Raw genomic sequence first — 56,729 nt, 5'->3', positions numbered from 1 at the left:
GTTCATGAGCTTCCTCGAGCTGTACCCCAACGGCGTCTATACCCCCAACGCGCTGTACTGGTTGGGCGAAAGCTATTACGCCACCCGCAATTTCCCGCTGGCTGAGGCGCAGTTCCGCGACCTCATCTCGCGCTACCCGACCCATGACAAGGCGTCCGGTGGCCTGCTCAAGATCGGCCTTTCCCAGTATGGCGAAGGCAAGGTCGACCAGGCCCAGGCGACCCTCGAACAGGTCGTGTCCACGTATCCCGGCTCCGACGCCGCGCGCACTGCGCAGGACCGTCTGCAGTCGATCCGGCTGGGTCAGCAGATCCGCTGAACCCGCCCCGGGCCGCTCAAGCGGCCGGGCCCGGTATAATGATGGATTGCCAACCGGGCGCTGCCCGGTCCTCCGTGCCGGGCCATGCCCGGCTGTTGTCGTTTCCGAAGCCGTCCGCCAAGAATCACCGCCATGACCACGACCCTGTCCGCTGCCGCCGCACTCCCCAGTGAGATCGTGCAGTCCCCACTGCCGCGACTGAAGATCACCGAGATCTTTCTGTCCCTGCAGGGCGAAGCCGATACCGCCGGCTGGCCGACCGTGTTCGTGCGCCTGACCGGCTGCCCGTTGCGCTGCACCTATTGCGATACCGCCTACGCCTTCCATGGCGGCACCTGGTGGGACATCGACGCGATCGTGGACGAAGTGCTGGCCCAAGGCGTCCACCACGTCTGCGTGACCGGTGGCGAGCCGCTGGCGCAGAAGCGCTGCCTGGTGCTGTTGGAGAAGCTCTGCGACGCCGGCCTGGACGTCTCGCTGGAAACCTCCGGCGCGCTGGATGTCAGTGCCGTCGATCCGCGCGTGTCGCGCGTGGTCGACCTGAAAACCCCCGGCTCCGGCGAAATGGCCCGCAACCGCCTGGAGAACCTGCCGCTGCTGACCAAGCGCGACCAGATCAAGTTCGTCCTGTGCAGCCGCGAGGATTACGAATGGGCCCGCGGCATGGTCCGCGAGCACCGGCTCAATGAGCGCAGCATGGTGCTGTTCTCGCCGAGCAAGAGCGAGGTCAGCCCGCGCGAGCTGGCCGACTGGATCGTGGCCGATCGCCTGCCGGTGCGCTTCCAGATGCAGCTGCACAAGCTGTTGTGGAATGACGAGCCCGGGAGGTAACGCCGGCTGCAGCGCTACGGCGCTGCGCTTGTCATCGACCACGCCTCACCATCCGTAAAGACGTCCGGCGCGGGACAGCGTGCTGGTTCCCCGCAAACCACCGGAAACACCCCCATGAAAAAAGCAGTCGTCCTCCTGTCCGGCGGCATGGACTCCGCCGCTGTTGTCGCCATCGCCCGCGAGCAGGGCTTCGCCGTCCACGCACTGAGCGTGCGCTACGGCCAGCGCCACACCTCCGAACTCGATGCCGCTGCCGCCGTCGCCAGCGCGCTGGGTGCGGTCGCCCACAAGACCGTCAATGTCGACCTGCGCAGCATCGGCGGCTCGGCCCTGACCGATGACATCGACGTCCCGGAAGCGGGCGGCGAGGGCATCCCGGTCACCTACGTGCCGGCACGCAATACGATCATGCTGTCCGTCGCGCTGGGCTGGGCCGAAGTGCTGGGCGCCAACGACATCTTCTGCGGCGTCAACGCGGTGGACTATTCCGGTTACCCGGATTGCCGCCCCGAGTTCATCCAGGCCTTCCAGGCGCTGGCCAACCTGGCCACCAAGGCAGGCGTGGAAGGGGCGGGGATTCAGGTCCATGCCCCGCTGCAGTTCCTGAGCAAAGCCGACATCGTGCGTGAAGGCGTCCGCCTGGGCGTGGACTTCGGCCTGACCGTGTCCTGCTACAACGCCGACGACCAGGGCCGCGCTTGCGGGCATTGCGATGCCTGCCGCTTGCGCGCGCAGGGTTTCACGGATGCCGGCGTGCCGGACCCGACCCATTACGTGTGATGCCGGACGGGTACGCATGAGCTTCAAGATGCGTTAGAATGCGCACCCCCGGCGTCATGTCGGGGATGCAATGGGCCGTTAGCTCAGTTGGTAGAGCAGAAGACTTTTAATCTTTTGGTCGATGGTTCGAATCCATCACGGCCCACCATTGCATCCATGATGAAGGCGACCGCGGGGTCGCCTTTTTCATGTCTCCGGTTCTGCCCGGATCGCATGAAGCCCCCTCCCTCCGCATGGAACGCGTCGTGAGCAACCACCTACCACCTCCCCCGTCTGCCTCCCGTCGTCGCGCGATCCTGCGTGGCGCTGCGTTGGCCTTTGCCGTGATCGCCCTGGATGCGGGCGCCGCGCAGGATCTGACGATCACCTACTACGACGTACAGGGCGAAAACCTGCAGGAACTGCGTGCGTCACTGAACGCGCACGGGCCCGTCGGCAAGGACGGCGCACGCCATCACGGGCACGTGGACTGGCACGTTGGCTGGAACTACGACTACGCCCCGCGAGCGGTCGGCTGCAGAATCGGAAAGCTGCGCGTGGACGTGAGGGCCACCATGGTGCTGCCGCGCTGGACCGGTGCCGATACAGCGCCTGCGTCGCTGCAACAGGAGTGGGCGCGCTACAGCCAGGCGCTGCGGGTGCACGAAGACGGCCATGCAGCACATGCCGATCAAGCTGCCGAGGAAATCCAGCGGCGGTTCGCGGCTGTCGGCGGCGGGATGCGCTGCGCGCAGCTCGGTGAGGAACTCAACCGCATCGGGCAAGCGGTTCTCGATGAATACGCCGCGCGCGATAAACAGTACGATGACACCACCGAGCATGGCGCCACGCAGGGCGCGCGTCTCTAGCCCGTAGTAATTCTCACAGCCTCATGCGCGCTTCCCCGACGCGCAGCGAGGAAAAGACCGATGCGCAGAGAGAGCACCCACGCGCACGCTACCCCTCCAGACCTTGAGCGCGGCAGGCCCACTCCCGTGTGATGCGGCGGGCACGCGGTGGGTCGATGCGGGGCAGTGCGATGCCACTGGTAATGGATCTTCTGCAGACGGCACTCGTCTTTGCGACGGTGCTGGCCGTTCTTACCGGGTTGCAGTGCGCGTGGCGGTACGTATCGAGCGCAGCAACCAAACCGCCGAGACCAGACAGGTGAGAATGACCGCCATCGACAACGGCAGGTGGAAGGCGCGATGCCCGAACGCGGCAAAGCCGACGTGGACGGCGAACGTGGCCAGGCCCAGCGCGGCACAGAGGAGCGCGTAACCGCGCGCCTTGCTGGTTTGCAGCACCACATGTCGGTAGCCGACCAGCAGGATGCCCACTGCGGTCAGATTGAACACCAGGAAGCCCTGCACGCCGCCGGGTAGCAGGAACATCTCCCACTCGCGCCAGAAGGCGGCATCGATCTGATGGAGGATCAGGGCGAGCAGGGTGGAGAAGTAGCTTTGTTCCATGCGCAGCGCGGCCATCAACGCTGCGGATCCTGCAGCGGCCGTAGTGTAGCGGGCGATCGTTCCCCCCTCACATCGTCCTCCCCCACGCAGGCGCAGGATCAAACGGTAACGGGCCACAGTGGGATCTGCGATTCCACGGAGCGGTGTCATGAGTACCGACAACAACGGCCAAGCAGTACGCGGGCTCAATCAGATCATCAGCATTGCGCGCGATGGTCACGGGATATACGCCAAGGCCGTCGCGGGCGTGCAGGCCACGGATCCGACGTTGAGCGCGCTGATGATGCGCATGGCCGCATCCAAGACCAAGGTCGTCACGGAGGTCACCACGCTGGTGCGTCGCGCTGGTGGACAGCCGGCACTGCATGGGACGCTCTCGGGACATGTACGCGGTGGGTTCGGGTGGTTCGGCACGGTGCTCGGTGATGCCGGCATCCAGTACGTGAGCGAGAGCCATGCGGCCGAAGCCCGTCTGGTTCGCGCAATGGAAGCGACCGTCCACCACCGCGCACTGTCCGGCCAGGCACGCCGCACCCTTGGCAACCTGCTGCTGGAGACGCGGTTGTGCTGGGACGATATGCGCCAGCAGTTGGCCACGCTGCGCGAGCGTGATCCCTGATCCATCCGCGTGGCGGGTACCGTCACGGCGACGCGACGGCCGACGTCCGCCGCCGTCATCACAGATCAAGACGATCAGGACGTGCGCACACCAGCGCAGGTCGACACGGAGACACACCATGAACATCGTATTGCAAGACGCCACAGGTCGACGATTGGGTCTGGGCGGATCGTGCCTGGTGGAGGATGGCGTGCTGTATTACCGCCGGTTGATGCTGGTGGCGATCGGCGAAGGCGTTCGCCTCGCACCCTCGGTGCTGGAGGTGATCAACGCGTCTGTCGCAGGCAGTGCGTGGGTGTTGGACGATGACGTGCCGACGGGCGTCATGACGAGCCCCGAGCTCTCCCTCCACGCGATGCGGTGAGGGCGTTGCAGCGATCCAGGTAAACCCTGTCAGGGCTGCGCGGGTGCGCAGCCCCGTCCTGTAACAGAGGGAATCCAGTAGCAGAGCAAACTTACTTCTGCTGCGGCTTGTTGCCGGCATCAGGCGCTTTCTTGGTGTCCTGTTCCTGCTTTTGCTGCTTGGCCTGCGCGTCCTTGCGTTCCTGGTCGGACTGCGGCGCGTTCTGGGCGTTGGCGGCATTCTTCACGTTGTTTTCGTTGTTCTGCATGTTGGACATGGGTGACTCCAAGGCGACGTGATGTCGCAACCCCAGCGTGGACCTGCCGCTGTTACTCGAGGGTCGCACTGGGATGAGCATCGGGTCAGGATAGTCTCATGACCCAGTGCTACGCCGCGTGGGTGGGACCACCCACGACGCTGCTGGTCCACAACGTGCCTTCATCCGAGGCGCCGAGTTGGTGGCCGCGGCCATCGATGTATCAGGATTGGCAGAGTGTCCCGCAATGGTCGCTGCTGAACCCGGCAATGGCCTGCTGCAGGAGCGGAACGTCGCTTGGGTCCACCTGTTCCAGCGCTTCCTTCAACGCGTCGCGCACCGGCTGCCGTTGCGCGGGCTGCAGCATCTGCGCGTAAGGCGCCGCCGTCTCCGCCAGCGCACGGACCAGGGTCCGCTTCAGCGTGCTGCCCGCCGGCTGGGCACGCATCACCTCCAGCATCTCCAGATACTGGCGTTGCGCATTGCGGCGAAGGGTGTCGGTGCCGCCCGGGCCCAGACCGGCGAGCTCTGCGGGCGTTGCCACGGTCAGCCACGTATCCACCAGTGGCTGCATCCGTGCACCGCACTGCAGCAGGTACGGCAGCAGCAGGCCCAGCTGTGCCTGGAAGCGCTCGGCGTTGTGGTTGCCTTGGCGGGCCTGCTCGCCGGAATGGAGGAGCACGGCTGCTGGCATCGCACCCATGCCGAACTGCATCAACCGGGTGGACAGCGTTACGCCGTACTGGCACGCGTTGGTCAGCAGACCCAGGTCCGCCGTCGCGTAGTCCGGCGCCAGGACGTCGGTCTTGTTGGTCACCGCCGCCAGCAGTTGCATGGCGCGTGGGCTGTCGAGCTGCTCCGGTGCCTTGTCGGCGTCGGCTTGCTGCAGCAGTTGCAGGTAATCGCGCGTGGCTTCGTACTGCGCCATGAACTGCGGCGGTATGTCATCGGCACGTGCGGGTGAGGCGACCAGCAACACCACGAGGAGGGCAGCGCCCAGCGGTGTCTGGGCAGGCGCACGCGCCGGCCATGCCAGTCGTCGCGTGAGAGAAGAAAACGGGCTGCCACTCATCCGGGGTATGGTCCTTGGATCGATTCGGGCGTGGAGCGTAGGTGACCCGGGGCAGGGCGGCAACCGGGCGCGCAGCATGCGTCGCCGGGGCATCCTGCGGGCGCGCGGCAATCGGTTGTCCTCGAATGACGGTGAGCAGCGATGCAGGCGTGGCCCACGAGCGGTCTGCCTGTGCACACCGCAGAACCGCTTACGGGGGCACAATAGCCAGTCATTCGTTGATCGATGTTGGAGGTGCCATGAACCGTTTCGTCCTGCTGGGTGTGGGGGCGCTTGCGCTCGCGGCCTGTTCCAAGCCGGCGCCGTCCGATACCGCGACTCCGGCAGAGCCTGCCGCGCCGGCCACGTCGGCCCCCGCTGCCAGCGCGCCCGCCGCCCCCGCCAGCCCGACCCTGCAGCCGCCGTCGTTCGATTGCGCCAAGGCGCAGTCCCAGGCGGAGACGCTGGTGTGCGGCGACGCGCGCCTGGCCGCGCTGGACCGCCAGCTGGCCGCGCTCTACAAGCGGGTGCAGACCAGCCCGGACGAGCTGGACATCGCGGCCGAACAGCGGGGCTGGATCAAGGGGCGTGATGCCTGTTCGCGCGCGGTGGATCCGCACCGTTGTCTCGTGGAGTCCTATCAGACCCGGCTGGTCGAGCTGACCATCAATGGCGGCGGCATCCAGGTACCCGCGACGGTGGAGTACCGCTGTGATGACAACAGCAAGCCGGTGACCGCCGTGTTCTACAACGATATCGACCCGACCGCGGCCGTGGTCAGCTGGGGCAGGGATCAGGCCATCGTGTTCCCGGTGCCCGTCACCCAGGACGACAACAACGGCGGTCGCTGGGGGCGCGAAGGTGTCGACCTGCGTACCCACAACGACCAGACAACGCTGGAGTTCTACGGCACCACCCTGCAGTGCCAGATCGCCAGGGGATGACGATCACCGCCGCGTCGCTCAACGCACGCGGCGGTAGCGCACTTCGTTCTGCCGGTCGCCCACTTCGGTGGTGACAAAGCCATCGCGGCTCTGGCTGATGTCGAACACGCTGCTGCCGACGTTGAGCTGGCCGCCGTTGATCCAGCCGTTCAAGGTCTGGCCACGTGTCTGTGCGCTCATGCGGCCATCGCTGTCGATGCGCATGCGGATGTCGGCATTGAAGGTAGGGTTGTAGCCCTCGAACTCGCCGATCATCCAGCCGGGGATATACGAGTTGTGCCGGGCGCCCTGGTAGTTGTCATCGTCGTAGCGCGCATCATCCTTGTCGGCGTTGTGCGCCAATGCGCCGAGAATCGCCGCGCCAATCAGAACGCCGGCCGCGACCTTGGCGTCGTGGTTGTCCTTGTCGTGGCGGTCATCGCGATCGCTGTCGCCATGTACACGGAACGAGGCGCGGCAGCCATCGTCGACCCAGACCTCACGACGATCGTAGTCCCAGTTGCGGCCCTGACGGCAGTCCGCACCGGACAGTTTGCGGTCCAGGGTGACGTAGCCGGCGCGAGGCAGGGAACAGGATTGGTAGCGGTTGTCGCGGCTTTCGCAGGTGACGACGTCATCCGCGCGCGCGTCGTCCAACGGCAGCATCAACAGCAAGGGTGTAGCCAGCAGCATACGGAAGAGCATGTCGTCGATTCCGGCAAGGAAAAGGAGCGTGTCGCATCGTATGGAAAGCGGGAGACCCCCGTTCCCGGCACCGACGATGGCCACGCGGACATGAAATCCGGATGAAGGTCACTCAGCGGCGCGCTCGGCCGGCCGCCGACCGACGCAGGCGACTCGCCTCAGGCGCAGGCCGCCAGCGGCTGCTGGAAGCAGGCACGGATCGCGTCGAGCAGCTCGCTCATGCTGTAGGGCTTGGGCAGGAAATGCATGCCCGGGCCGAGCTGCGGCAGCACCACGGAGGGCTCCAGGCCCGAGGTGACCAGCACCGGCAGCCCGGGCTGTTGCTGCTTGACCCGATGCGCCGCCTCGATGCCACTCACCGCGCCCAGGCAGACATCGGTGAACACCAGATCGAAGCGCTCGCCGGCCTGCAGCAGGCCCAGCGCGGCTTCGGCGGAGCTGACCGCCACGACTTCGCAGGCCTGGCTTTCCAGGGCCATGCGGCTGAGCTCGCGGGTGTCTTCGGTGTCTTCGATCAACAGCACGCGCGGTTCGGGATGGTGCTTGGACAACAACATGGAGCGTGGTTCCGGCTTTCCCCCGGAGAGGGGCGCGCAATTATCGCGGGGCGCTGGTGAGGAGATCGTTGATGTCGCCGAAATGCCCGGTGAACCGGCGGTGCTGCCCGCGTTGGCGCGGGTCAGGCGAGGGCGAGTGAACGTTTTCGACGGCGCTGCCAGGCCCACACCAGCCCGACCGCCAGGCCCGCCGCCGACAGGCGCAGCACCGTCGCCGGCCAGCCGACGGCGGTCGCCTCGGTGATCACGAACACGTTCCACGCCAGATTGAGCGACACGTGCAGGGCCAGTCCGCTCCACAGGGTGTAATCGTCCAGCGTATTGAGCCAGGCGAACACCAGCCCGCCGATGCCGGTGATGGCGAACACCTGCAGCGCCATGCCCCCACCGCCGCCGAACGACCACCAGTGGATCGCACCGAATACCATCGCCTGCATGAGCGCAGCGGCCAGCCACGGCCAGCGCTGCTGGCGGTGGGCGAAGATGAAACCGAAACCGCGGAAGATGATTTCCTCGGCCAACGGAAACAGTACGCCGAGCATCAGCAGGGCCAGCAGGTCCTGGGTGGGATTCACCCCGCCCAGCCACCACAGGCCGAGCCAGCAGGGCACGGTCGCCAGCAGGGCCAGCGCCGGGCCCTGCCAGCCATTCCAGCGCAACCCGAGCAGCGCGGGCAGGCGCTGCCCGGGGCGCAGCAGCAGTGCGGCCACAGCAATCACCAGCAGCACGCCCAGGCCGTTATCGAGGATGGCGCCGCCATAGGGGATCGGCAGCTTCGGAATCGGGCTGCCCAGCCACGCGGCGAGGTCGCGCAGATTGATCGACACGGCCAGGGTCAGCACCACCACACAGGCGGCCAGCCACGCAGGCAGGCGAAGGGGCAGCATCGAACGCTCCCTATTCAAGGACTGGGTGGATTGTTGGGCACGGCCGCCGCGGCAGCATGGGGCATTGGTCGGGGGGCCATCGGTCATGGCCGCGTTGCACCACGGTCAGCTATGACCGGCTAGAGTGCGGCTTTGCCCCTTGGATTACCGCCCATGCAATGCCCCGTATGCAAAACCCAAGCGCTGCAGATGTCCGAGCGTCAGGGCATCGAGATCGACTACTGCCCGCAGTGCCGTGGCGTGTGGCTGGACCGTGGTGAACTGGACAAGATCATCGAGCGCTCGGCCGGTGCCGCAGCGCCTGCGCCCGCCCCGGCACGCGCCGCCGCTCCGCCGCCGCCGGCCGCCGTGCAGCACAGGGATACCCGCCATCTGGGCCAGCAGCAGTACAGTGATCAGCACGGCTATCGCAAGAAGAAGAAAGAGAGCTTCCTGTCGGACCTGTTCGACTTCTGATGCAGGCCTGCGCTGCGCTCAGGCGCGGCGCAGGATGAATTCCCGGTCGACGCTGTCGCCGACCGGGAAATCGTATTCGCCCACCTTGCTGCAGCCATAGCGCGCGTAGAAGCGTTGCGCACCCAGATTCTCGCACCACACGCCGACCCACAGCGTGCGCCGCTGCGGTTGATCGAGCCATGCCAGGAACGCGTCCATCAGGTGCGCACCGTGACCACCGCCCTGGTGGCTGGCGAGCACGTACAGCCGCTTGAGTTCGATATCGCCTTCGGCAGCGTCCGCATGCGGCAGGCTGTTCGGGCCTGCGGCGAGATAGCCCACCACACGGTCGCCGTCGTCCAGCAACCAGGCCGCGTTGCGTGGATCGGCGAGCTCGCGGCGTTGTGGTTCGACCGCGTAATGGTTGTCCAGAAAATCGCGCAGGTCCTGCGGCGGGTAAGAGTCGCCGAAGGTCTCGGTGTAGGTGGCGATGGCGATCGCCGAGAGGGCGTCGGCATCGGCAACGTTGGCACGGCGGAGGATCAACGTCATGGCGCAAGGCAGGCAGGTGGGGCCGGCAGCTTACGCCATCGCCTGGGATCGGCCGTGGTTCCGGGTACGTTGGTACCCGGAACCTGTCATGGCTGCTGGATCAGAACCAGACCCGTACACCCGCCACCCAGCGGGTATCGCGTGCGTGTTCGGCGGCCGCTTCGTGGTAATCGGCGGTAGCGCCGAACAACCGCTCGTGGCTGATGCCGATGTACGGTGCGAAGCGGCGGCTGAATTCATAGCGCAGGCGCAGCCCGGCTTCGACCTTGTTGAGGCCCGCGCCGTTGCGATACGCGGGCTCGTCCTTGGCCGAGAAGGTGGCTTCCAGCAGCGGTTGCAGGATCAACCGGTTGGTCAGCAGCAGCTCGTATTCCACCTCGACCGTGGCCGCCAACTGACCGCCTTCGCCGACGTAGGCGGTGGCCGAGGTCTCGAACTTGTACGGCGCCAGGCCTTGGATGCCGACGGCCGCCCAGGTGCGCGAATCGGCCGGCCGGAAATCCTGCTTCACGCCGACCAGTACATCCCACCACGGCGACACGCTGCGGCCGTACATCACTTCCAGATCGGCCGAGCCGGTGCGGCCGCCACTGCGCTCGCCTTCGCTGCGCAGCCACAGCCTGTTGATGTTGCCACCCACCCAGCCGCTGGCCTCCCAGGCCTGGCCGCTGCCGTGCTGGCCATCCCAGTATTCGAGGCGGTTGACCAGCAACAGGCTGTGAATCTCCGGCGCATGCTCCATCGCGCCGTGGTCGATCGGCGGAAACGCGGCGAGACGGTCGGCGGCGGTCACGGCAGGAATCGGTTCGCGCGCTTCGGTGGGCGCAGGCGGTTTCGGTGGGGCATGGCCCATCGCGGCGTGATCCATCGTTGAATGGTCCATCGTCGAGTGGTCCATCTGGCTGTGATCGGTGCTGCCATGGTCCATCGTCGAATGGTCCATCTGGCTGTGATCAGCGCTGCCGTGGTCCATCGTTGAATGGTCCATCTTGGTGTGATCCATGCTGCCATGATCCATCGGGCGGTCATCCGCCGGTGATGCATCGGTCGTGACATGGCCGGCATGCGACTGTGCCCAGGCCGGTGCGGCCAACGCCAGCAGCAGGGCGGCGCTCAGTGCGGACAGCGCGGTGAGAGGTGAGCGGCTCATTCTTCGATCCTCACTTCGCGCATCATGCCTGCTTCCATGTGGTACAGCAGGTGGCAGTGGTACGCCCAGCGGCCGAGCGCGTCGGCACGGACGCGGTAGGTGCGGCGGGTGCCGGGTGGCATGTCGATGGTGTGCTTGCGCAGGTGGAACTCGCCGTCGGCATTTTCCAAGTCGCTCCACACGCCATGCAGATGGATCGGGTGCTGCATCATCGTGTCGTTGACCAGCACGATGCGCATGCGCTCGCCGTAGGTCAGGCGCAGCGGTTCGGCGCTGGCGAACGGGATGCCGTCGAAGGACCAGCTGAATTTCTCCATGTGGCCGGTCAGGTGCAGCTCGACCTCGCGGCCGGGATCGCGCCCATCGGGATCGTCGAACAGGCTGCGCATCGCGCCGTAGGTGAGTACGTTGCGGCCGTTGTCGCGCAGGCCGATACCGGGATCATCCAGCTTGGGCTCGGTGGCCATGCTTTGCATGTCCACCAGCGGGTTGCCTTGCTCGCTGGCCGGGTGACGCGGCGCTTTGGGATCGGCACCGTGCGCACCGTGGCCCATGCTGGCACCGCAGCCGCCTTCCATGCCCTTCATGTCGTGGCCTGCCATCCCGTTCGAGGCATGGCCCATGTCGTGGCCCATGTCACTCATGGTCAACAGCGGGCGAGGGTCGCGCGCGGGGATCGGCGCCTGCAGGCCGTGGCGCACCGCCAGCGTGCCGGCGGCATAGCCGGTGCGGCCCATGTCCTGGCAGAAGATCGTGTACGCGTCCTGGCCGCTGGGGTCGACGATTACGTCAAAGGTCTCGGCTGGGGCGATGCGGAATTCATCGATGCTGACCGGGTGGATGTACTGGCCATCGGCGGCGACCACGGTCATCTTCAGGCCGGGGATGCGCACGTCGAAATAGGTCATCGAGCCGCCGTTGATGAAGCGCAGCAGCACCTTCTCGCCGCTGCGGAACAGCCCGGTCCAGTTGCCGGCCGGGGCGGTGCCGTTGAGCAGGTAGGTATAGGTGTGGGCGTTGATGTCGGAGATGTCGGTTGGCGTCATCCGCATCCGGCCCCACATGCCGCGGTCGGCGGTGGCCGCGGCCCAGCCTTCTTTGCGCACATCGCGCAGGAAGTCGGGCAGGGTGCGCTTGTAGTAGTTGTCGTGCTCGGCGAGCTTCTTCATGCGCCGGAACAGCGCGCCGGGGTCCAGGTCGGTCCAGTCCGAGAGCAGGATCACGTGTTCGCGGTCGACGTGATACGGCGCCGGTTCCAGCGGGTCGATGATCAGCGCGCCGTACAGACCGGCCTGTTCCTGGAACATCGAATGGCTGTGGTACCAGTATGTTCCCGACTGTTTGAGGGTGAAGCGGTACTGGTAGGCCTCGCCGGGTGCGATGCCATTGAAGCTCAGGCCGGGCACGCCGTCCATGTTGGCCGGCAGCAGCAGGCCGTGCCAGTGGATGGAGGTGGGGTGGGCCTGCAGCGTATTGGCCACGCGGATGTTGACCGTCTGGCCTTCGCGCCAGCGCAGGATCGGCGCCGGAAGGCTCCCATTGACGGTGATGGCCGGGCGGGTGCGGCCGGTGAAATTGGCCAGCGATTCGCCGATGCTCAGCTGCACGTCATGGCTGCTCAGGACCTGCGGGGCACCGGCAAGACCGGGGCCGGCGGCGGCGAACGCACGCGGGCTCAGGCCGGTGGCGGTCAGGCTGGCGACCACGCCGCCGGCAGCCACGCCCTGCACGAACAGGCGGCGTGACGGCATGGGCGGGGTGCCCGTGCCGGGTATTCTGGGGAAAGACATTGCAACTCCGAATCCGATTCGAATGGCACACGGGGTGCCGTCATCGCACACCCGCCGGGGCGCATGTGCAGAGCCTCAGGCCGGCGCTCGCAGCGCGCGGCGGATCAGGCGATCGGAGGGCGGGTGATGCGGTCCAGCGGGGGCATCGGCCGCGACGGATGCGCGGTCAGGATCGGCGCCAGCGACAACGGTGGCGGCGTGGCGATCCACGCGATCTGGACGGTCAGGCTGGGCTGCTGGGCACAGCTGCGCAGGCAGTCCTTGATCTTGCAATGGTCGCCATCGTGCGGGGCCTGGACGCCGGTGTCGGTGTCGGCGGCGGCCATGGCATGGTGGCCGTGTGCGGCGGGCATCGGCGCATCGCCATGGCAGGGCGGAGCCGGGGTGCTGGTGCGGCTCGCCTCGGCCATGGCCAACGTCATCGGACCGGCCATGGCGACATTCAGCCCGTTGAGCAACAGGCTGAGCATCAATACCACTCGCAGGAGCAGGCCACTGGCGGACATGGGCCTCACCTTACTGCCAAATCCGGGCGGTCGCACCTGCGGCTGAACACGTGGTTCAACTCTGGAGGCCGGTCCGTGCGGGCTTGGCCGGGCATCAGCCTTCCTCGCGCACGATCTCGACCAGCCGGTCGCCATAGCGGGCCAGCTTGGTGCCGCCGATGCCGCCGACCCGGCCGAGCGCATCGACGCTGGTGGGGCGCTGTTCGGCGATGTTGCGCAGCGTGCTGTCGTGGAAGATCACGAAGGCCGGCACGTTCTGCTCGCGCGCGAGCTCGGCCCGCAGGCCGCGCAGCGCATTGAAAAGCGCCAGGTCCTGCGGCAGCACCGACAGGCCGGTGCGCTGGCCGCTGCGGTCGCGCTCGCGGGCGGCCTTGGGGGTCTCGCGGCGCATCATGACCTTGCGCTGGCCTTTGAGGACGTCACGGCTTCCATCGGTCAGGCGCAGGCCGCCGTAGGCACTGCTGTCCACCTCGAGCAGGCTGGAGGCGACCAGCTGGCGGAACACACTGCGCCAGGTGCGGGCGTCGAGATCCTTGCCGATGCCGTAGGTGCTCAATTCGGTGTGCCCGAACTGGCGGACCTTTTCGTTGTCGCCACCGCGCAGGATGTCGATCAGATGGCCCACGCCGAAGCGCTGGCCGCTGCGGTAGACACAGCTCAGCGCCTTCTGGGCGGCGACGCTGGCATCCCAGGCATCCGGTGGCAGCAGGCAGTTGTCGCAGTTGCCGCAGGGCTGGGGGTAGGTTTCCCCGAACCCGGCCAGCAGGACCTGACGGCGGCACTGCATGGATTCGCAGTAGCCGAGCAGGTGATCGAGTTTGGACCGTTCGAGCGTTTTGCGGTCTTCGCCGGCTTCGGATTGTTCGATCATCTGCTTGAGCAGCACGACATCGCCCAGGCCGTAGCAGAGCCAGGCTTCGGCAGGCTCGCCATCGCGCCCTGCACGGCCGGTTTCCTGGTAATACCCTTCCATCGATTTGGGCAGATCGGTATGCGCTACGAAGCGCACGTCCGGTTTATCGATGCCCATGCCGAAGGCGATGGTGGCGCACATCACGATGCCGTCCTCGCGCAGGAAGCGGCGCTGGTTGGCGGCGCGCACCTCGGCGGGCAGGCCAGCGTGGTAGGGCAGGGCGTTCATCCCTTCCTTGCACAGGAACTCGGCGGTTTCCTCGACCTTGCGCCGCGACATGCAGTACACGATGCCGGCTTCCTGACGGTGGACCTTCAGGAAGTCCAGCAGCTGGCGCTTGGCGTTGTCTTTCTGGACGACGGTGTAGCGGATGTTGGGCCGGTCGAAGGAGCTGACGAAGTGCTGGGCGTTGGTCAGGTCCAGGCGTTCGGCGATTTCGCGCTGGGTCGGCGGATCGGCGGTAGCGGTCAGCGCGATGCGCGGGACGTCGGGCCAGCGCTCGTGCAGGACGGTGAGCTGGCGGTATTCGGGGCGGAAGTCGTGGCCCCACTGCGAGACGCAGTGGGCTTCGTCGATGGCGAACAGGGCAATCCGGCTGCGCGAGAGCAGCGAGAGGAAGCGGCCGGTCAGCAGTCGCTCTGGGGCGACGTAGAGCATGTCCAGTTCGCCGGCGAGCAGTTCGCGCTCGACGCGGGCGGCGGTTTCGCCATCAAGGGTGGAGTTGAGGTATTCGGCGCGGACGCCAAGCTGGCGCAGGGCTTCGACCTGGTCCTGCATCAAGGCGATCAGCGGCGAGATGACGATGCCGGTGCCGTCGCGGAGCAGGGAGGGGACCTGGTAGCAGAGCGATTTGCCGCCGCCGGTGGGCATGAGGACGAGCGCGTCATTGCCGGCGGCGACATGCTCGACGATCGCCTGCTGCGGACCGCGGAATTCGTCGTAACCAAAGATGCGGCTGAGCAGGTCGTGCGCGGGGCGGGAAGACATCACGCTAGTTTACCTTGCCCAGGCTACGGGCCGTGTCCTCTGATGCCGGATCGGTCTGTAGGAAAGCCGAGGCCGGAGCCGGAACCAGAGCCAGAGCCAGAGCCAGAGCCAGAGCCAGAGGCAGAGGCGCAAAGCGAAGGGCGTGGCCTCCTGCGGGGTTGGCGCGGTGTGGGTGGGTCTGCTGGACCCGCCGTGAACCCGTCCTTGGGGGCTCGATGTGCGCCATCCATGGCGCACAACGGTCCTGCAGACCCACCCACACCGCGCCGTCGACACTTGGTTGGTCTTCAAAGGAGAGCCAGTCCAGAGCCAGTCCAGAGCCAGTCACGCGCCAGTCAAACGCAGACAGGCGCCAATCGGCGCCTGTCTGCTGTTGCTTGCCTTTGACCTTTGACCTTTGACCTTTGACCTTTGACTTGTGGCTCGAGGCCCGAGGCCCGAGGCCTGAGGTCTGAGGCCTGTTACCGCTTGCCGAAGAGGCCGCTCTGGCTTGCCCAACCGTCCATCCAGATCTGTCTGGCGGAGTGGGGGCCAGGCCCTGACGGGACCGTCGTGCGCCATGGATGGCGCACGTCGAGCCCCCAAGGATGGGTTTACGGCGCGTCCCGGCGGGGTCTGGCCTCCGCTCGCCAACACGGAGACCCCGTCAGCCAAAGCCTTTGCCGTTGCCGTCAGTCAACCAAGCCCGCCAAAAACACATTCTTACTGCAGCAGCGAACGCAGCATCCAGGCGTACTTTTCGTGGGTCTGCAGACGCTGGGTCATCAGATCCTCCGTCGGTGCGTCGTCCGCATCGTCGGCCACGTCCAGCACTTTGCGCGCCGTACGGCACACCGCCTCGTTGGCGGTGACCAACTGGCGTACCATTTCACGCCAGTCCGCGCTGTCCGTCAGGCCCGGCTCCTCGGCGATCGAGGTCAGGGCCGCGAACTCGCGGTACGAGCCCGGGGCATTGAAACCCAGTGCACGGATGCGTTCGGCCACGTCATCCAGGGCCGCCCACTGTTCGGTGTACTGGGTCTCGAACATGGTGTGCAGCGAGTTGAACATCGACCCGGTCACGTTCCAATGGAAGTTGTGGGTCTTCAGGTAGAGCGTGAACGCATCGGCCTGGAAGGCCGACAGCCCATCGGCGATCTTCTTGCGATCGCCCTCCTTGATCCCGATATCGATGTTCGGGGCCGACGGGGCCGCCGCGCCGAGCTTCTGCTTGGCAGTCTTGGGCTTTGCCGGGGTCTTGGTCGTCTTCGCCATGGGAGAACTCCTTATGGATGGGATGAATCGGATGGCCTTCACAATAGATCAGACTACCCTTTCAGTAGTAAACAAAAGTTCTAAACGAATCGATTGATGAGCGCTATCGAAAAACTACATGCAGCACGCCTGGCCCAGCAGCAGGCCGCCATCAACGGGGCCATGAGCCGCGACCGCGGTCGTTTGCTGGGGATGCTCTCGCGTTGGCGGGCCAAACCGGCGGATACGGGGCTGGCGGCGGCGTTCGAGCAGGCCTTGCGGGCCTCCGTGCAGCGCCGTGAAGCGCGTGCGCTGAATCAGCCGGCCATCACTCTGGACGAGCAACTGCCGATTGCGCGTGAAGCCGAGGCCATCACCGCGCTGATCCGCGACCACCAGGTCGTGGTGATCGCCGGTGAAACCGGCTCGGGCAAGACCACCCAGCTGCCCAAGCTGTGCCTGGCCGCCGGCCGTGGCACCGCCGGCATGATCGGCTGCACCCAGCCGCGACGGATCGCCGCACGTGCGGTGGCGACCCGCGTCGCGCAGGAACTGCAGTCCGAGTTGGGCACCACCGTCGGCTACCAGGTGCGCTTCACCGATCGCGTTGGTGACGATACCCGCATCAAGTTCATGACCGACGGCATCCTGCTGGCCGAGATCAGCAGCGACCGCTGGCTGTCCAGCTACGACACGATCATCGTCGACGAGGCGCACGAACGCAGCCTCAACATCGATTTCCTGCTGGGCTATCTGAAGCAGCTGCTGAAGAAACGGCCGGACCTCAAGTTGATCGTCACCTCGGCCACCATCGATACCTCGCGCTTCGCCCAGCATTTCGACGATGCGCCGGTGATCAGCGTGGAAGGCCGTACCTTCCCGGTGGAGGTGCGTTACCGGCCGCTGGAAGGTGAGGGCGGTGGCGAAGCCGACGGTGGGCGCGATGGCGAGCGCACCGTCAATGATGCGGTGGTCGCGGCGGTGGATGAAATCACCCGGATCGACCCGCGTGGCGACATCCTGCTGTTCTTCCCGGGCGAGCGCGAAATCCGCGATGCGCACCAGTCGCTGGAACGACGCAAATACCGTGGCACCGACGTGCTGCCGTTGTATGCGCGGCTGTCGGTCAAGGACCAGGACCTGGTGTTCAACCCGGGCGCCAACCGGCGCATCGTGCTGGCCACCAACGTCGCTGAGACGTCGCTGACGGTGCCGCGCATCCGCTATGTGATCGACCCGGGTTTGGCCCGCATCAAACGCTACAGCCCGCGCCAGAAGCTGGACCGGTTGCACATCGAAGCGGTCTCGCAGGCCAGCGCCAACCAGCGCAAGGGCCGTTGTGGCCGCGTGTCCGAAGGCATCTGCTACCGGCTGTATTCCGAAGCGGACTTTCTGTCGCGCCCCGAGTTCACCGATCCGGAGATCCGCCGTTCCACCCTGTCCGGGGTGATCCTGCGGATGCTGCAGCTGGGCCTGGGCCGGATCGAAGATTTTCCGTTCCTGGAGGCCCCGGACGAGCGTGCCGTCGCGGATGGCTGGCAGCAGCTGGGGGAACTGGGTGCGGTCGATGCCGAGCGTCGCCTGACCCCGATCGGGCGCCAGATGGCGCGCCTGCCGGTGGATGTGAAACTGGCCCGCATGCTGGTCGCCGCGCAGGCGCAGGGCTGCCTGCGCCCGATGCTGGTGATCGCCTCCTTCCTGGGCATCCAGGACCCGCGCGAGCGCCCGCCGGAAGCGCGCGCCGCGGCCGACAACGCACACGCGCTGTTCGCCGATGGGCGTTCGGAATTCGTCGGTGTGCTGCGGCTGTGGGACGGCTACCGCCAGGCCCACGAAGACCTGACCCAGTCCAAGCTGCGCGACTGGTGCGGGCGGCATTTCCTCGGCTTCCTGCGCATGCGCGAGTGGCGGGAGCTGCACCGTCAGCTGCGGGTGCTGTGCGAGGAGCTGGGCTGGAGTGAGGAGCCCGCGGAAACGTCATTGGCGCCTTTGCTTGCCGGATCCTCCGCGCCTGCACCGGCGCGCGATGACGAGGCCAAGATCAAGGCGACGCGTGGCCAGCAGCACCGTGCCGCACGCCTGGCCCGTGAAGGAAAATCCGAGCCGACCCCTGTCCAGAACACGCCGGCGCCGGTCAAGGGGGCCGATTCCGAGGCGCGCAACGCCTTCAGCGACAAAGTACGCGCGGCGGCCTACCAGACCCTGCACCGTGCCTTGATCGCCGGCCTGCCCACGCAGATCGGCCACCGCAGCGACAAGGGCGACTTCCTGGCACCGCGCCAGCGCCGCTTCCTGCCGTTCCCGGGTTCGACCCTGGCCAAGCGGCCGCCGCCGTGGCTGCTGACCGCCACCCTGCTGGATACCCAGAAAATCTGGGGCCTGACCAACGCGGCGATCGAGCCGGACTGGGTCATCAACGAGCTGCCCCACCTGCTGCTGCGCAAGCACTTCGACCCGCACTGGTCGCGCGCGCAGGGCCAGGTGCTGGCCTCCGAGCAGATCAGTCTGTTCGGGCTGGTACTGGCCCCGAAGAAGCCGGTGCACTACGGCCGCATCGCACCGGGCGAAGCGCACGACATCTTCGTGCGGCAGGGCCTGGTGACCGGCGAAATCAACACCCGTGCCGGCTTCGTCGCCGACAACCTCAAGGTGCTGGAGCAGGCGCGCGAAGAAGAGGCCAAGCTGCGCCGTGCCGGCATCGTCGCCGACGAAGGCTGGCAGGCGCGCTGGTACCTGGATCGGATTCCGGCCGAGATCCATTCGGCGATGGGTCTGGATACCTGGTGGAAGGCGCTGGCACCGGAGAAACGCCGCGCGCTGTCGTGGACACTGGCCGATCTGCTGCCGGGTGAGGGCAGCGATGCCGAGCGGTATCCCGCGTATCTGCCGCTGGGTGATGCACGGCTGCCGCTGCATTACACCTTCGAACCAGGTGCCGACGAAGATGGCGTCACGTTGGAGGTACCGCTGCACCTGCTCAACGCACTCGATCCAGCGCGGCTGTCATGGCTGGCGCCTGGCTTCGTGGCGGACAAGGCCGCGGCCCTGATCCGCAGCCTGCCCAAGGCGATGCGCCGCAACTATGTGCCGGCACCGGACTTCGGTCGCGCGTTCGCCGAAGCGTTTGCCGAGCCGACCGCCGATGACATCCGTGGCGAGCTGGCACGGTTCCTGTCGCGTGCGACCGGTGCCAAGGTGGCCGCGACCGATTTCGATGACGCCGCGCTGGACGCGCATCTGCGCATGAACCTGCGGCTGCGCGATGCCGATGGCAAGGTGCTGGCGACCTCGCGCGATCTGGATGCACTGCGCGCCCGCTTCGGTGACAAGGCCGGTGATGCCTTTGCCGCACGCGCCGGCCGTGCGCTGGCGGCCGATGGGCTGCGTGATTTCCCGGCCAGCCCGATCCCGTTGCAGGTGCCCGGCGAAGCGGGCGTGCCGGCCTACCCGGCCCTGGTCGACCAGGGCGAGACCGCCGCGTTGAAGATCTTTGCCGATCGCAATGAGGCGCTGGAGCAGCATCCGCTCGGTGTGCGTCGATTGCTGGAGATCGCGCTGGCCGACAAAGCCAAGCAGGCGCGCAAGCAGCTGCCGGTGCCGCCCAAGACCGGGCTGTTGTATGCCGCGATCGAATCGCAGGAGCGCCTGCGTGGCGACCTGGTCGATGCCGCGATGAATGCCGTGCTTGCCGATGGTCTGGGCGATATCCGCGACCCGGCCGCGTTCGCCAAGCGCAGCGCGGAGGCGGGCAAGGCGCTGTTCGGCGAGGCGATGGCCCGCTTGAAGCTGGCCGAGAACATCCTGGCCCATGTGGCCGAACTCAAGCCGCAGCTGGAGGCGCCGCTGATGGGCTGGGCACGCGGCAATCTCGATGACATGGAGCAGCAGCTGGCGGCACTGGTCCATCCCGGCTTCCTGCGCGAGACCCCGGCCGATGCCCTCGCGCAGTTGCCGCGTTACCTGCGCGCCATGATCCTGCGCACCGAACGTGCCAAGCGCGATCCACCGCGCGACCAGGCACGGATGCTGGAATTGCGGCCGTTCGTGGACGCATTGGCCCAGGCCGAGGCGCGTGGTCTGCGGCAGCGGCCGCAATGGCAGGACCTGCGCTGGGATCTGGAGGAGCTGCGGGTGTCGCTGTTCGCCCAGGAGCTGGGGGCCAGGACCGGCATTTCGGCCAAGAAGCTGGCCCAGCGCGTGGCGGCGCTGCAGAAGGCCTGATCCGGCTGGCGCCCCGTGCCGTTGCGGCACGGGGCGTTACGGTTATTTGACGCGGCGCACTTTGGCGCGGGTGTTGTAGCCGTCCACCTTCATGTACCAGACCCCGACCAGGCCGGGATTGATCGTGACCTTGGGGGCGTTTTTGCGCACGCCGCTCAACGTCGCCTCATCGGTCTGCTCCCATTCCTGCTTGTTGGCCAGCACATACCGGCGGCCCTTGGCAAAGCCGCGGAACTCATCGGTGATGTTGGTTTCGATCGGATCGTTGCTGCCGAAATCGTGGAAGCCGCGGTTCTTGACGATGACTTCCTGGCGGCCTTCTTCACGCGCTTCTTCGCGCGCATTCGCGGCCAGCGCAGCGACCTTGCCCTGCAGCCAGTTGTTGAGCTGGGACAGTTCCTGCGGTGAGAGTTTCTCCAGCCCGGCTGCTTTAAACTCGGCCGGCGACATCTGTTGCTGGAGATCGCCGTCGACCACACGCTGGGCCAGGGCCGGCAGCGACAGACTCATCAGAACGGCCGCGCAGGCCAACAACCGCAGACGGGAATAGCGCATGGCAGGGTCTCTCCTAGGGATGGCCGCAGTGTAGTGCCAGCGCCCCGGCATGTGCACATGCAGGCGACGGCGATTGTAGGGGGGGCGCTGCGGCGCTAGTGTAGGTGGCCTCTATCTTGTCTGTACGATGCTGTGAACCGCGCTTCTGCCCCCGGCCTGGATGCCTTGTTGAACCGTCCCTCGGTGGCCTCGCTGCCGCCTGAACTGCGTGAGGCGTTGCTGCAGCGCTGGCAGTTGCCCGAGGCCGATCCGGACATGCGCGTGGGTTGGCCGGTGCTGGCCGACACCCTCGATGCACTCTCGCTGCTCTCTGCCGACGAGTCGGCGCTGCTGGCCACGCTGTTGTTCGACTTGCCGTGGCTGCGTGCGGGGATGGATGCGCTGCCGCTGGGTGCGCTCAAGCCGGTGATCGTCGGCCTGCTCGATGGGCAGGATGCGGCCGACCAGGTCTGGGCGCTGCACGCCGGGCGCGAGGCCGGGCGCAACAGCGAAGGCCTGCGACGCCTGCTGCTGTCGATCATCCGCGACCTGCGCGTCGTGCCGATCCTGCTCGCCCGCCAGCTGGCCCGCATGCGCGGTGCCGATCGGCTGCCCGAAGAAGAGCGCCGCGCGCTGGCCCAGCTCACCCGCGACATCCACGCGCCGCTGGCCAACCGGCTCGGCATCTGGCAATTGAAGTGGGAGCTGGAAGATCTGGCGTTCCGTCACCTGGAGCCGGAAACCTACCGTCGCATCGCGCGTGAGGTCGATGAAACCCGTCTGGCCCGCGAGCGCTATGTCGAGGGCGTCAAGAAGGCGCTCTCGCGTGAGTTGTTGGCGCAGGGCATCCGCGCCGAGGTCAGCGGTCGCCCGAAGCACATCTACAGCATCTGGCGGAAGATGCAGAAGAAGCGTCTGGCCTTCGAGCAGCTGTATGACATCCGGGCGGTACGCGTGATGGTCGACGACGTGGCCGCCTGCTACGCCGCGTTGGGCGTGGTGCATGCGCTGTGGGCGCCGGTGCCGAGCGAATTCGATGATTACATCGCGCGGCCCAAGGCCAACGACTACCGCTCGCTGCATACCGCCGTGGTCGGTCCGGAAGGGCGCACCATCGAAGTGCAGATCCGTACCCATGACATGCACGCCCAGGCCGAGCTGGGTGTCGCCGCGCATTGGCGCTACAAGGAAGGCAGCAAGGGTGCGGAGAAGGCGTTTGATCGAAAGATCACCTGGATGCGTCAGCTGCTGGAGCAATCCCAGGAGGGCCATGCCGGCGAACTGGCCGGCGCGCTGGATGCCGAGCTGACCGAAGACCGGGTCTACGCGCTCAGCCCCAAGGACGAGGTGATGGACCTGCCGCAGGGCGCCACGCCGCTGGATTTTGCCTACCATGTGCATACGATGGTCGGGCATCGCTGCCGCGGGGCGAAGGTCAATGGCCGCATCGTGCCGCTGACCTACCGCCTGCGCAGCGGCGACCGCGTCGAGATCCTGACCGGCAAAGAGGCCGACCCGCGCCGCGACTGGCTGCTCGCCTCCGGCGGTTTCCTGGCCAGCAACCGCTCGCGTGACAAGGTGCGCGGCTGGTTCCACAAGCTGGACCGGGCGCGTAACGTGCAGGCCGGTCGCGAACTGCTCGAACGGGAGCTCAAGCGCCTCGGCCTGCAGCACGCCGATCTGACCATCGCCGTGAAGAAGTTCCACGCCGACAGCGTCGATGATCTCTACATCCAGGTGGCCTTGGGCGACACCGGGCCGAACCAGGTCAGCCGCACGCTGCTGGAAGCCGAGCGTGCCGCCAGCCAGCCGGCGGTGCCCGCCCTGCCGCGCCCGACGGCGCGGCGCGACAGCGTGCGCAGCGCCAACTTCACCGTCCAGGGCGTGGGCAATCTGCTGGTGCAGCTCGCCCGGTGCTGCCAGCCCGTGGCTGGTGAGCCGATCGTGGGCTACCTGACCCGCGCCCGTGGCGTCACCGTGCATCGCACCGATTGCGCCGCGCTGGCGCGGCTGGCGGCGGCCAGTCCGCAGCGCATCCTGCCAGTGGAGTGGGGCCAGGCCGGCGGCGGCTACGAAGTGGACGTCGTGGTCGATGCGGTCGACCGGCGCTGGCTGCTGAAGGACATCACCAACCTGATCGCGCAGGAGGATGCCTACGTGCTGGACATCCACAGCGACAACGTCCGCAACAGTGGCCGGGCACATCTGCGCCTGCGCCTGAAGGTCAGCGATTACGGGCAGCTCTCCACCCTGCTGGGCAAGCTGGACGCGCTGCCCGGCGTCAGCGAAGCCCGGCGTCTAGGCTGACCTCACGTGCCCCACGCTAGGCTCGCGGCATGAGCCGGGACGATGACAGGCATGACGCCGCGCACGAGGCGCTGCGGCGGGTACGCCGCGAGGGCCGCTGGTGGTGGCTGCAGGCGCGCCACGCCCGCCGCATCTGGCGCTGGGCGGCGCTGGTGGCGGTGCTGCTGTTCGTCAGCCTGGCGTTGCTGCGGCGGCCCTTGGCCAACTGGTTCTGGAACGAGCCGCAGATCGAGCAGCTGCTCGATCAGGGCGATCGTGCGTTGGCCGCGGGAAAACTGACGCTCCCGGACGGTAGTGGTGCGCGCGAGTCGTACCAGGCGGCGTTGGCGCTGGACAATGATCGGCTGCAGGCGCGTGCCGGACTCGCACGGACCGGCCAGGCGGCGTTGCAACAGGCGCACGATGCGCTGAACCACGGCGATCATGCCGCAGCGAGCGCCGCCCTGGCGCTGGCCCGCGACCTGCAGGTGCCGCAACGCGATGCCGATGCGCTGGCCCAGCAGCTTCGCGAGCGTGATCAGGCACGCGCCGGGATCGGCGCGTTGCTCGGCCGTGCCGAAGCCGCGCTTCAGGCACAACGACTCGATGGCAGCCCGGACAGCGCGTTGCCGCTGTTCCAGCAGGTGCTGGCGCTGATGCCCAACCAACTGCGCGCGCTGGAAGGGCGTGAGGATGCGCTGTCCGATCTCCTGCAGCAGGCACGCACTGCAGCGGAGGGTGGCGATGTTGCACGCGCGGCGGCGCTGGTGCGCAGCGCCCGTGGTTTCGATGCAGGGCATGTCGACCTGCCGGCGACCCAGGAGGCCGTGAACAATGCGCTGGAACGCCGCCAGCGCGACGGCGAGACCGCACTGCGTCGGCAGAAGCTGGAGGCGGCGGCAGCGGCCTTCGCTGCGGTGCTCTCGGCAGTGCCCGATGATCCTGCCGCGCACCGTGGGCAGCTGCAGGTCGCCGACGCCCAGCTGATGCGTGCGACCCGCCAGGCCGGCAATTTCCGTTTCGACGAAGCCGGCCAGTCGCTGCAGGCAGCCGAAGCGCTGGGGGCGTCCACGCGTGCGCTCGAGACGGTGCAACATACGATCGACCAGGCCCGCCGTTCCCAGGCGGCGTTGACGACCCCGGCGGTGCCGCGGGCCCAGCGCGAACGCACCCTTCAGCGCCTGCTCGCGCGTCTGGACGAAGCGGAAGGCGCCGGACAGTTCCTGGATCCCCCCGGTCGCAGTGCGTACGATGCCCTGCGTGAAGCGCAAGGGGTCGCCCCACAGGATCCGCGCGTGCGGGCGGCCGCACAGCGCCTGCTGCCGGCCAGCCGGCAGTGTTTCGAAGATCGGCTGCGTGAGAATCGTGTGCTGGCGGCGGGCGCCTGTCTGGATGCTTGGCAGACCTTGTCGAGCAACGATGCCGGCCAGGCCGCCGCGCGTCGTCGGCTGGCGCAGCGCTGGCTGGCCATCGGCAGCGAGCGCCTGGGATCAGGCGACATCGCCTTCGCGCAGCAGGCATTGATGCAGGCGCGCCGCTGGCAACCGGACCTGCCCGAGTTGCCGGCATTCGCCGAGCGCCTGCGCAGCGCCGGCGGCGGGGCGGCGAGCTAGGCCAGGAACACCCGCTGCACCGTGGTGCGCGCGGCATCGAGTGAGAAGTGGTCCACGATGTTCTGCAGCCCGGCGCTGGAGAGCCTGCGCCACAAGGCCTCGTCCCGGTACAGCCGGACCACCGCCTGCGCGAACGCCTCGGCATCATCGGCGACCAGCACATCCTCACCATCGCGCAGGTGCATGCCTTCGACACCACAGGTCGTGGCGACCACCGGCTGGCCATGCGCCATGCTCAGATTGACCTTGCCCTTGACCCCGGCCCCAAAGCGCAGCGGCGCGACGGCAATGCGTACGCCATCCATGTAGGGCACCACGTCCGGCACGAAACCGTGTATCTCCACGCCCGGCTGGGTGGCGGCCAGCTCGCGCAGGGCATCGGGCACTGCTGCACCGATGCAGTGGAAACGGATGTCGGGCAGCTGCGCGCGGATCCGCGCGAACACCTCGCCGATGAACCACTGCATCGCATCCAGGTTCGGCGGATGGCGGAAGCCGCCGACGAAGACCAGGTCGCGACGCTCGGCCCAGTCCGGTCCGGCACCGGCCACTTCATGCAGATTGGAGATCAGTTCCACCGTCGCGCCCGGGGCATCCACACGAAGCTGTTCACGCTCGGCTGCGCTGACCAGCACGGTCACATCCACCTGCGACATCACCGCCAGTTCGCGCGCGCGGGTGCGCTCGGCATTGCGCAGCAGCCCGGCGTCCCCCGCGATCTCCGCGCCGCGCCGCTCGCGCAGGTAATGCAGATCGACGGTGTCGAACACGGTGCGCGCCTGCGGCGCGAAGCTGCGCAGCAGCGGCAGGCATTCGTGGGCGACGTGGTAGCGCACCATCATCACCACATCGAAGCGGGCGCCGTTGGCGCGCAGCCACGGCGCCACACCGTCCAGGTAGGGTGCGTACCAGACCTCCACACCCAGCGCCTGCAGCGCCTCGGTGGCGGCGCCGCCGTGCTCGCGCCGGGTCGGCACGAACACCACGTGGACCCCCGCTTCGAGCAGCATGCGGATCAGGTTGTACTGGCGCAGCGAGGCCGAGTCGCGGTCCGGCTGCGGCACCTCTTCATCCAGGATCAGGACCTGACGCTGGTCGCTGTGCAGCAGGGTCGGGGCGGGCACGCTGCCGACCGCCGGCTGCGCCTTCAGTGCATCGGCCCACTTGGCGGCGAACACGCTGCGGTTGCGGACCTGGTAGGCCTTGATCCCGCTGCCGGTATCGGTGCCGTTGCTGGTGCCCTCGTCATGCACCACGCGGCTGGCCGGTTGCACCAGCACGCGGTGGCCGCTGGCGCGTACCGCGAACGCCAGATCGGTATCTTCGTAATACGCCGGCTTGTAGCGCAGATCGAAACCGCCAAGCGCATCCCACAGGGCGCGGGGGATCATCACCGCCGCACCGGAGCAGTAGTCGGCATCGCGCAGGGCGCTGTAGCGGGGATCCTCGGGCGACTCGAAGCGGCCATAGCTCCAGCCGCTGCCGTCCTGGAAGATCACGCCGCCCGATTCCTGCAGGCGACCGTCGGGATAGAGCAGCTGTGAACCGACCAGGCCCGCGCGCGGCACCCGCGCGAAGGTCGCGAGCAGGGCATCCAGCCAGCCCAGCTGCGGCACGGTGTCGTTGTTGAGCAGCACGATGTACTGGCCACGCGAACGCGCCACGCCATCATTGCAGGTCTCGATGAAGCCGCCGTTGCTTGCCCGCACTTCATAGCGCAGGCCGTTGATCTGCGGCATCCAGGCCGTCGTTTCATCGCTGCTGCCGTCGTCCACCACCACGATCTCGCACGCGACCTGCGGCGGATGCGCGGCCAGCGCCCGCAGGCATGCCAGCGTGTGCGCAGCGTGGTTGTAGACCGGAATGATGATGCTGACCACCGGGTGGTCGCTGGCCGGCAGCGCGAACGGCGAGAAGGGCACGGCATCGGGCAGGTACAACGGCGCGCCACGCGGGGTCGGCACGGCCTGGGTATGCACCCGGATGCGCTGCAGGGTCGCGCGCCAGCCCCGGGTGCGCAGACTGGCCAGACTGCGACGGAACAGGCCAAGCATGCGGTTCAGGAAATAGCGAGCATCGGCCAAGGACATCGACATCCCGTTGCAACTCCAGCTTAAGCGGGGGAACCCGGGAGAACGCGCCGCTCGCAGTGGCTGCGTTAGACTCGCCGGAATCCATATTCTCGCATCCCCGTGCCCCGACGCTACGATTCCGACGACATCGACGAGTTCGAAGACGACACCGAAAGCCGCGGCCCGCTGTGGCGGCGCCGGTTGATCACCTGGAGCATGGCGGCTGTCGCGCTGGGGCTGGGCTTCCTGATCCCCTATACGGTGTACCTGAACCAACAGGTCACCCAGCGCTTCGGCGAGCTGCGCTGGCAGATTCCCACGCGTGTCTATGCGCGCCCGCTGCCGCTGGCGCCCGGCGTGGCGATGGATGCGGCCACGCTCAAGACCGAGCTGGCGGCCTCGGCCTACCGTGATGACGGGATCGGGAAATCACCGGCCACGTACACGCAGGAGGGGGGGCGTTTCGTCATCTCCAGCCGTGGCTACAACGACGTTGACGGCCGGGTCGCCCCGCGCCGCGTCGAGCTGAGCCTGTCCGGCGGGTCGATCGCTTCGCTGCGTGACCCCGACACCCGCAAGGCGCTGAAGGCCGCGCGCCTGGATCCGGCCCGTATCGCCACGCTGTACGGCCAGAAGCAGGAAGAGCGCCGGCTGGTGCGGATCGAAGAGACCCCCGAGCTGCTGGTCACCGGCCTGCAGGCGGTGGAGGACAAGGACTTCAACCGGCACCACGGCATTGATCTGAGCGGCATCGCCCGCGCGATCTGGGTGACGGTTCGCTCCGGTGGCCAGAGCCGCCAGGGCGCCTCGACCCTGACCCAGCAGCTGGCCCGCAGCGGCCTGCTCGGGATCGGCAAAGAGCAGACCGTCACCCGCAAGTTCAATGAGGTGCTGTACGCGCTGATCATGGAAGCGCGCTACGACAAGCGCACCATCCTGGAGGCCTACCTCAACCAGGTCTACCTGGGCCAGCGTGGCAGCCAGGCCATCCACGGCATGTCCTCGGGCGCGGAGTTCTGGTTCGGGCGTGATCTGGCCTCGCTCAACACCGAGCACGTCGCGCTGCTGATCGGCCTGGTCAAGGGCCCGTCGTATTACGATCCACGCCGCAATCCCGAGCGCGCGCTGGACCGCCGCAACTTCGTGCTGGGCAAGCTGCGCGAAGCCAACCTGATCGATGATGCCGAGTACAAACGTGCGGTCGATGCGCCGCTGGGCGTGCCCAAGACGCCGGGCCTGATCGCGGCCAACCGTTTCCCGGCGTATGTCGATCTGGTCCGTCGCCAGCTTGGCCACGATTACCCCGAGTCGGTGCTGCAGGGCGCCGGGCTGAGCGTGATGACCGGCATGGCGCCCTCGGCGCAGGCCTATGCCGAAGGTGCGGTCACCAAGACGATCAAATCACTGGAAAGCAAGCGCCGTCCCGCGTTGCAGGCCGGCCTGGTGCTGACCGACGTGCACAACGGTGATGTGCTGGCCGTCGTCGGCAGCCGTGACGTGTCCGAACCGGGCTTCAACCGGGCCATCGAGGCGCAGCGCCCGGTCGGCTCGCTGCTCAAGCCGTTCGTGTATCTGCTGGCGCTGGCCCAGCCGGACCGCTACTCGCTGTCCAGCTGGGTCGATGATTCGCCGGTGACGGTGCAGCTCAGCCGCGGGAAGCAGTGGTCGCCCGGCAATGCGGACAACCGCAGCCACGGTACGGTCCGCCTGATCGATGCGCTGGCCCATTCCTACAACCAGGCCACGGTCCGGGTGGGCATGCAGGTCGGACCGGAGCGGGTCACGCAGTTGATCCATGTTCTGGCCGGCATCAAGGCCGAGCCCAATCCCGCGGTGATCCTGGGCTCCACGGATCAAAGCCCGTATGCGATGGCCCAGCTGTATCAGTTCCTGGCCTCCGGGGGCGAGATCCAGCCGCTGCACGCGGTGCGTGGCGTGCTCGATCCGCAGGGCAAGTTGATGAAGCGCTACGACAAGACCCCGGCGCCGGCGCAGGAGGGTGACTCGATTGCCGCCAACCTGATCAGCATCGGTCTGCAGCAGGTCGTGGTCAGCGGTACCGCGCAGCGCCTCAACGCCGACGGCCTGGGCCGCCTGCAGCCGGCGGGCAAGACCGGCACCACCAACGACGGCCGCGACAGCTGGTACGCCGGCTACACCGGTGACCATCTGGCCGTGATCTGGATGGGCAACGACCAGAATGAACAAGCCGGGCTGTATGGCGCGACCGGGTCGATGCGGGTCTGGTCGGGCATTTTCCAGCGCCTGCCCAGTTCGCCGCTGAAGGTCAGCAACAAGGGCCTGGACTGGCAGTACGTGGAGGCCAGCGGCACGGCCACCACCGATGAAGCCTGCCCGGGCGCGCGTCGCTTCCCGTTCGTGGTCGGCTACACCCCGGCCTATGTGCCGTGCACCGCGCCGAGCGCGTTGCCGGAAGGCGAGGGCGGCGAACAGAGTGAAGGCGGTGGCTGGCGCAGCTGGTTCGGCCTTGAGAAAAAGCCGGAGCCCGCCCCCGAACCGGCGCAGAATGCACCGGCCGCCACCCCCGCGCGTCAACCCTGATCGAGGCCTGCCTGCATGACCACCCGTTTCCTGATCCGTTCCGCGTCGCTGGCCACGCTGTGTCTCGCGCTGGCGGCCTGCGTCACTCCGCCACCGGCCGTGAAGGCGCCGGTCGACACCACCACGCCGGCCCAGCGCCTGGCCGCTGTGGATGCCGCCGCGGGCAATGACGATAAAGAGCTGGCCGTGCAGCCGCTGCGCGACAGCGAGGTGGAAGACCTGCGCCAGGCCGCGCATGCCCGTCGCCAGGCCAACGATCTGACCGGCGCTGCGGCGGCACTGGATCAGGCGCTGGCGATCATGGCCTCGGATCCGTCTGTGCTGCAGGACCGGGCCGAGATCGCCCTGCTGCAGGGCGATTGGGCGGCGGCGGAAACGTTCGCCCGCAAGTCGGTCGAACTCGGTTCCAAGACCGGCCCGCTGTGCCGTCGCCATTGGGCGACGATCGAACAGTCGCGTCTGGCCCGTGGTGAGAAAGAAAACGCGGCCTCGGCGCATGCCCAGCTGGACGGCTGCACGGTGCCGGGGATCATGCGCTACTGATGTGGGCGATGCAGTCGGATGCGTGACGGCGTAGCGCCGGGCATCGGTCGGCACCCTTTATCATTGCGTCATGTCCCAACTTGCCCACGCCAGCCGCGATGCCCTCAGTGAGGGCGGTGCGCTCGCCAGCCAGCTCGATGCCTTCGTTCCGCGCCCGGCCCAGCTGCGCCTGACCGCGGCGATCGCCGAAGCGTTCGACCAGCGCGACGTGCTGCTGGCCGAGGCCGGCACCGGCACCGGCAAGACCTATGCGTACCTGGTGCCCGCGCTGCTGTCCGGGCTGAAGACCATCATCTCCACCGGTACCCGCGCGCTGCAGGATCAGCTGTATCACCGCGATCTGCCGCGCGTGCGGGCCGCGCTCGGTGTGGGCCACAGCAGTGCGCTGCTGAAGGGGCGTGCCAATTATCTGTGCCGCTATCGGCTGCAGCAGGCCCGGGGGGAACCTCGTTTCAGTTCCCCTGAGCAGGTCGCGCAGTTCCAGCGCATCCTGGCCTGGTCCGGGCGCACGAAGTACGGCGACATGGCCGAGCTGGAGGCCTTGCCGGAGGACTCGCCGCTGTACCCGATGGTGACCTCCACCGTCGATAACTGCCTGGGCACCGAATGCCCCTTCTGGGATGACTGCTTCGTCGTGCAGGCACGGCAGCGGGCGCAGGCGGCCGACGTGGTGGTGGTCAACCACCACCTGCTGCTGGCCGATCTGGCGCTCAAGCAGGAAGGCTTCGGCGAGATCCTGCCGGGCGCGCAGGCGTTCGTGATCGACGAGGCCCACCAGCTGCCCGAACTGGCGGCCAACTTTTTCGGCGAAGGCTTCGGCATGCGCCCGTGGCAGGAACTGGCGCGCGACTGCCTGGCCGAGAGCCGCAGCGTGGCCGGTGCGCAGGCCGCCCTGCAGGAGCCCGCGGCCGCATTGGAGCAGACCCTGCGCGACCTGCGCGTGGCGATGGATGGCCTGCCGCCACGCGGCACCCAGTGGCGGGCGCTGACCGTGCCGCAGGTGCGCGATGGCTTCGATGCGGCGATGAGTACGCTGGTGCAGCTGCGGGATGCGCTGGCCGGCGTGCGCGAGGCGTCACCCGGTCTGGATGCCTGCCATGCGCGCGCCATGGAAGCGGTCTCGCGGTTGTCGCGCTGGCTGGGCGACGATGCGCCGATGCTGGATTTCGACACCGATCCGGACGAAGCGCCGCCGCCAGCGGAGGTGCTCTGGTATGAACTGACACCACGCGGTTTCCGCTGCCAGCGTACGCCGATGGATGTGTCCGGTCCGCTGCGCGAGCATCGCCAGCGCTCGATGGCGGCCTGGGTATTCACCTCGGCCACGCTGACCGTGGACGGGGGGTTCGAGCATATTTCGCAACGACTGGGCCTGGATGATCCGGTCAGCCTGCTGCAGCCCAGCCCGTTCGACTGGGCCCAACAGGCGCTGTGCTATCTGCCGACCGATCTGCCCGATCCGGCCGCGCGCGGCTTTGGCACCGCGTTGATCCGCGCGCTGACGCCGGTACTGGAGGCCTCGCACGGCCGTGCGTTCCTGCTGTTCGCCTCGCACCGCGCACTGCGCGAAGCGGCCGAGGCCCTGCGCGATGCACCGTGGCCGCTGTTCGTGCAGGGCGAGGCACCGCGCGCGACCCTGCTGCAGCGCTTCCGTGAATCGGGCAACGGCGTCCTGCTGGGCTCGGCCAGTTTCCGCGAAGGCGTGGACGTGGTGGGCGATGCACTCAGCGTGGTAGTGATCGACAAGCTGCCCTTTGCCGCGCCGGACGATCCGGTGTTCGAAGCGCGGCTGGATGCAATCCGCCGCGACGGCGGCAACCCCTTCCGCGATGAGCAGTTGCCGCAGGCGGTGATCGCGCTCAAACAGGGGGTGGGCCGCCTGATCCGCAGCGAAACCGATCGCGGCGTACTGGTGCTGTGTGATCCGCGCCTGCTCAGCCGTGGCTATGGCCGGATCTTCCTGGATTCACTGCCGCCGTTCCGGCGTACCCGTTCGCTGACCGATGTGCAGGCCTTCTTTGCGCCACAATGGCCCGTCGATGGCCCTGCGTCTGTACCTGCGCCTGCATCACCACAGCCCGTAGTACGTCTGCAGCCTGCCGATGACTTTCCCACTTCCCTGTTCTGACCGCCATGAAACTGCTCGCCTTTGAAACCGCCACCGAAGCCTGTTCCGTTGCCCTGTATGTGGATGGGCAGGTCAGCGAGCGCTTCGAGATCGCCCCGCGCCGCCACGCCGAACTGAGCCTGCCCTGGGCCGAGGCGCTGCTGGCCGAGGCGGGGGTGGCCCGTTCGCAGCTGGATGCGATCGCGTTGGGGCGGGGGCCGGGCGCGTTCACCGGGGTGCGGCTGGCGATCGCCATCGCCCAGGGCATCGCCCTCGCGCTGGACCGCCCGCTGATCGCGGTCTCCACCCTGCAGGCGCTGGCGCTGCGTGCGCCGGCCGAGGCCGATCATGTACTGGCCAGCATCGACGCGCGCATGGGCGAGGTCTATGCCGCACGCCACATCCGCGTTGACGGGCAGTGGCAACTGCAGGGCGAGGAGAGCGTGTGCGCGCCGGAGCAGGTCGTGTTGCCTGAAGGCACGCGCTGGTTCGGCGTGGGGACTGGCTTCGGCGCGGCCGAGGGCGTGCTGGCAACGCGGTTGGCCGATCAACTGACCGGCGTGGACGCGCTGGCGCTGCCGCGTGCCTCGGACGTGCTGGCCTTGGCAGTGCCCGCGTTCCAGCGCGGCGAGGGCGTGGCACCGGAGCTGGTGGAGCCGGCGTATCTGCGCAACAACGTGGCACTGACCCTGGTGGAACAGCAGGCGGCGCGGGCGGCGAAGCAGGCGGCCTCGTAACGCAGGCCGCCTCGTAGCGCCCAGTTGCGCATCGCATCGTAAGCCCCAGCCACGCATGGCGTGGCACTACCTGCGCGGCGTTCTCGTAGAGCCACGCCATGCGTGGGCTGGACCCTGCGCGCGATCCGCGCACGATCAGCGGTCGTCGCGCAGCTCGCCGCCGGGCAGGAACACCCAGGTGCGGGTCACCTGCAGGATGTCGATCGCATCCTCGGTCTTGGGCAGGGGCGGGAACGGCTGGGCCAGGGTGATCACGCGCAGCGCGGTTTCATCCAGCAACGGCGTGCCGCTGGACTGCAGGATGCGGGCACTTTCGACCGTGCCATCGCGGCGCACACCGACGGTGATCACCACCTGCCCGCCGAGCCGGCGGGCGCGTGCCTCATCGGGGTAGTTCAGATTGCCGACGCGCTCGGCGCGGTCGACCCACGCGCGCAGATAGTTGGCATAGGCGTATTCGCGGGTACTGGCCGAGACGAACTTGCGGTTCGGGCGTTTGGCGTACTGCGCCGAGCGCAGGTGCACTTCGGCGGCCAGCCGCGCCATCTCCACATCGCGCTGCTCGCGGGCTGTCATCGGTGCATCCGGGCGGGGTTGCTCGGGCAGCGGCTGTGGCTGCGCCTCGGCGACGGTGTCGGCCCCATTGCGGCTGTTCACCACGCGGGTCTGCGGCGGCGGCACGCTGGCCGCCTCCTGACGCTGCTGCGGGACCGGCGACAGCCCGGCCTGCGCCTGCGGCACGATCCCGGCCTGGTTGTCGCGCGGGCGCTGCGCCTTGTCGTGGTCGCCACCGCCCTGCTGATTGGCCTGGGCCAGGAAGTCGGCCTGCTTGGGCGTCAGCGGGGTCTGGGTCTGGCTGAAGATCACATCCAGGGTCGGCACCAGTGGCGCGCTGTCGCTCACCGCAAAGCCGACCCCGAGGAGCAGCAGCGCGTGTACGAGCACGGACAGCGTCAGGGTCGCGCCCAGCCGCTGGGATTCGCGCGCCTGCCACGTCGGGGCCGGGACGACGCTGGCGCTCATCGCGGCAGGCCGGCCTCGATCGCGTCGAACAGGGTGCCGGCGATGTTCAGCCCGAACTGGGCGTCGAGCTCGCGCACGCAGGTCGGGCTGGTGACGTTCACTTCGGTCAGGTAATCGCCGATCACATCCAGGCCGACGAAGCGCATGCCGCGCCGCTTCATTTCCGGCCCGACCTGGGCGGCGATCCAGCGGTCGCGCTCGCTCAGTGGGCGGCCTTCGCCACGGCCACCGGCCGCCAGGTTGCCGCGGAACTCGTCGCCCTGTGGAATCCGCGCCAGGCAGTAGTCCACCGGCTCGCCATCGACCAGCAGGATGCGCTTGTCGCCGGCGGTGATGTCCGGGATGAACTTCTGCGCCAGGGCCAGCGTGCGCTCGCCGTCGGTCAGGGTTTCCAGGATCACATTGAGGTTCGGGTCGCCGGTGCCGCTGCGGAAGATCGAGCGCCCGCCCATGCCGTTCAGCGGCTTGAGCACGGCTTGGCCGTGTTCAAGCACGAAGGCCTTCAGGTCGGCGTTGCGGCGGCTGACCAGGGTCGGCGGGCAGCACTGCGGGAACAGCAGGGCGGCCAGCTTCTCGTTGTAGTCGCGCAGGCCCTGCGGATCGTTGACCACCATCGCCCCCGCCTGCTGGGCGACGCTGAGCACGTGGGTGTCGTAGATGAATTCGGCATCCACCGGCGGGTCCTTGCGCATCAGCACGACCTGGCCGGGGCCGAAGACCGTCTGGCTGAACTCGCCCAGGGTGAACCAGTCGTTCTTGTCCTCGCGCACCTGCAGCGGGGCGGTACGGGCGATGGCCTGGCCGTCGCGCAGGGCCAGCCCGCCGGGGCTGACGTAGTGCAGGGCGTGGCCGCGGCGCTGGGCTTCCAGCAGCATCGCGAAGGTGGTGTCCTTGGCAATCTTGATATGGGCGATGGGGTCCATCACCACGATGACATTCAACGGCATGGTCGCAACCTGGCGGGCAGGCCGATGATGGTAGCGACAATGGCCGCCCAATGCCTGCCCCGGGCAGCGCAACGCAGTGTCCGGCCGGGCGGCGGGCCGCCCCCGGGTTTGCGCAGAATGCCCGGCGCCGGGCCGGCGGGAGGCGCTCGCGGCGGGGCCGGGATGGGGATGCTTGAAGCGCGCGCCGGTATTGGGATATAGATACGCTTTCGCAGCGACGCCGGACCAGTGCACGCGTCGCGCGCTTGGGGAAAGGTAATGACTGAATACATGGCTGCGGGTGGGGAACTCGCAGGGCTACGCGTCATGGTCATCGATGATTCGAAGACCATACGCAGGACGGCGGAGACACTGCTCAAGCGCGAAGGCTGCGAGGTGGTGACCGCGACCGATGGTTTCGAGGCGTTGGCCAAGATCGCCGACCAACAGCCGCAGATCATCTTCGTCGACATCATGATGCCGCGCCTGGACGGGTACCAGACCTGTGCGCTCATCAAGGGCAACCAGCTGTTCAAGTCGACGCCGGTGATCATGCTGTCGTCCAAGGACGGCCTGTTCGACAAGGCGCGGGGGCGCATCGTCGGCTCGGAGCAGTACCTGACCAAGCCATTCACGCGTGAAGAACTGCTGGGTGCCATCCGCACATACGTCAACGCCTGACCAGGGGGGAAAGGCACAATGGCTCGAATCGTACTGATCGAGGATTCACCGACCGACCGTGCGGTGTTCACGCAGTGGTTGACCAAGGCCGGTCATGAAGTCCTGGAAGCGGACAACGCCGAGGACGGGCTCAAGCTCGTGCGCGAGCAGTCGCCACAGCTGGTGCTGATGGACGTGGTGCTGCCGGGCATGAGTGGCTTCCAGGCCACCCGCGCGATGGCGCGCGACGCGGCGATCAAGCACATCCCGGTGGTCATCGTCAGCACCAAGGCGATGGAAACCGACAAGGCGTGGGGGCTGCGCCAGGGGGCGGCCGACTACATCGTCAAGCCGCCGCGCGAGGAGGAACTGATCGCGCGGATCAACCAGTTGGTGGTGTGATGCGTTCTCCTTTCGACATCCTCGAGGCTTACGAGCGGCGCAGCCTGGCCCATGCGGTGCAGCTGCCCGAGCGGCAGTTTTCGCAGGACCTGTGGCGTGGCGTCGGCTACCGGGTCGGCAAGCGCCGGCTGGTCTCGGACTTCCGTGAAGTGGTGGAAATCGTCCCGATGCCGCCGATCACCCCGGTGCCGGGCGCGCAGCCGTGGCTGCTGGGCGTGGGCAACCTGCGCGGCAACCTGTTCCCGGTGGTGGACCTGAAGTATTTCCTGGAAGGCGAGCGCACCGTGCAGCAGGAAGGCCAGCGCGTGCTGATCATGCGCCAGGCCGGCGGCGACGTCGCGCTGACCATCGATGAACTGTTCGGCCAGCGCAGCTTCGAGCAGGACCAGGACACCGCCGCAGGCGATCTGGCCACCGGCCGCTATGCGCACTTCGTCGACCGCGCCTTCCACGGCGATGGTCATGACTGGGGCGTGTTCTCGCTGTCGCTGCTGTCGCGTACCCCCGAATTCAGGCAGGCCGCGGCCTGACCGCAGGCGCCTGTCTCTCCGTATTGAAGATCGAGGTTGAACGATGAGTACTGCTTCGGAATCCGCCAAGGCCGGCAAGCTCGGCTCGGTGGGCACCAATTTCTGGCTCGGCCTGCTGGCCGTGTCGATGATCGTGTTCGGCGTCAACACCGGCGTGGCGACCTGGCAGGGCAGTCGCCTGGCCAGTGCGAGCACCGATGCGGCGAACCTGCAGGTGCTCTCGCAGCAGCTGGCCAACCAGGGTCGTGAAGCGGTCTCGGGCAACGCCCAGGCGTTCACCGCGTTCAAGTTGACCAAGACCGACATCGAAACCACCGTCAGCGCCCTGCAGGGCCGCTACGGTACCGAGACCAATGTCGCCGGCCCGCTCGATGCGCTGATCAACACCTGGGAGCCGCTCGGCAAGAGCGCCGGCCAGCTGGTCGCCAGTGAACCGGCGGTGCTGGCCCTGGCGGGCAACGCCAACAATTTCGTCAACGGCGTGCCCGCACTGCAGGCGCAGCTGAACGAAGTGGTCCGTGCGATGTCGGCCAGTGGCGCGCCGTCCTCGCAGGTCTACAACGCGCTGCAGCAGGTGGTGGTGGTCGGCTCCATGGCCCGCCGCGTGACCGAAATGCGTGCCGGTGGTGCCAATGCCGCCGCTGCGGGCGATGCGCTCGCCCGCGACTCGGTGGTGTTCACCCAGATTCTGGATGCGCTGCGCAACGGCAATGACGAGCTGGGCATCGCCCCGGTCCGCAACGGCCCGGCGCTGGCTGCGCTGGAGCAGTCGCAGGCGCAGTGGGACACCATGAAGCAGGACGCCGATGCGATCCTGGCCAGTTCCCGCCAGCTGTTCGCGGCGCAGTCCTCGGCGGCCGCCCTGACCGGCGGCTCGGCGGACATGCTCCGCGACAGCAAAAAGCTGTTCGAGGCGTTCTCTTCGTTCGGCTCGCTGCGCGATACCCGCCTGTTCCCGAATTTCTGGCTGGGCGTGGTGTCCGGTGCGCTCTCGTTGATCGCCATCGTCGGCTTCGTCGGCAGCACCGTGCGCAGCCGCTCGCGCGAGCAGGAACTGCGTTACCAGACCCAGGTGGAGTACAACAGCCGCAACCAGCAGGCCATCATGCGGCTGCTGGATGAAATCAGCTCGCTGGGTGAAGGCGACCTGACGGTGAAGGCCTCGGTGACCGAGGACATGACCGGCGCCATCGCCGACGCCATCAACTACGCCGTGGACGAACTGCGCCACCTGGTGACCACGATCAACGACACCTCGGCCAAGGTTGCCGTGTCGACCCAGGAAACCCAGGCCACGGCGATGCAGCTGGCAGAAGCGGCGGGCCACCAGGCCAACCAGATCACCTCCGCCTCGGACCGCATCGGCGAAATCGCGGCAAGCATCGAACAGGTGTCGCGCAACTCCGCCGAGTCGGCCGACGTGGCACAGCGTTCGGTGGTGATCGCCGCCGAGGGTGCCGGCGTGGTCCGCGAGACGATCCAGGGCATGGACCAGATCCGCGACCAGATCCAGGAAACCTCCAAGCGCATCAAGCGGCTGGGCGAATCCTCGCAGGAGATCGGCTCGATCGTGGAATTGATCAACGACATTTCCGAGCAGACCAACATCCTGGCGTTGAACGCCGCGGTGCAGGCCGCCTCGGCCGGTGAGGCCGGTCGCGGTTTCGCAGTCGTGGCCGACGAAGTGCAGCGCCTGGCAGAGCGTACGTCCGGTGCGACGCGCCGGATCGAAAACCTGGTGCAGGCCATTCAGGCCGATACCAACGAAGCGGTCAGCTCGATGGAGCAGACCACCGCCGAAGTGGTGTCCGGCGCACGCCTGGCCGAAGACGCCGGTACCGCGCTGACCGAAATCGAGCGCGTCTCCAACGCACTGAACAACCTCATCAAGAACATCTCGATCGCTGCCCAGCAGCAGTCGGCCGCGGCATCGGACATCACCCGCACCATGGGCGTGATCCGTCAGATTACCGGCCAGACCTCGCAGGGCGCGGGACAGACCGCCGAGTCGATCGGCCACCTGGCACAGCTGGCGGCCGACCTGCGCCGCTCGGTTGCCGACTTCAAGCTGCCGGCGTGAGCCGCGGGCAGGGCGGAGAGGGAAGGAACAAGCAGATGATGCATCGCGAGAAATCACCGCACGCCATGTGCGCCGAGCTGCCGGGAGACCTGGCATGAGCACGCTGCGCGATGCCATGAGCCACGCTGCGCTGGGCTGGGTCAAGCCGGAACTGGACGAGACCCTGCGCCAGGTGCGCAACGAGGTCGAGTACTACGTGGAAGACCCTGCCGATGGCAGCCGCATGCGCTTCTGCGCCGGCTACCTGCACCAGGTGCAGGGCACCCTGCGCATGGTCGAGCTGTATGCCCCGGCGATGGTGGCCGAGGAGCTGGAGCAGCTGGCCAATGCGATCGGTGCCGGTGAGGTGCCCGATCGTGATGAAGCCTGCGCCACGCTGATGCGTGGCAGCGTGCTGCTGCCCGATTACCTGGAGCGCCTGCAGAACGGTCACCGCGACATCCCGATCGTGCTGCTGCCGCTGCTCAATGACATCCGCTCGGCGCGCGCCGAGCCGGGTATCAATGAAAGCGTGCTGTTCGCCTTCGCGCCGGACAGTGCGAGCGCCACCGAGGCCGAGCTGGATCATGCGCGCGGCAGCCTGAGCGGGCGCAACCGCGAGCTGCTCGACACCGTCGGCAACGCGGTCAAGGAAGAGCTGCTGCGGATCAAGGATGCGCTGGACCTGCACCTGCGCACCGGCGGCGAGCCGGTGCAGCTGCAGACCCAGGTCAACGAACTGGGCGCGGTGGCCGACACGCTGGGCATGATGGGCCTGGGCGTGGCCCGTGGCGTGGTCGTGCAGCAGCGCGACGCACTGCGCGATGTGGTCCAGGGCGTGCAGCAGATCGATGAAACGCTGCTGCTGGATATCGCCGGCGCGCTGCTTTACGTGGATGCCTCGCTGGATGACCAGGTCGCCCATCTGGGCGCCGTCGGCAGCGGCGAAGATGACCCGAGCGTGGCTGAAAACCGGCGCACGGTGGAAGTGTTGGCGCATGAAGCAATCGCCAACTTCGCCGCTGCGCGCGAGCACTTCGTCGCCTTCATCGAAACCAACTGGAACCACCAGCAGCTGCAGGAAGTGCCGCGCCTGCTGGGCGAGGTCGCCGGCGCGCTGCGCATGCTCGATCTGACGGTGCCGGCCGACTACCTGCAGGGCGTGCGCCAGTACATCACGGTGGAACTGCTGGGCAAGCAGCGTGTGCCGAGCGGTCGCCAGCTCGACACCCTGGCCGATGCCATGGCCAGCCTGGAGTACTACCTTGAAGCGCTGCGCGAAGGCCGCGCGGGCCGCGACGAGATTCTGGACATCACCCGCAGCAGCCTGGAAACCCTGCGTTACTGGCCGCTGCCGGATGCCAACCAGCCCTCGGCTGATACCGGGCCGGATGCACTGCCGGTGGCACCGGAACACATCGAGCTGACCCCGTGGGACGCGCCGGTCGCCGAGCCGATCGCGCTGGGCGTCACCGCCGAGATGCCGCGCCCGGCCAACCTGCCGCCGCCGCTGCCGGACTTCACCTTCGATCCGCCGCCGCCGCCGCAGCCGCCGGCCACCACGCCCGTGGCCCCGCCGGCTGCGCTGGTGTTCGATGCGTCGACCGCGCCCATTGCGGCCGATGCGCCGCAGTGGACCCTGGCGGGCAACAACGATGTGGACGAACTGCCGACCTTCGCGCATTTCGATCCGGTCATCGCCGAGGCCCCGGCCGGTGGCGGGTGGGGCGTGCCTCCCTTGGTGTCCACGCCGGTGGCGGACGCCGCCGAGACCGAGCTCGATGCGACGCCGTCGGAACGCACCGACGATGCCGATCCAACCTTCCTGGAGATGCCTGCATTCGTGGCGGACGGGACCGGGTTCGATCCGGTCGCAGCCGAGCACGAGGCGCTGGAGCTGAGCGACGAGCCGATCGAGTTCACCTTCGATGAGCGGCTGGACAACGCCGATGACGTGTTGTCGCTGCAGATCGACGATGCCGACTCGGGTTCGGCCGACGCCGAACCTGTCGCCGGACCTGTTGCCGAATCCGAATCGACATCCGAATCGGTGCCTGACGACGCAGACGTCCAGGCGCTTCCCACCTTCCTTCAGGACATCCCGGTCGCATCTGCGGACGAGAGTGACGACGGGTTGGCCGCGCCACGTCCGACCTCGGGCGTGCAGGACGCGGTGATCCGCAAGATTGAGCTGGACGACGAATCGGTGCGATTCCTGGCCGAACTGGATGCCGCCGCCGCGCAGTTCCGCGCGGAGGGTGTCGATCCCGTTGCGGCACCGATCACCGGCCTGGTGGCCGAGGTCGCTGCCGTGACCGCCGAGGACACCAGCATCGAGGCCGGCTTCGAGGACGATGGCGAGAACATCGACCAGGACATCCGCGAGGTGTTCATCGAAGAGTTCGACGAAGAGTTGGTGAACCTGGGCAACCTGCTTCCGGCCTGGCGCATCGCACCGGACAATATGGACCGGCTGCGACCGATCCGCCGCGTGTTCCATACCCTCAAGGGCAGTGGTCGCCTGGTCGGTGCACGCACCCTGGGAGAATTCAGCTGGAAGATCGAGGGCATGCTCAACCGCGTGCTCGACGGCAGCCGTCCGGCCTCGCCGGCGGTGGTCGCGCTGGTCGGGCAGGCCTACGACGTCCTGCCGCAGCTCAACGCTGCGCTGCGTGATGGCAGCCGCGTGACCGCCGACCTGCAGGCGATGCAGGCGATCGCCGATCGCGTGGCCGCAGGCGAAGAGACCTTCCATGTTCCGCTGCAGCGCCCGGTGGCGCCGGTGGCGACCATGCCGGATCCGGTGGCAGTCGATATTGCACCCGTGCCCGCGCCCGTGGTGGAAAGCACCCCGGCCAACATCGACAGCGTCCTGCGCGAGATCCTGGAAGCCGAGGTCGAGGTGCACCAGGCCACCCTGCAGGCATGGTTGGACAGCGCGTCCGACGCGCCGCAGCCGGTCACCGATGGCCTGCTGCGCGCGGTGCACACCATGAATGGCGCCTTCGCCATGACCGACGTCCCGGAGATCACTGCGGTCACCGGTGCGGCAGAGAGTTACATCAAGCGTTCGCTGGCCGCCGATGCGCTGCCCAGCGACGCGGGTCTGCAGGCACTGGTGGAGACCTGTGCCGCGATCACCACCACGATGGAGGCCCTGCAGGACGAGGCACCGCGCGTGCCTGTCCAGCGCGCACTTGCTGCCCGGTTGGTCGCCCTGGCCGACACACTGCCCGAAGCACGCTGGCCGGCGCTGGTCGACGACGAGCGGGACCTGGAGGAGGAAGACTCGGCCCTGGACGTGACCGATGCCGATCACCTTGCGGGCATGGACGCCGACGCTGCGGATGAGGCCAGCGACGCTGAGCAAGCCATCGCTGCTGAAGAAGCTGTCGTTGCAGAAGAAGCCGCCGCTGACCATGCGCCGGCCGACGTGCAGGCACCGGTTCTGGCAAGCATCGATGATGCTGCCGATGCCGACCTGCAGCAGGCGCTGATCGAGGCCGACGGCCTGACCCTGGTCGACGGGGATGCCGTCGACGTCGAGGCCACGGCGGACGACGCGCTGGTCGCGGCGGAACTGACTGGAACCGATGATCTGTCCGCCTACTTCGATGCCGGGTTGCCGGCGTCGCCGGTGCTCAACGAAGTTCACAACACGCACGACACCGCGGCCGAGGAGACCGATCTGGACGCGGTGCACGCCGGTCTGGATGCCGTGGAGCTCACCTCCGCAGAAGATCTGTCGCGGTACTTCGGTCACCTCACCCCATCCGAGCTGGCGGCCGATCCGGAGCCGGGTGCTACGACGGCCGTGACGGACGAACCACAGGACGTTGCCGGAGCGGCTGCCGACGCCGACGCCGACGCCGATAGCGTCGAGACAACCCTCGATGCATCTCACCCCGGCGGCAGCGGGGCTGTGCCGACTGGCGCCGACGCGGTCGCCGTGGACGACGCCGCCAACGACGGCTGGCGCGACACCGACAGCAGCGATGAGAACGACGACGACGCGCAGGCGCTGGACGACATCCTGCCACCGCCGCCGGTCTTCGGCGAGGTGGTGGATGCGCAGCAGGCCATCGACGACGGCCTGACCGTGCTCGATGCACCGGATGCCGACGCGGGCGAAGACAACGGTGTGCTCGGTCTGGATGCCACGGTCGACGCACCGGTGGAAGGGGACGCCTTTGCCGAAGCCTTCGAAGCGACCGATACCGCAGACGCGGACGACAGTGAACCCTCCGACGCCGCACCCGCGCGCTTCTTTGAACTGGAAGACGCGCCGGCGCCGGTCAACACCGTTCCGCAGTCTGCCGACACCGCATTCGCGGCGGCGGCGGCGGCATCGGACGATGACGTTGAACTCGATGCAGGTGATGCCCTCGATTTCAGCCAGCTCGATCAGGAACTGGTCGACATCTTCGTGGAAGAAGGCAAGGATCTGCTCGACCATTGCGATGGTCTGATCAGCGAACTGCGTGCCGCGCCACAGGACCGCGACGTCATCGCCGGCCTGCAGCGCGACCTGCACACCCTCAAGGGTGGCGCACGCATGGCCGGCATCAATCCCATCGGTGATCTTGGCCATGGCATCGAATCGCTGCTGGAAGCCGTGGCAGCCAACCGCACCGATATCGACCGCAGCGATGTGCATCTGCTGGAGCGTGGCTTCGATCGTCTGCACCAGTTGCTGACCCGGACCGGGCAGCACCGCACCGTGGCCATGCCGGACGACCTGATCGCCGCCTTCGAGCAGCGCACCCAGGGCCGTGCCGAGCCGGAGCAGATCGAGACCGCCGAGCAGACACTTGCTTCCGGCGACGCCAAGGTCGAAGCAGCGATCGCCGCGCTCGTCGCTGCCCCGTTGTCCGCACCGGTGCCGCTGGAGACCGTCAGCGAAGACGACGGTCTGCCGCGTCCGCAGCAGGAACAGGTGCGCGTGCGCGCCGATCTGCTCGACCGCCTGGTCAATCATGCCGGTGAAGTGGCGATCTACCGTTCGCGTCTGGAACAGCAGCTCGGTGCCTTCCGCGGCGCCATGGGCGAACTGGACCGCACCAATGCCCGTCTGCGCGATCAGCTGCGCCGCCTGGATCTGGAAACCGAAGCGCAGATCGTGGCGCGCTATCAGCGTGAGCAGGACCAGGCCGATCACAAGTTCGACCCGCTGGAACTGGACCGCTTCTCCACGCTGCAGCAGCTCAGCCGCGCCCTGAACGAGTCCGCCGCCGATCTGGGCGGCCTGCAGGGCGTGCTGGACGACCTCTCGCGCCAGTACGACGTGCTGCTGCAACAACAGTCGCGCGTCAGTTCGGAACTGCAGGACGGCCTGATGCGCGCGCGCATGGTGCCGTTCGATGGCCTCGTACCACGCCTGCGCCGGGTCGTGCGGCAGGCGGGCCAGGACACCGGCAAGCAGGTCCACGTCACCCTGGAAGGGACCCACGGCGAACTGGACCGCAACGTGCTCGACCGCATGGTCGCGCCGCTGGAACACATGCTGCGCAACTCGGTGGCACATGGTCTGGAAACCCCCGCACAGCGCCGTGCCGCCGGCAAGCCGGAGGAAGGTGAAATCGCCATCCGCCTGCGCCGCGAAGGCTCGGAAATCGTGCTGGAAGTCGCCGACGATGGCGCCGGGCTGGACCGCGAGGCGATCCGTCGCCGTGCCGAACAGCGTGGCCTGATCGCCGCCGATGCGGTGCTGGGCGATGCCGAACTGGACGCGATGATCTTCTCGCCCGGCTTCAGCACCGCCGACCAGGTCAGCCAGCTGGCCGGCCGTGGCGTGGGCATGGACGTGGTGCACAACGAAGTGCGCCAGCTCGGCGGCTCGGTGGACATCCACTCCGTGCGCGGGCAGGGCGTCACCTTCACCCTGCGCCTGCCGCAGACGCTGGCCGTCACCCAGGCGGTGTTCGTGCAGATCGGCGACACCACGTTCGCGGTGCCGGTGGCCTCGGTCAGCGGTATCGGCCGGATCTCGCGCGAGCGCTTTGAAACCGCCGATGGCGACTACCACTACGGCGGCGAAGCGTTCGCGCTGCACGATCTGGGGACGCTGATCGGCCAGGCCCAGGCCCGTGCCGAAGGCCAGGCCCAGGTGCCGCTGCTGCTGGTGCGTGCGGGCGACCTGCGCGTGGCGGTGGCGATCGACCAGGTGCTCGGCAACCGCGAAATCGTGGTCAAGCCAGTCGGTCTGCAGATCGCCTCGGTGCCGGGTATCTACGGTGCGACGATCACCGGCGACGGCCGCGTGGTGGTCATCCTCGACGTTGCGCCGCTGGTGCGCCGTTACATCGCCAATCCGCACAAGCCGATCGCCGCGACCACCCAGGTCAGCGACCGCGATGCACCGCTGGTGATGGTGGTCGATGACTCGCTGACCATGCGCAAGGTCACCGGCCGCATCCTGGAGCGCCACAACTTCGATGTGACCGTCGCGCGCGATGGCATCGAAGCCCTGGAGCGCCTGGAAGAGCGCGTGCCCGATCTGATGCTGCTGGACATCGAGATGCCGCGCATGGACGGCTACGAGCTGGCCAGCGTGATGCGCGCGGACCCGCGTTACCAAGGGGTGCCGATCGTGATGATCACCTCGCGCAGCGGCGACAAGCACCGTCAGCGCGCCTTCGAAATCGGTGTCCAGCGCTACCTGGGCAAGCCGTACCAGGAGCTGGATCTGATGCGCAACGTGTACGACCTGCTGGGGATCGCCCGTGTCCGCGAGTGATGGCCCCGTCTTGTTGACGATCGCGCTGCTGGCCCGTCCGGGTGCGGCCCGTGACCGACTGCGCGAAGCGCTGGATCATGCCGGCGCGCAGGTGGTGCTGGAGGACGATCCGAACACGCTCGAACTGCAGACCCTGCGCGACGCCGATCCCGGTGCCGTGCTGATCGCGCTGGAGCCGGCGATCGAGGATGCCCTTGAACGGTTGGACCCGGTGCTGGGCTCGCCATCGCTGACCCTGATTTTCGATGAGGCCGAACTGGCCGCGCGTCGGGATGGCTGGGAGGCGCAACGCTGGGCGCGGCATCTGGTGGCCAAGCTGCACGGCCATCAGGATGTGTTGCCGCCGGGCTCGGAGCAGGACCAGCATCTGCAGCCCGAACCAGGCCTGCCGGTGACTCCGGCCGAGCTGCATGCCGATGCGCCGCTGGAATTCCACCTGCGCGAAGCCGCCGATGCCGCCCCTGAGGTTCCCGCCGATGGCCTGTACCAGGCGCCGCAGGACCTGCGCGAGCCGGTCTCGCTGGAGGACGCGCTGGCTGCGCTGCAGCCCAGCCAGGACGAACCGTACCCGCCCGCGATGCCCGCTGCGGCACCGCCCGCTGACGTCGCCGCGGTCGTCGCGCCGGTCACCGCGATCGGCGATCACAGCCGCTGGTCGCTGGTGGACGAGCACGTCGTAACGTCGCCGGCTGCATCAACGGCCGAGGCCGTACCGGAGCGCTTCGATATCGACCGGCTGTCGCTGGTCGAGCTTGAGCCCGACACGGGAATCGAGGGCGGATGCCCCGGTGCTGTGCTGGTCCTGGCCGGTATCGGTGGGCCGGACGCGCTGCGTCGTCTGCTCGCTGCGCTGCCCGAAGCGCTGAGCACGGCGATCCTGGTGCACATGCGCCTGGACGGTGGTCGCTACGGCAATCTGGTCAAGCAGATGGCGCGTGTATCTGCGTTGCCGGTGGTCCTCGCTGAAGTGGCACAGCCGGTGGACGCCGGACAGGTCTACATCCTGCCGGACGACGTCGGCGTCGTCGCCAGCCAGGGCGGCCTGCAGTTCATTGCCGACACCGCCGGGATCCAGATCGATGCCTTGCCGGCGGCGCATAGTGGCGTGGTCCTGCTCAGTGGCGCGGACGCCGCCCAGCTGGATGCCGTGCTTGCGCTGGCGGCTGCAGGTGCCTGGGTTGCCGGTCAGGTGGGTGTAGGCTGCTACGACCCGACGGCGGCCAGTGCCGTGGTGGTCGCAGGGCAGGACGCCGGTGAACCGCCGCAGCTTGCCGCCACCATCGCCGAACGCTGGGGCGTTGACGCGTAAGCGCGTCACGCTCCTTTAAAGGAAGACCCATGAGCTACGCCAGCAACGACGAAATCCGCGGTGTCCTGATCCAGGCCGGGCACGAACGCGTACTGCTGCCCAACGCCACCGTCGCCGAGATGATGTCCAAGGTGCCGGTCGAAACGGTACCCGACGCACCGGCCTGGCTGGTCGGTCAGATCGCTTGGCACGGCTGGGACGTGCCGCTGCTGTCGTTCGCCCGGTTGTCCGGGCAGGGCGACGAACCGGTCGTGACCAACAACAAGGTGGTGGTGCTCAAGGCGCTGGGTGGCAATGCCCGCCGCCCGTACTTTGCCCTGCTGACCCAGACCTTCCCGCAGCTGATCGCAGTGCCGCGCGACGGTCTGCTGGCCGATGCCTCCGAGGAAACCCTGCCGCAAGGCGTGCACATGCGCGTCCTGCTGGGCGAACAGAGCGCGCTGCTGCCGGACCTGGATGCGCTGGAAGCGGCGCTGGACGAATCCTTCCCCGTCGCGGGGTGATGTAATAACGGGGACGGGGGTAGTTAATCGGCGCGATTAACTACCCCCGTCCCCGTTATTTTTCAACCCAGATCGCCCAGCCGCGCCTGCACGGCCGCGATCGCCGCCAAGCCCGCGGTCTCGGTGCGCAGCACGCGCGGACCCAGCTGCAATCCCTGGAAGCCCGCCGCGGCCAGCGTCTGGCGGTCGCGTGGCGACCAGCCGCCTTCCGGGCCGATCGCGATCACCACGCCGCCCGGTGCGGCCGAGAGTGTCGACAAGCGATGCTCCCCCTGCGGGTCCAGGGTCAACTTCACGGCCTCGGCCGGGAGCGCGTTGGCGGCCTCCTGCAGCGATCGCGGCGCGGCCACCGTCGGCACGCGGGCGCGGCCGGACTGACCACAGGCCGAGACCACCACGCTGTGCCAGTGCGCCAGCCGCTTCTCGGCACGCGCCGCATCCAGCTTCACTTCGGTGCGTTCGGCGTTGACCGGCACGAAGGCCTGCACCCCCAGTTCGGTGGCCTTCTGCAGGATCAGGTCCATCTTTTCCCCGCGGGCGATGCCCTGCAGCAGGGTGATGTGCAAGGGCGACTCGTTGTCCAGCGCGGTGGCCGCTTCGATCCGCACCTGCGCATCGCGCTTGCCGACGGCCACCAGCGTGGCGCTGTAGTCCTGGCCATCGCCGTTGAACAGCACGCAGCCGTCGCCTTCGCGCAGGCGCATCACGCGGACCAGATGGTTGGCGGCGTCCTCGGGCAGTGCCAGCGTCTGGCCGACCGCCAGCGGATGATCGATATGGCTGCGGGTCACGCGCATGCGACGGCCTCGTCGATGGCGGCCAGAGTGGTCAAAGCAAGCAGATCCAACTGTTCATCCTCCACGCAGTACGGCGGCATCCAATACAGCACATTGCCCAGCGGGCGCAGCACCACCCCACGTTTGAGCGCGGCTTTATACGCATGCAACCCGATCCGGGCCTCGGCCAGGAAGGGCGTGCGCTTGTCGCCGTTGCGGGTCAGTTCGAAGGCCACCACCATCCCGGCCTGGCGCACATCGGCGACATGCGCGTGGTCGGCGAACGGTGCGGCCAGGGTGCGCATCACCTCGGCGGTGCTGCGGTTGCGTGCGATCACGTCTTCACCGGCGAAGATGTCCAGGGTCGCCAGCGCGGCGGCGCAGGCCAGCGGATTGCCGGTGTAGCTGTGCGAATGCAGGAAGGCGCGCTCGCGTGAATCATCCAGGAAGCCGTCGTACAGCGCCTGGGTGGCCAGCACTGCCGACAGCGGCAGGAAACCACCGGTCAGGCCCTTGGACAGACACAGCAGATCCGGCATCACCCCGGCCTGCTCACAGGCGAACATCGTGCCGGTGCGGCCGAAGCCGGTGGCGATCTCATCGGCGATCAGGAAGGCACCATTGGCATCGCACAGCGCGCGCGCACGCTGCAGATAGACCGGGTCGTACATGCGCATGCCGCCCGCGCACTGCAGACGCGGCTCCAGGATCACCGCGCAGATTTCGCCCGGGTGCTGGTCGAACAGCGTGGCCAGTGCATCGGCGGCCTGGTGCGCACGCTGGGCGGCGCTCTGGCCCGGCTCGGCCAGGTAGGCATCGGGCGAGGGCGCGAACAGCGCTTCGGTCAGCAACGGCGCATACACGCGCCGATACAGGGGAATATCGCCAACGGACAGCGCGCCCAGGGTTTCGCCGTGATAGCCGTTCTCCAGCGCGACGAACCGGGTGCGGTGGTTCTCGCCCCGGTTGCGGAAGTAGTGGAACGCCATCTTCAACGCCACCTCGACCCCGGCCGAGCCGTTGTCGGCGTAGAACACCTTGGCCAGCGGGTCGCGTCCGGTCTGGCGTGGCGCAATCGCCAGCAGGCGCTCGGCCAGCTGTACCGCCGGCGCGTGACTGAAGCCGGCCAGCATCACCTGTTCCAGCTGGGTGGCCTGCTGGGCGATGGCCGCGGCGATGCGCGGTTGCGCATGGCCGAACAGATTGGTCCACCAACTGCTCACCGCATCCAGATAGCGATGGCCGTCATGGTCGATCAGCCAGGGGCCTTCGCCACGGGCGATCGGCAGCAGGGGCAGGGTGTCCGGGTGCTCGCGCATCTGCGTGCACGGGTGCCACAGGACGGCCAGATCGCGTTGCCGCCACTGATCGGCCAGCGTGAGAGGGGCTGGGTCTGCTAGCATTTCGGGCTCATGAACACGTTTTCACCAGTACCCATTCTAGAGATGCTCGCATGAGCCGTCGCCTGCCCATCATCCACCAGATCACGGACGAGGAAAGCGGGCCGTTCCAGCGCCAGCATCTGGATCTGGAATTCTCCAATGGCGAACGCCGCCGCTTCGAACGGCTGGTGACCCGCGGCCATGGGGCCGTGGTGGTGGTGCCGATGCTCGATGACGAGACCGTGCTGCTGGTGCGTGAGTACGCCGCCGGCATGCACCGTTATGAACTGGGGCTGGTGAAAGGCCGCATCGATGCCGGCGAAACCCCCGAACAGGCCGCCGACCGCGAGTTGAAGGAAGAGGCCGGTTACGGCGCCCGCCGGGTCGACGTGCTGCGCGCGATGACCCTGGCCCCCACCTATATGAGCCACCAGTCCTGGCTGGTGGTGGCGCGGGATCTGTACCCCGAGCGCCTGGTCGGCGATGAGCCGGAGGAGCTGGAGGTCGTGCCGTGGAAGCTGGCCGATCTGGATCAGTTGATGCTGCGCGAGGATTTCTCCGAAGGCCGATCGCTGGCGGCGCTGTTCATCGCCCGCGAGTGGCTGGGACGGAAGGAATGATCAAACTCACGACGGATCTGCGCGAAACCGTCATCGCCATCGCCCAGGACGCGGCCGCCGCCATCATGGCGGTGTATGCCACGCCGTTCGATGTGGAGATCAAATCCGACCACAGCCCGGTCACGGCGGCCGATCTCGGCGCCAACCAGGTGATCGAGCGTGGGCTGGCCCAGCTCACTCCGGAGCTGCCGATCCTCTCCGAGGAATCGGCGCAGGTGCCGTGGGAGATCCGTCAGCACTGGGGCGCGTACTGGCTGGTCGATCCGCTGGATGGCACCCGCGAATTCGTCAAACGCAACGACGAGTTCAGCGTCAACATCGCGCTGATCTATCAGGGCGCGCCGGCGTTCGGCGTGGTGCTCGCCCCGGCCACCGGCCAGATCTGGCATGCGATGCGCGGCGAACTTGCCTACCGCCGCGACGGCATGCGCGATTCGGTGCTGCGGACCCGCACGCCCGCCTCGGCGCCGCTGCGGGTGGCCGCCAGCCGCTCGCATCGCAGCGAGCAGACGCAGGCCCTGCTGGACCGCATGGGCGATATCGAGGTGCTCGCACAGGGTTCCTCGCTGAAGTTCTGCCGCTTGGCCGAAGGCACGCTGGACGTCTACCCGCGGCTCGGCCCGACCTCCGAGTGGGATACCGCCGCCGGGCAGTGCGTGCTGCACGCCGCCGGTGGCGCGGTACTCTCGGCCGAGACCGGCAAGCCGTTCCGCTACAACCGCCGCGAGAGCCTGTTGAACGGCGACTTCATCGCGCTCGGCGATACCCGCCTGCCGTGGCGCGCGTGGCTGCCCGCCTGACCTGACTGGAGCAACGATGCCTGCCACCCCTGAACTGGACCGCCTGCTGGGCATCATGGCGCGCCTGCGCGATCCGCAGCAGGGCTGCCCGTGGGACCTGCAGCAGGACTTCGCCAGCATCGCCCCGTACACCATCGAGGAAGCCTACGAGGTCGCCGATGCGATCGACCGTGGCGATCTGGATGACCTCAAGGATGAGCTCGGCGACCTGCTGCTGCAGGTGGTCTTCCACGCGCAGATGGCGCAGGAGCAGGGCGCGTTCGGGTTTGCCGACGTGGCCCGCACGATCAGCGACAAGATGGAGCGCCGGCACCCGCACGTGTTCGCCCAGGTCCATGTGGACGGGGCCGATGACGTCAACGCCAACTGGGAAGCGATCAAGCGCGCCGAGCGCGCCGCCAAGGGCCACACCGATACCTCGGCGCTGGCCGGCATCTCGGGTGGCCTGCCGGAGTGGCAGCGGGCGGTGAAGCTGCAGGCCCGCGCGGCGCGGGTCGGGTTCGACTGGCCGGGCCCCGCGCCGGTGATGGACAAGGTGCGCGAAGAACTGGACGAAGTCGCTGCTGAATTCGCGCGCGGCCCGGTCGAGGAGAATCAGGCACGCCTGCAGGAAGAGCTGGGCGATCTGCTGTTCGTCTGCGCCAACCTGGCCCGTCACGCCAAGGTCGATGTGGGCGCCGCACTGCGCCTGGCCAACCACAAATTCGAACGGCGTTTCCGCGCGATGGAAACCCAGGCCGAGGCGGCCGGACAGTCCATGGGCGCGCTCGATCTGGAGGCGCAGGAAGCGCTCTGGCAGCGGGCCAAGGATGCCGAGCGCACGGGATGAACACCCTGCTGCTGTTTGTCCTCACCGCCGTGGCCGAGATAGTCGGCTGCTACCTGCCCTGGCTGTGGCTGCGCAAGGACGGCAGTGCGTGGCTGCTGCTGCCGGCCGCCGTCAGCCTGGCGCTGTTCGCCTGGCTGCTGACCCTCCACCCGACCGCCAGCGGTCGCGTCTATGCCGCCTATGGCGGGGTCTATATCGGCACTGCACTGATGTGGCTGTGGCTGGTGGATGGCATTCGTCCCAGCCGGTGGGACCTGCTCGGCGTCGGCCTGTGCCTGGCCGGCATGATGGTCATCATGTTCGCCCCGCGCACCGCCTGATCCTGCCTGACGGGCCCCCAGGACACTCCCCGACGCCGGTGTGAAGACGGCGTGGCTATACTCGGGCTTACGATTCCGGGGAAAGGGAGTGACCTGATGTTTCCGACCATGCTGTTCTCGCTGGTGCTGGCCTTCGTGGCCGTTGTCATCCTCTTCAAGGCGGTGCGGATGGTGCCGCAGGGCTACGAATGGACCGTGGAGCGCTTCGGCCGCTACACCCACACCATGTCGCCCGGCCTGCATTTCCTGATCCCGATCGTCTATGGGGTCGGCCGCAAGGTGAACATGATGGAGCAGGTGCTGGACGTGCCCAGCCAGGAAGTGATCACCAAGGACAACGCCGCCGTGCGCGTGGATGGCGTGGTGTTCTTCCAGGTGCTCGATGCGGCCAAGGCGGCCTACGAGGTCGCCAACCTGGAGGTGGCGATGATCGCGCTGGTGCAGACCAACATCCGCACCGTGATCGGCTCGATGGACCTGGATGAATCGCTCAGTCAGCGGGAGGTGATCAACGCCCAGCTGCTGAGCGTGGTCGACCATGCCACCAACCCGTGGGGCGTGAAGGTGAACCGCATCGAGATCCGCGACATCCAGCCGCCGCGCGATCTGCTCGATGCGATGGCGCGGCAGATGAAAGCCGAGCGCGAAAAGCGCGCGCAGATCCTGGAAGCCGAAGGCTCGCGTCAGTCCGAGATCCTGCGCGCCGAAGGCGAGAAGCAGGCGACCGTGCTGGAGGCCGAGGGCCGCAAGGAAGCTGCCTTCCGCGATGCCGAAGCGCGCGAGCGCCTGGCCGAGGCGGAGGCCAAGGCGACCACGATGGTCTCCGAGGCGATCGCCCAGGGGGACGTGCAGGCGATCAATTACTTCATCGCGCAGAAGTATGTGGAAGCATTCAAGGAACTGGCGACCTCGCCGAACCAGAAGCTGGTGCTGATGCCGATGGAGGCCAGCGGCGTGATCGGCTCGATCGCCGGCGTGGCCGAACTGGCGCGCGAGGCGTTCGCCAAGCAGGAAGAGAAGAAAGCCACGCGCGGCGTCCCGCCGCGGATCGGAGGCTGACATGCGCTGGGAAGTGGTGGCCTGGGGCGCGCTGGCACTGGTGCTGTTCGCCGCCGAGGCGCTCGCGCCCGGCGCCTTCATGTTGTGGATCGGGATTGGCGCCGCGGCCGTATTCGTGCTGGTCGCGGTGTTCGCCGACATCCCGCTGCTGTGGCAGGTGGTCGCCTTCGTGGTGCTCAGCGTGGTCTCCATCCAGTGCTACCGGCGCTGGGGGCGATCGCACGATCGCCAGAGTGATCAGCCGCTGTTGAACCGGCGCGCCGAGCAGTTGATCGGGCGGGTGGTCGTGCTCGACCAGGGCATCGTGGCCGGCAAGGGCCGGGCCAAGATCGACGATGCGTTCTGGGTGGTCGCCGGGCCGGATCTGCCGGCCGGCAGTCCGGTGCGCGTAGTGGCGGTGGAAGGGATGACGCTGAAGGTGCAGCCGGCCTGATCCGCGGTTTTCCCGCACCGCCGCAGGCGTTGTGAAGACGGTTCTGGGATAATGATGGCTTGCCTTCATTCCCCCGGAACCGGTCATGACCCAGAAGACGCTTCTCAACGATACCCACCGCGCACTCGGCGCCAAGATGGTCGACTTCGGTGGTTGGGACATGCCCATTCATTACGGTTCGCAGCTGGACGAGCACCATCTGGTGCGCGGCGATGCCGGCATGTTCGACGTCAGCCACATGACCGTGGTCGACCTGCGCGGTGAGCAGGTCAAGCCGTTCCTGCGCACGTTGCTGGCCAACTCGGTGGACAAGCTCAAGGCCACCGGCAAGGCGCTGTACTCGTGCATGCTCAATGCCCGCGGCGGCGTGATCGACGACCTGATCGTCTATTACATGGCCGACGATTTCTTCCGCATGGTGGTCAATGCCTCGACCCGCGAAAAAGATCTGGCCTGGATCCGCGAGCAGGCGGTCGCCTTCGATGTGGAGGTCATCGAGCGCGAAGACCTGGCCATCATCGCCGTGCAGGGCCCGACCGCACGCGAGCGTGTGATTGGCCTGCTGGGCGAAGGCGACCGCGCCGCGCTGGAAAAGCTGGGCCGCTTCGCCGCCCTGGAGACGGCCACCGCCGACGGCACCGCGCTGTTCGTGGCGCGCACTGGGTACACCGGTGAAGACGGTTTCGAGATCCTGCTGCCGCAGACCGCCGTGGTCGCGTTCTGGAATGCCCTGAGCGCCGCGGGTGTGCGTCCGGCCGGCCTGGGGGCGCGCGATACGCTGCGCCTGGAGGCGGGCATGAATCTCTACGGCCAGGACATGGACGAGGAGATCACGCCGTATGAAGCCGGCCTGGCCTGGACCGTCGCACTGGACGAAGGCCGCGACTTCATCGGTCGCGATGTGCTCGAGGCGCAGAAGGCGGCCGGCAACGCCCGCCAGCTGATCGGCCTGGTGATGGATGAGAAGGGCGTGCTGCGCCACGGCCAGGTCGTGCTCACCGCCAGCGGCGAGGGCGAGATCCTGTCCGGCACCTTCTCGCCCACCCTGGGCAAGGGCATCGCGTTCGCCCGCGTGCCGGGTGGCGAACTGGGAGACGTTCGCGTAGATATCCGCGGCAAGCAGATTCCGGTGCGCGTGGTGAAGTTCCCGTTCGTGCGCGAAGGCCAGGCCCAGCCCGGCGTGTTGATCGACGGCTGATGCCGTGATGTATCCGGTGCGGACGCGTTCGTGTCCGCGCCGGTTGGTTACACTACCCCCGTTTCTTGACCCCCCTGATATTCCTCGGAGCAGTCCCATGAGCGAGATCCCCGGCGACCTCAAATTCCTCAAGTCCCACGAGTGGGCACGCGTTGAAGGCAGCGGCCGCGTCACCGTCGGTATTTCCGACCACGCCCAGGGCCTGCTTGGCGACCTGGTCTATGTTGAATTGCCGGAGGTTGGCCAGGAGGTCAAGGCCGGCGAACAGGCGGCCGTGGTCGAGTCGGTCAAGGCCGCTTCGGACGTGTACAGCCCGATCACCGGCACGGTGGTCGAGGTCAATTCGGCCCTGAGCGACAAGCCGGAAACCATCAACGAAGACGCCTACGGCGACGGCTGGATCTATGTCGTCGAAGTGGCCGGCCTGGACGAAGTCAACGACCTGCTGGGTCCGGACGACTACGCCGAGCTGCTGGAAAACGAAGATCACTGATCGTCGTTTCCGCTGAAGAACGGCCGCCTGGGTGCGGCCGTTTTTTTTTGCCTGCTCACCTGGGCGCGCGCCGATCGCGTTAGTAGTGCGTGAGGATTGCAGTGCGCGTGCGATGGGCGGTGGTCGCGACGGCAGGTGCATGACGATCGGTTCAGTGCTGATGCGCGCCGGTGATCGGGTTTGCGGCGACGCGCCGACGGGACGCCGAGCAGGCATCCAAGTCGGCGTGCGGCGACGTTCAATGGCGAACGCCAGGCGCGAACACGTCGGTGCCGAACGGCCAAAAGTTTGCGCAGTTACGCGAATCGGGTCGAAAAAAGCGCGGTCAGATGTGAAAAGTTTTGCGGTCTGTTTAAGGTGCGCACGGGGAGTCCTGTGGCAGGGGTGATCGGATGCGATGCGCGCGTGGCGTTGCGGGGCGGCGCACGGCGATGTTGCGATGTCGCTACACGAAAGTGCTTCTTTTAAGTGTTTTTCTTTTCTGGGTTGTCAGCGTTTGATTGCGCGGGGTGTTCGCGCTGGCGGTGGCATGGCGCTCCGGTCGGGGCGCTGACGGGTACGGCAAGGGGCGCGCCGCAAGGCGCCGGTGTGAAAATTTTTCGCCGGGGTTGTTGACAGTGAAAAAAAGCGTGATTAGGTTTCGCCTCAGCAGACCTTGCCTGCGAACAGAGTGAGCAGAATCGACATCAAGTCGCGAAGCACAACCTGGACATCCACCTCGCGTCCCATGACGGTGGAGATGGCTTCGCTTCCTCCGGCGAACCGCAAGTTCCTTTCCTCTTCGATACCTGCCTGGCCACATGCGGCGGGTGTCACCGTATCCGTCACGACGCGCATGACGCGACGGCGGTCCCCGCGACGCAGCAACGGCGGGTTTGCTTTACCTGGGCGTTTCCACTCCATAGATCACTGACGAGGAGCCATCCCATGGCAACCAAGAAAGCTGCGAAGAAAAAGCCGGCCGCCAAAAAGGCAGCCAAGAAGGTCGCTAAAAAGGCGACTGCCAAGAAGGCCGTGAAGAAGGTAGCCAAGAAGGCGGCTGCCAAGAAGACGGTGAAGAAGGCGGCCAAGAAGGCGACCGCTCGCAAGGCAGCAGTGAAAAAGACGGCAAAGAAGGCAGTGAAGAAGACTGCGAAGAAGGCCGCCACCAAGAAGACCGCGAAGAAGGCAGTAAAGAAGACGGCGAAGAAGGCTGTCAAGAAGACTGCAAAGAAGGCAGCTGCCAAGAAGACCGCGAAAAAGGCGGTAAAGAAGACGGCCAAGAAGGCGACCCGCAAGGTAGCCAAGAAGGCCGCTCCGAAGAAGGCTGCCAAGAAGACCGCGAAGAAGACCGCCAAAAAGGCCACCCGCAAGGTAGCCAAGAAGGCCACCGCCAAGAAGGCGACTGCCCGCAAGGCTCCGGCCAAGAAGGCATCCGCGAAGAAGGCAGTGAAGAAGGTCGCGAAGCGCAAGCCGGCCGTTCGCAAGAAGAAGGCCGCACCGGTCGCACTGCCGGCAACCCCGGCACCGCTGATCTGAGTTTTTCCCGATAGCCGTACCTGAGACTCCTTCCCTGGCAGCCCAGCGGGGAAGGAGTTTTTTTATGGGCGGTACCAAAATGACCCGTCCTGCCATAGGTTGACACCTGTGGCGGATGTAGAGGCCGCCGTCAGGCGGCCAAGGACGCCCGATGCACTGCATCGGGCGTCTGCATTTTAAGGGACAGATG

General features: G+C 67.4%; 50 protein-coding genes and 1 tRNA gene (1 of these 51 running past the window's edge). 32 read left to right on the top strand and 19 right to left on the bottom strand.

Going from position 1 to position 56,729, the window contains the following annotated elements:
- The 5 genes from ybgF to ABE463_RS15360 form a co-directional block, all read left to right on the top strand.
- Positions 1-319, top strand: partial view of a tol-pal system protein YbgF gene (gene ybgF / locus ABE463_RS15380; RefSeq protein WP_346468750.1) — the 3' portion only. It extends 488 nt beyond the left edge of the window; 319 of the gene's 807 nt are visible here — the last part of the coding sequence; its start codon lies off the left edge, out of view; its stop codon occupies positions 317-319.
- 132 nt (positions 320-451) lie between these two features.
- Positions 452-1,150 (top strand): 7-carboxy-7-deazaguanine synthase QueE, encoded by a 699-nt coding sequence (gene queE, locus ABE463_RS15375; protein WP_259259409.1) that lies wholly within the window; start codon positions 452-454, stop codon positions 1,148-1,150.
- Between the two features lie 114 nt (positions 1,151-1,264).
- Positions 1,265-1,930: a 7-cyano-7-deazaguanine synthase QueC gene (gene queC / locus ABE463_RS15370; protein ID WP_019185214.1), complete on the top strand. Its 666-nt coding sequence runs from the start codon at positions 1,265-1,267 to the stop codon at positions 1,928-1,930.
- A gap of 72 nt (positions 1,931-2,002) precedes the next feature.
- Positions 2,003-2,078, top strand: a tRNA-Lys gene (locus ABE463_RS15365).
- 175 nt (positions 2,079-2,253) lie between these two features.
- Positions 2,254-2,778, top strand: a complete 525-nt coding sequence (locus tag ABE463_RS15360) for a DUF922 domain-containing Zn-dependent protease (RefSeq protein WP_346468749.1) — start codon at positions 2,254-2,256, stop codon at positions 2,776-2,778.
- A 231-nt stretch (positions 2,779-3,009) separates the two neighbouring features.
- Here ABE463_RS15360 and ABE463_RS15355 read toward each other — a convergent pair whose 3' ends face one another.
- Positions 3,010-3,396, bottom strand: a complete 387-nt coding sequence (locus ABE463_RS15355; RefSeq protein ID WP_346468748.1) for a DUF6713 family protein — start codon at positions 3,394-3,396, stop codon at positions 3,010-3,012.
- A gap of 133 nt (positions 3,397-3,529) precedes the next feature.
- On the opposite strand from ABE463_RS15355, the gene ABE463_RS15350 reads away from it, so the two are divergent.
- Positions 3,530-4,000, top strand: a complete 471-nt coding sequence (locus ABE463_RS15350; RefSeq protein WP_346468747.1) for a PA2169 family four-helix-bundle protein — start codon at positions 3,530-3,532, stop codon at positions 3,998-4,000.
- A 118-nt stretch (positions 4,001-4,118) separates the two neighbouring features.
- Positions 4,119-4,364, top strand: coding sequence for a hypothetical protein (locus tag ABE463_RS15345; protein WP_346468746.1), 246 nt, complete (start codon positions 4,119-4,121; stop codon positions 4,362-4,364).
- Positions 4,365-4,455: 91 nt separating this feature from the next.
- On the opposite strand, the gene ABE463_RS15340 is transcribed toward ABE463_RS15345, so the two are convergent.
- Both ABE463_RS15340 and ABE463_RS15335 read right to left on the bottom strand, forming a co-directional pair.
- Positions 4,456-4,620 carry a hypothetical protein gene (locus tag ABE463_RS15340; protein WP_259259414.1) on the bottom strand — a complete coding sequence of 55 codons (165 nt, stop codon included), beginning with the start codon at positions 4,618-4,620 and terminating at the stop codon, positions 4,456-4,458.
- A gap of 202 nt (positions 4,621-4,822) precedes the next feature.
- Positions 4,823-5,671: a hypothetical protein gene (locus tag ABE463_RS15335; RefSeq protein ID WP_346468745.1), complete on the bottom strand. Its 849-nt coding sequence runs from the start codon at positions 5,669-5,671 to the stop codon at positions 4,823-4,825.
- A gap of 239 nt (positions 5,672-5,910) precedes the next feature.
- On the opposite strand from ABE463_RS15335, the gene ABE463_RS15330 reads away from it, so the two are divergent.
- Positions 5,911-6,594: a lysozyme inhibitor LprI family protein gene (locus ABE463_RS15330; RefSeq protein ID WP_346468744.1), complete on the top strand. Its 684-nt coding sequence runs from the start codon at positions 5,911-5,913 to the stop codon at positions 6,592-6,594.
- A gap of 18 nt (positions 6,595-6,612) precedes the next feature.
- Here ABE463_RS15330 and ABE463_RS15325 read toward each other — a convergent pair whose 3' ends face one another.
- The 3 genes from ABE463_RS15325 to ABE463_RS15315 form a co-directional block, all read right to left on the bottom strand.
- The gene (locus tag ABE463_RS15325; RefSeq protein ID WP_346468743.1) at positions 6,613-7,278 is read right to left on the bottom strand and encodes a DUF3011 domain-containing protein; all 666 of its coding nucleotides are present in this window, start codon (positions 7,276-7,278) and stop codon (positions 6,613-6,615) included.
- A gap of 158 nt (positions 7,279-7,436) precedes the next feature.
- The gene (locus ABE463_RS15320) at positions 7,437-7,835 is read right to left on the bottom strand and encodes a response regulator (protein ID WP_346468742.1); all 399 of its coding nucleotides are present in this window, start codon (positions 7,833-7,835) and stop codon (positions 7,437-7,439) included.
- A 122-nt stretch (positions 7,836-7,957) separates the two neighbouring features.
- Complete coding sequence (locus tag ABE463_RS15315) at positions 7,958-8,722, bottom strand: CPBP family glutamic-type intramembrane protease (RefSeq protein WP_346468741.1); 765 nt, start codon at positions 8,720-8,722, stop codon at positions 7,958-7,960.
- 153 nt (positions 8,723-8,875) lie between these two features.
- On the opposite strand from ABE463_RS15315, the gene ABE463_RS15310 reads away from it, so the two are divergent.
- Positions 8,876-9,178, top strand: coding sequence for a zf-TFIIB domain-containing protein (locus ABE463_RS15310; protein WP_259259419.1), 303 nt, complete (start codon positions 8,876-8,878; stop codon positions 9,176-9,178).
- 18 nt (positions 9,179-9,196) lie between these two features.
- Here the strand turns inward: ABE463_RS15310 and ABE463_RS15305 are convergent, their stop codons facing one another.
- The 6 genes from ABE463_RS15305 to ABE463_RS15280 form a co-directional block, all read right to left on the bottom strand.
- Positions 9,197-9,709: a GNAT family N-acetyltransferase gene (locus ABE463_RS15305; RefSeq protein ID WP_346468740.1), complete on the bottom strand. Its 513-nt coding sequence runs from the start codon at positions 9,707-9,709 to the stop codon at positions 9,197-9,199.
- A gap of 100 nt (positions 9,710-9,809) precedes the next feature.
- Positions 9,810-10,859, bottom strand: coding sequence for a copper resistance protein B (locus ABE463_RS15300; RefSeq protein WP_346468739.1), 1,050 nt, complete (start codon positions 10,857-10,859; stop codon positions 9,810-9,812).
- On the bottom strand, positions 10,856-12,649 hold the full coding sequence (locus ABE463_RS15295) for a copper resistance system multicopper oxidase (protein ID WP_346468738.1): 1,794 nt from the start codon (positions 12,647-12,649) through the stop codon (positions 10,856-10,858). The genes ABE463_RS15300 and ABE463_RS15295 overlap by 4 nt, the downstream gene beginning before the upstream one ends.
- Before the next feature lie 104 nt (positions 12,650-12,753).
- Positions 12,754-13,155 carry a CopL family metal-binding regulatory protein gene (locus tag ABE463_RS15290; RefSeq protein WP_346468737.1) on the bottom strand — a complete coding sequence of 134 codons (402 nt, stop codon included), beginning with the start codon at positions 13,153-13,155 and terminating at the stop codon, positions 12,754-12,756.
- Positions 13,156-13,249: 94 nt separating this feature from the next.
- Positions 13,250-15,055, bottom strand: coding sequence for a DNA helicase RecQ (recQ, locus tag ABE463_RS15285; protein WP_346468736.1), 1,806 nt, complete (start codon positions 15,053-15,055; stop codon positions 13,250-13,252).
- A gap of 702 nt (positions 15,056-15,757) precedes the next feature.
- On the bottom strand, positions 15,758-16,309 hold the full coding sequence (locus ABE463_RS15280) for a Dps family protein (RefSeq protein WP_019185151.1): 552 nt from the start codon (positions 16,307-16,309) through the stop codon (positions 15,758-15,760).
- A gap of 96 nt (positions 16,310-16,405) precedes the next feature.
- On the opposite strand from ABE463_RS15280, the gene hrpA reads away from it, so the two are divergent.
- Positions 16,406-20,509: an ATP-dependent RNA helicase HrpA gene (gene hrpA, locus ABE463_RS15275; protein ID WP_346468735.1), complete on the top strand. Its 4,104-nt coding sequence runs from the start codon at positions 16,406-16,408 to the stop codon at positions 20,507-20,509.
- 42 nt (positions 20,510-20,551) lie between these two features.
- Here the strand turns inward: hrpA and ABE463_RS15270 are convergent, their stop codons facing one another.
- On the bottom strand, positions 20,552-21,064 hold the full coding sequence (locus ABE463_RS15270) for a hypothetical protein (protein WP_346468734.1): 513 nt from the start codon (positions 21,062-21,064) through the stop codon (positions 20,552-20,554).
- A 132-nt stretch (positions 21,065-21,196) separates the two neighbouring features.
- Between ABE463_RS15270 and ABE463_RS15265 the strand changes: the two genes are divergently transcribed.
- Both ABE463_RS15265 and ABE463_RS15260 read left to right on the top strand, forming a co-directional pair.
- Complete coding sequence (locus tag ABE463_RS15265) at positions 21,197-23,350, top strand: bifunctional (p)ppGpp synthetase/guanosine-3',5'-bis(diphosphate) 3'-pyrophosphohydrolase (protein ID WP_346468733.1); 2,154 nt, start codon at positions 21,197-21,199, stop codon at positions 23,348-23,350.
- Positions 23,351-23,379: 29 nt separating this feature from the next.
- Entirely contained in the window at positions 23,380-24,942 is a 1,563-nt protein-coding gene (locus ABE463_RS15260) for a hypothetical protein (protein WP_346468732.1), read from the top strand.
- Here the strand turns inward: ABE463_RS15260 and ABE463_RS15255 are convergent.
- Positions 24,939-27,038 carry a glycosyltransferase gene (locus ABE463_RS15255; RefSeq protein ID WP_346468731.1) on the bottom strand — a complete coding sequence of 700 codons (2,100 nt, stop codon included), beginning with the start codon at positions 27,036-27,038 and terminating at the stop codon, positions 24,939-24,941. The genes ABE463_RS15260 and ABE463_RS15255 overlap by 4 nt on opposite strands.
- Before the next feature lie 96 nt (positions 27,039-27,134).
- Between ABE463_RS15255 and mrcB the strand changes: the two genes are divergently transcribed.
- The 4 genes from mrcB to tsaB all read left to right on the top strand — a co-directional run bounded on the left by mrcB (position 27,135) and on the right by tsaB (position 32,963).
- Positions 27,135-29,576, top strand: a complete 2,442-nt coding sequence (gene mrcB, locus ABE463_RS15250) for a penicillin-binding protein 1B (RefSeq protein ID WP_346468730.1) — start codon at positions 27,135-27,137, stop codon at positions 29,574-29,576.
- Positions 29,577-29,591: 15 nt separating this feature from the next.
- On the top strand, positions 29,592-30,119 hold the full coding sequence (locus ABE463_RS15245) for a hypothetical protein (RefSeq protein WP_346468729.1): 528 nt from the start codon (positions 29,592-29,594) through the stop codon (positions 30,117-30,119).
- 70 nt (positions 30,120-30,189) lie between these two features.
- Positions 30,190-32,247, top strand: a complete 2,058-nt coding sequence (locus ABE463_RS15240; protein WP_346468728.1) for an ATP-dependent DNA helicase — start codon at positions 30,190-30,192, stop codon at positions 32,245-32,247.
- Between the two features lie 5 nt (positions 32,248-32,252).
- On the top strand, positions 32,253-32,963 hold the full coding sequence (tsaB, locus tag ABE463_RS15235) for a tRNA (adenosine(37)-N6)-threonylcarbamoyltransferase complex dimerization subunit type 1 TsaB (protein WP_346468727.1): 711 nt from the start codon (positions 32,253-32,255) through the stop codon (positions 32,961-32,963).
- Positions 32,964-33,098: 135 nt separating this feature from the next.
- On the opposite strand, the gene ABE463_RS15230 is transcribed toward tsaB, so the two are convergent.
- Together ABE463_RS15230 and gshB are read right to left on the bottom strand one after the other, a co-directional pair.
- Positions 33,099-33,986, bottom strand: a complete 888-nt coding sequence (locus ABE463_RS15230; RefSeq protein WP_346468726.1) for an energy transducer TonB — start codon at positions 33,984-33,986, stop codon at positions 33,099-33,101.
- Positions 33,983-34,933: a glutathione synthase gene (gene gshB, locus ABE463_RS15225; RefSeq protein ID WP_346468725.1), complete on the bottom strand. Its 951-nt coding sequence runs from the start codon at positions 34,931-34,933 to the stop codon at positions 33,983-33,985. The genes ABE463_RS15230 and gshB overlap by 4 nt, the downstream gene beginning before the upstream one ends.
- Positions 34,934-35,191: 258 nt before the next feature.
- Between gshB and pilG the strand changes: the two genes are divergently transcribed.
- The 7 genes from pilG to ABE463_RS15190 all read left to right on the top strand — a co-directional run bounded on the left by pilG (position 35,192) and on the right by ABE463_RS15190 (position 47,111).
- Positions 35,192-35,593 (top strand): twitching motility response regulator PilG, encoded by a 402-nt coding sequence (pilG, locus tag ABE463_RS15220; protein ID WP_121039045.1) that lies wholly within the window; start codon positions 35,192-35,194, stop codon positions 35,591-35,593.
- 18 nt (positions 35,594-35,611) lie between these two features.
- The gene (locus tag ABE463_RS15215) at positions 35,612-35,974 is read left to right on the top strand and encodes a response regulator (RefSeq protein ID WP_123730426.1); all 363 of its coding nucleotides are present in this window, start codon (positions 35,612-35,614) and stop codon (positions 35,972-35,974) included.
- Complete coding sequence (locus ABE463_RS15210; protein ID WP_259259436.1) at positions 35,974-36,504, top strand: chemotaxis protein CheW; 531 nt, start codon at positions 35,974-35,976, stop codon at positions 36,502-36,504. The genes ABE463_RS15215 and ABE463_RS15210 overlap by 1 nt, the downstream gene beginning before the upstream one ends.
- 43 nt (positions 36,505-36,547) lie before the next feature.
- The gene (locus tag ABE463_RS15205) at positions 36,548-38,584 is read left to right on the top strand and encodes a methyl-accepting chemotaxis protein (protein ID WP_259259437.1); all 2,037 of its coding nucleotides are present in this window, start codon (positions 36,548-36,550) and stop codon (positions 38,582-38,584) included.
- 94 nt (positions 38,585-38,678) lie between these two features.
- Positions 38,679-45,299: an Hpt domain-containing protein gene (locus ABE463_RS15200; protein ID WP_346468724.1), complete on the top strand. Its 6,621-nt coding sequence runs from the start codon at positions 38,679-38,681 to the stop codon at positions 45,297-45,299.
- Positions 45,286-46,608: a chemotaxis protein CheB gene (locus ABE463_RS15195; RefSeq protein WP_346468723.1), complete on the top strand. Its 1,323-nt coding sequence runs from the start codon at positions 45,286-45,288 to the stop codon at positions 46,606-46,608. Before ABE463_RS15200 ends, ABE463_RS15195 begins: the two co-directional genes overlap by 14 nt.
- 29 nt (positions 46,609-46,637) lie before the next feature.
- Positions 46,638-47,111 (top strand): chemotaxis protein CheW, encoded by a 474-nt coding sequence (locus ABE463_RS15190; RefSeq protein ID WP_265309177.1) that lies wholly within the window; start codon positions 46,638-46,640, stop codon positions 47,109-47,111.
- A 62-nt stretch (positions 47,112-47,173) separates the two neighbouring features.
- Here ABE463_RS15190 and ABE463_RS15185 read toward each other — a convergent pair whose 3' ends face one another.
- Entirely contained in the window at positions 47,174-47,908 is a 735-nt protein-coding gene (locus tag ABE463_RS15185; protein WP_346468722.1) for a 16S rRNA (uracil(1498)-N(3))-methyltransferase, read from the bottom strand.
- A complete protein-coding gene (bioA, locus tag ABE463_RS15180; protein ID WP_346468721.1) occupies positions 47,899-49,290 on the bottom strand; it encodes an adenosylmethionine--8-amino-7-oxononanoate transaminase in 1,392 nt (463 codons plus the stop codon). Before bioA ends, ABE463_RS15185 begins: the two co-directional genes overlap by 10 nt.
- A gap of 50 nt (positions 49,291-49,340) precedes the next feature.
- Between bioA and nudE the strand changes: the two genes are divergently transcribed.
- The 8 genes from nudE (at position 49,341) to gcvH (ending at position 55,021) form a co-directional block, all read left to right on the top strand.
- Positions 49,341-49,889: an ADP compounds hydrolase NudE gene (gene nudE / locus ABE463_RS15175; protein WP_121039027.1), complete on the top strand. Its 549-nt coding sequence runs from the start codon at positions 49,341-49,343 to the stop codon at positions 49,887-49,889.
- Positions 49,886-50,689 carry a 3'(2'),5'-bisphosphate nucleotidase CysQ gene (gene cysQ / locus ABE463_RS15170; RefSeq protein ID WP_121039024.1) on the top strand — a complete coding sequence of 268 codons (804 nt, stop codon included), beginning with the start codon at positions 49,886-49,888 and terminating at the stop codon, positions 50,687-50,689. The genes nudE and cysQ overlap by 4 nt, the downstream gene beginning before the upstream one ends.
- Positions 50,690-50,705: 16 nt before the next feature.
- Positions 50,706-51,518 carry a nucleoside triphosphate pyrophosphohydrolase gene (gene mazG / locus ABE463_RS15165; RefSeq protein ID WP_346468720.1) on the top strand — a complete coding sequence of 271 codons (813 nt, stop codon included), beginning with the start codon at positions 50,706-50,708 and terminating at the stop codon, positions 51,516-51,518.
- Entirely contained in the window at positions 51,515-51,838 is a 324-nt protein-coding gene (locus ABE463_RS15160) for a YnfA family protein (protein WP_346468719.1), read from the top strand. The genes mazG and ABE463_RS15160 overlap by 4 nt, the downstream gene beginning before the upstream one ends.
- 96 nt (positions 51,839-51,934) lie before the next feature.
- Positions 51,935-52,897 carry an SPFH domain-containing protein gene (locus ABE463_RS15155; RefSeq protein ID WP_046272684.1) on the top strand — a complete coding sequence of 321 codons (963 nt, stop codon included), beginning with the start codon at positions 51,935-51,937 and terminating at the stop codon, positions 52,895-52,897.
- 1 nt (position 52,898) lies between these two features.
- A complete protein-coding gene (locus tag ABE463_RS15150) occupies positions 52,899-53,330 on the top strand; it encodes an NfeD family protein (RefSeq protein ID WP_346468718.1) in 432 nt (143 codons plus the stop codon).
- An 85-nt stretch (positions 53,331-53,415) separates the two neighbouring features.
- Entirely contained in the window at positions 53,416-54,528 is a 1,113-nt protein-coding gene (gcvT, locus tag ABE463_RS15145) for a glycine cleavage system aminomethyltransferase GcvT (RefSeq protein WP_346468717.1), read from the top strand.
- 97 nt (positions 54,529-54,625) lie between these two features.
- Positions 54,626-55,021 carry a glycine cleavage system protein GcvH gene (gcvH, locus tag ABE463_RS15140; protein ID WP_123730439.1) on the top strand — a complete coding sequence of 132 codons (396 nt, stop codon included), beginning with the start codon at positions 54,626-54,628 and terminating at the stop codon, positions 55,019-55,021.
- Between the two features lie 645 nt (positions 55,022-55,666).
- Here gcvH and ABE463_RS15135 read toward each other — a convergent pair.
- Complete coding sequence (locus ABE463_RS15135) at positions 55,667-55,858, bottom strand: hypothetical protein (RefSeq protein ID WP_020424295.1); 192 nt, start codon at positions 55,856-55,858, stop codon at positions 55,667-55,669.
- Positions 55,859-55,948: 90 nt separating this feature from the next.
- On the opposite strand from ABE463_RS15135, the gene ABE463_RS15130 reads away from it, so the two are divergent.
- Positions 55,949-56,539 (top strand): histone, encoded by a 591-nt coding sequence (locus tag ABE463_RS15130; RefSeq protein ID WP_123730441.1) that lies wholly within the window; start codon positions 55,949-55,951, stop codon positions 56,537-56,539.
- The last annotated feature ends 190 nt before the right edge of the window (positions 56,540-56,729 follow it).

The organism is Stenotrophomonas sp. TWI819 (assembly GCF_039673075.1).
GTDB lineage: Bacteria > Pseudomonadota > Gammaproteobacteria > Xanthomonadales > Xanthomonadaceae > Stenotrophomonas > Stenotrophomonas rhizophila_B.
The sequence above is the reverse complement of the archived record's forward strand: the minus strand, read 5'-3'. Positions and strand labels throughout refer to the sequence as shown.

Coding starts and splice junctions, on each gene's coding strand:
- queE (WP_259259409.1), top strand. CDS start 452: ATGACCACGACCCTGTCCGCTGCCGCCGCACTCCCCAGTGAGATCGTG.
- queC (WP_019185214.1), top strand. CDS start 1,265: ATGAAAAAAGCAGTCGTCCTCCTGTCCGGCGGCATGGACTCCGCCGCT.
- ABE463_RS15355 (WP_346468748.1), bottom strand. CDS start 3,396: ATGGCCGCGCTGCGCATGGAACAAAGCTACTTCTCCACCCTGCTCGCC.
- ABE463_RS15350 (WP_346468747.1), top strand. CDS start 3,530: ATGAGTACCGACAACAACGGCCAAGCAGTACGCGGGCTCAATCAGATC.
- ABE463_RS15345 (WP_346468746.1), top strand. CDS start 4,119: ATGAACATCGTATTGCAAGACGCCACAGGTCGACGATTGGGTCTGGGC.
- ABE463_RS15340 (WP_259259414.1), bottom strand. CDS start 4,620: ATGTCCAACATGCAGAACAACGAAAACAACGTGAAGAATGCCGCCAAC.
- ABE463_RS15335 (WP_346468745.1), bottom strand. CDS start 5,671: ATGAGTGGCAGCCCGTTTTCTTCTCTCACGCGACGACTGGCATGGCCG.
- ABE463_RS15330 (WP_346468744.1), top strand. CDS start 5,911: ATGAACCGTTTCGTCCTGCTGGGTGTGGGGGCGCTTGCGCTCGCGGCC.
- ABE463_RS15325 (WP_346468743.1), bottom strand. CDS start 7,278: ATGCTCTTCCGTATGCTGCTGGCTACACCCTTGCTGTTGATGCTGCCG.
- ABE463_RS15320 (WP_346468742.1), bottom strand. CDS start 7,835: ATGTTGTTGTCCAAGCACCATCCCGAACCGCGCGTGCTGTTGATCGAA.
- ABE463_RS15315 (WP_346468741.1), bottom strand. CDS start 8,722: ATGCTGCCCCTTCGCCTGCCTGCGTGGCTGGCCGCCTGTGTGGTGGTG.
- ABE463_RS15310 (WP_259259419.1), top strand. CDS start 8,876: ATGCAATGCCCCGTATGCAAAACCCAAGCGCTGCAGATGTCCGAGCGT.
- ABE463_RS15305 (WP_346468740.1), bottom strand. CDS start 9,709: ATGACGTTGATCCTCCGCCGTGCCAACGTTGCCGATGCCGACGCCCTC.
- ABE463_RS15300 (WP_346468739.1), bottom strand. CDS start 10,859: ATGAGCCGCTCACCTCTCACCGCGCTGTCCGCACTGAGCGCCGCCCTG.
- ABE463_RS15295 (WP_346468738.1), bottom strand. CDS start 12,649: ATGTCTTTCCCCAGAATACCCGGCACGGGCACCCCGCCCATGCCGTCA.
- ABE463_RS15290 (WP_346468737.1), bottom strand. CDS start 13,155: ATGTCCGCCAGTGGCCTGCTCCTGCGAGTGGTATTGATGCTCAGCCTG.
- recQ (WP_346468736.1), bottom strand. CDS start 15,055: ATGTCTTCCCGCCCCGCGCACGACCTGCTCAGCCGCATCTTTGGTTAC.
- ABE463_RS15280 (WP_019185151.1), bottom strand. CDS start 16,309: ATGGCGAAGACGACCAAGACCCCGGCAAAGCCCAAGACTGCCAAGCAG.
- hrpA (WP_346468735.1), top strand. CDS start 16,406: ATGAGCGCTATCGAAAAACTACATGCAGCACGCCTGGCCCAGCAGCAG.
- ABE463_RS15270 (WP_346468734.1), bottom strand. CDS start 21,064: ATGCGCTATTCCCGTCTGCGGTTGTTGGCCTGCGCGGCCGTTCTGATG.
- ABE463_RS15260 (WP_346468732.1), top strand. CDS start 23,380: ATGAGCCGGGACGATGACAGGCATGACGCCGCGCACGAGGCGCTGCGG.
- ABE463_RS15255 (WP_346468731.1), bottom strand. CDS start 27,038: ATGTCGATGTCCTTGGCCGATGCTCGCTATTTCCTGAACCGCATGCTT.
- ABE463_RS15245 (WP_346468729.1), top strand. CDS start 29,592: ATGACCACCCGTTTCCTGATCCGTTCCGCGTCGCTGGCCACGCTGTGT.
- ABE463_RS15240 (WP_346468728.1), top strand. CDS start 30,190: ATGTCCCAACTTGCCCACGCCAGCCGCGATGCCCTCAGTGAGGGCGGT.
- tsaB (WP_346468727.1), top strand. CDS start 32,253: ATGAAACTGCTCGCCTTTGAAACCGCCACCGAAGCCTGTTCCGTTGCC.
- ABE463_RS15230 (WP_346468726.1), bottom strand. CDS start 33,986: ATGAGCGCCAGCGTCGTCCCGGCCCCGACGTGGCAGGCGCGCGAATCC.
- gshB (WP_346468725.1), bottom strand. CDS start 34,933: ATGCCGTTGAATGTCATCGTGGTGATGGACCCCATCGCCCATATCAAG.
- pilG (WP_121039045.1), top strand. CDS start 35,192: ATGACTGAATACATGGCTGCGGGTGGGGAACTCGCAGGGCTACGCGTC.
- ABE463_RS15215 (WP_123730426.1), top strand. CDS start 35,612: ATGGCTCGAATCGTACTGATCGAGGATTCACCGACCGACCGTGCGGTG.
- ABE463_RS15210 (WP_259259436.1), top strand. CDS start 35,974: ATGCGTTCTCCTTTCGACATCCTCGAGGCTTACGAGCGGCGCAGCCTG.
- ABE463_RS15205 (WP_259259437.1), top strand. CDS start 36,548: ATGAGTACTGCTTCGGAATCCGCCAAGGCCGGCAAGCTCGGCTCGGTG.
- ABE463_RS15200 (WP_346468724.1), top strand. CDS start 38,679: ATGAGCACGCTGCGCGATGCCATGAGCCACGCTGCGCTGGGCTGGGTC.
- ABE463_RS15190 (WP_265309177.1), top strand. CDS start 46,638: ATGAGCTACGCCAGCAACGACGAAATCCGCGGTGTCCTGATCCAGGCC.
- ABE463_RS15185 (WP_346468722.1), bottom strand. CDS start 47,908: ATGCGCGTGACCCGCAGCCATATCGATCATCCGCTGGCGGTCGGCCAG.
- bioA (WP_346468721.1), bottom strand. CDS start 49,290: ATGCTAGCAGACCCAGCCCCTCTCACGCTGGCCGATCAGTGGCGGCAA.
- nudE (WP_121039027.1), top strand. CDS start 49,341: ATGAGCCGTCGCCTGCCCATCATCCACCAGATCACGGACGAGGAAAGC.
- cysQ (WP_121039024.1), top strand. CDS start 49,886: ATGATCAAACTCACGACGGATCTGCGCGAAACCGTCATCGCCATCGCC.
- mazG (WP_346468720.1), top strand. CDS start 50,706: ATGCCTGCCACCCCTGAACTGGACCGCCTGCTGGGCATCATGGCGCGC.
- ABE463_RS15160 (WP_346468719.1), top strand. CDS start 51,515: ATGAACACCCTGCTGCTGTTTGTCCTCACCGCCGTGGCCGAGATAGTC.
- ABE463_RS15155 (WP_046272684.1), top strand. CDS start 51,935: ATGTTTCCGACCATGCTGTTCTCGCTGGTGCTGGCCTTCGTGGCCGTT.
- ABE463_RS15150 (WP_346468718.1), top strand. CDS start 52,899: ATGCGCTGGGAAGTGGTGGCCTGGGGCGCGCTGGCACTGGTGCTGTTC.
- gcvT (WP_346468717.1), top strand. CDS start 53,416: ATGACCCAGAAGACGCTTCTCAACGATACCCACCGCGCACTCGGCGCC.
- gcvH (WP_123730439.1), top strand. CDS start 54,626: ATGAGCGAGATCCCCGGCGACCTCAAATTCCTCAAGTCCCACGAGTGG.
- ABE463_RS15135 (WP_020424295.1), bottom strand. CDS start 55,858: ATGCGCGTCGTGACGGATACGGTGACACCCGCCGCATGTGGCCAGGCA.
- ABE463_RS15130 (WP_123730441.1), top strand. CDS start 55,949: ATGGCAACCAAGAAAGCTGCGAAGAAAAAGCCGGCCGCCAAAAAGGCA.